This window comes from Reinekea blandensis MED297, assembly GCF_000153185.1.
In the GTDB taxonomy this organism is placed as follows: Bacteria; Pseudomonadota; Gammaproteobacteria; order Pseudomonadales; family Natronospirillaceae; genus Reinekea; species Reinekea blandensis.
Genome location: NZ_CH724150.1, coordinates 131,584 through 189,254, shown reverse-complemented (window position 1 = coordinate 189,254; position 57,671 = coordinate 131,584). Strand labels below are relative to the sequence as shown.

Sequence of the window (57,671 nt, the reverse complement as noted above, 5' to 3'; positions counted from 1 at the left end):
CGCGTCGCAAGGCGATCAATAAAGGCTCGGTCGTGCGAGACAAAAATGATGGTTCCGTTAAACCCGAGCAGAAGTTCTTCCAGCCATTCCACCATTTTAATGTCGAGATGGTTCGTTGGCTCATCAAGAATCAGTACATCGGGATCGTCCACCAGCGCTCTGGCAAGTAATACCCGACGGCGCCATCCACCGGACAAACTGCCAAACTCGACCTCAGGGTCCAAATTCAGCTGTGAAGTAACCTGAGCCGCGCGGGTTTGAAATCGCCAGCCATCTTCGGCCTCAATGACGTGCTGCAGTTCGGTCATCCGATCAATATCCGGGTCAGCAGACCCGGATATTTTCTGGTATTCACTCAGAGCCAGCCCGACGTCTCCGGCACCACCCAAGACCACTTCCATAACCGTTCGGCCATCACCCGATGGCAACTCCTGTTGCAAATGTCCGATTTTCAGACCCTGAGCTAACTTAATTACACCCTGATCGGGCTGATAATGGTCTATTATCAGCTTCAACAGGGTAGACTTACCTGCACCATTGCGCCCAACCAGCGCCAAACGCTCACCTTTTTCGATGGTAAACGAACATTGGTCTAAGAGGGGCGCGGCACCTAGGGCAAACTGTACCTGATCAAAAACAATCTGACTCATACTTACTCTGACTTCTGGCACTCATGCCGGGATGAATGAAACGGTAATGTGTCGCACGATTTTAACCAGAGGGATGATTCGTGTCTAAACACCGATTGGCCGGGCCGGCCATAGCGATTGTGATTACCATCATTTTTGTTATCTGGATGCTGTCCGGACAAACCGGAGAGAATAGCACACCGACTACGTCACAGGCAGAGAAGAGTTTGCTGGCCTCTGTACAGGTTGTGACCAGCACCTCACGTCCGGTAGAACAGAGCCTCGAAATCAATGGCATTACGGAAGCCCGCCGCGCCGTATCCATTCGCAGCGAAGCCAGCGGCAAGGTTACCAGCTTACAAAAACGTCAGGGTGATTCGGTCGGGGCCGGTGACGTCATTGCACAGCTGGATTTACAGGATCTCCCTGCCCGACTGACACAAGCTGAAGCCTATGAAAACCAGACCCGGTTAGAGTATGAGGGGGCGGTTAAGCTTCGCAATCAGGGCCTTCAGAATGAGACCACGGTAGCTCGGGCACTGGCAACCTATGAACAGGCAAAAGCCCAATTGGCGGGACTCAGATTACAACGCAACCACACCACTGTACGGGCACCATTCGCCGGACGGCTGGAAAACATGGACCTGGAACTGGGTTCGTTCGTCTCACAAGGCGAACGCATTGCCGACGTCTACGACTACAGCCAGTTAACCTTTGTGGGTGCCGTTGCCGAAAAAGACATACGCACCGTGAGTCTCGGTCAAACGGCAACGGTCCAGCTAATCACCGGAGAATCGTTACCAGCTCGTGTCAGCTTTATTGGTTCCGTCGCGAACCCAGCCACCCGAACATTCCCGGTCGAGCTAACGACAGAAACGGCGTCGCGACAGCTTTCAGGCATCACCTCAACCGGCATCATCGCACTGGACGACACCGCGGGTCACCACATCAGTCCGGCCCTGTTATACATCAATGATGACGGTGAAATGGGCCTTAAGGTTCTCAATGAAAACGACCAGGTTGAGTTTCGCCCTGTTGAAATCATTCGATCCGGCACGGATGGCGTTTGGGTCAGCGGCCTGTCGGATCGCGAAAAGATCATCATTGTCGGACAGGGCTTCGTCACCGAAGGCGACGAAACGATCCCGACCTATCGAGATTTCAACCCCGATGTTGCGGTCGGATTGTAAGGAGACAACCGTTGGTTTCATTGATTCAGGCGTCACTTAACCGCACCCGAACCGTTTTGCTGCTGTTTGCACTGGTGTTTATTTCCGGCATCGTGGCACTCATTTCGATTCCCAAAGAAGCTCAGCCGGACATTACGATTCCTTATGTTTATGTAGGTACCGGCCTTGAAGGCATTTCACCGGAAGACTCCGACCGATTGTTGGTCCGCCCTCTCGAGCAGGAACTGAACTCCCTCGAAGGTTTGAAAGAGCTGACCAGCACCGCCAGTGAAGGTCGCGCGTCCATAACCTTAGAATTTGCCATTGATGTTGATATCGACGACGCCTTAACCGATGTTCGTGAAGCCGTTGATGCTGCGAAAAACAATCTGCCGGCCGATGCCGATGACCCGACGGTTCAGGAAATCAATCTGGCCAAGTTTCCGGTCATCAATATCTCGCTCGCAGGCGACGTCGACGAGCGGGTTCTGTTTCATGTTGCAGAAGATTTAAAAGACCGGCTGGAGGCCCTGCCGGGCGTGCTCGAAACGCCTATCAAAGGCAAACGCGAAGAAGTCGCGGAAATCATCATCGATCCGGCATTGATGGCCAGTTACAACATATCCCACGATGAGTTGTTCAGTTTGGTATCGCGTAACAATCAACTGGTGGCCGCCGGCAACCTGGATACCGGCGCAGGACGATTTTCCTTTAAGGTTCCCGGGTTGATTGAAACGGAACAGGACATTTTAAACCTGCCTGTAAAAGTCGATGGCAACACCGTTGTCCATTTTCGGGACATCGCTGTCGGACAACGCACCTACAAAGATGCCGACACCCTCTCACGGGTCAACGGTCAGCCCTCTGTCACCCTGGAGGTCACCAAGCGGGTCGGCGAAAACGTCATTGAGACGATCGATCAGGTAAAAGCCGTCGTCGAGGAGGTCAAGCCCTTCTGGCCCGACGGGATTACCGTCACCTTCACCCAAGATAACTCAATTATGATTAAGCAGCAGTTGAGTGATCTGTTTAATTCTGTGCTGACAGCGACGCTACTGGTCTTCATCGTCATCGTCTGGGCGTTGGGAGTGCGCAGCGCAACCCTGGTCGGACTGGCCATTCCGTCCTCGTTCCTGGCGGCCATCCTGACGCTCTCGATGCTGGGTATTACGTTGAACATTGTGGTGCTCTTCGCCCTCATTCTCTCGGTCGGCATGTTGGTCGATGGCGCAATCGTGGTGACCGAATACGCCGACCGCCGCATGTCAGAAGGCGCCGATCGTCGCAGCGCTTTCCGCGAAGCATCCACTCGAATGGCCTGGCCGATCATCGCCTCCACGGCCACCACATTGGCAGTGTTTATGCCTCTATTGTTCTGGCCGGGCATTCCCGGTGAGTTCATGGGCTATCTTCCGAAAACCGTTCTTATCACCTTAACCGCTTCGTTAATCATGGCCCTGATCGCGGTTCCGGCCTTCGGTTTTCTGTTTGGCAAACCATTACCGGTTACCAAGAACCAACAGATCACCATGGATGCCATCGATCACGGCGACTTTAAACGCATTCCCGGCTTATTGGGTGCCTATGTTCGGTTAATCGGCCGTCTACTTCCCAGAGCCGGCACGGTTACGCTCGTCTTTATAATGGCCATGGTCGGCGTGATCTTTGCCCTACAGGCCAATCCACCTAAAACTGAGTTTTTCCCTGATGTTGATGCTGACTTTGGTTCTGTTGTTGTGCGTGCTCGTGGCAATCTCTCTCTTGCCGAACGGGATAAACTGGTCAGGCAGGTTGAAGAACGTGTTATCACCATTGACGACATAAAAACCGTCACCACGACCGTCACTACAGTACCGGGGACTAACAGCCGAGAAGATACCATCGGGACGTTGATGGTCGAGTTTGTCGACTGGACCCCAGCTCGACCGCCAACCGCAAACATACTCGACGAGGCCGTCAAGGTCGCTAATGACATCCCGGGTATCGTCGTTGAAACCCAGGCCGCACAAATGGGACCAACCACCGGTATCGATATTCAACTGCAGTTTTTCTCAGAAGACCTGGAGGCTTTGCATGACAGTGTCGATCTGGTTGTCAAACGGATGCAAGCTGATACTCGGATTCGGGAAGTTGCCGACAACCGGCCTATTGATGGTCTTGAATGGCAAATCGATGTCGACCGTGAAGCGGCTACCCGATTCGGTACTGACCTCGCCACCGTCGGTTCCTCCATTCGGATGATTACTAATGGGCTAAAAATCGGGGCTTATCGTCCAGATGACGCAGACGATGAAGTTGAAATCCGGGCTCGATACCCGTTTAACGGCCGTGACCTCGATCAGATCGACGACCTGACCATCACGGTTCGCGGTCAACAAGTGCCCGTCAGTAACTTTATTGAGCGAACGGCGCAAAACAAACAGGGCGATCTGTTTCGTACCGACGGCAAGTTAACGCTGGATATCGAAGCCAACGTTGCCGTTGGCGAGAGCGTACCCGAGGTCATAGAAGACCTGTCCGAGACGTTGGTACAGCTATATGAAGATGGAACCATACCGGAATCTGTCGCTTTTCGGTTTACCGGTGACCAGCAGGAGATGCAGGACACCCTCGTCTTTCTGGGGAAAGCCTTCGGTGTCGCCTTGTTTGTGATGGTGATAATTCTGGTGACTCAGTTCAATAGCCTGTTTCAGACGCTGTTAATACTGTCGGCGATTGTGACTTCAACTTTTGCTGTTTTAGCGGCTACGCTGGTCACAGGCTCCACTTTCGGCGTGGTCATGAGCGGTGTTGGCATCATTGCCCTGGCAGGAATTGTGGTCAACAACAACATTGTTCTGATCGACACCTACAACGTCATTCGCAGTCAAGGTTACCAGCCTATCGAAGCGGCGATGGTGACCTGTGCTCAGCGTCTGCGCCCGGTCATGCTGACAACAATCACCACCATACTTGGGCTGATCCCCATGGTCATGCAACTGACCATTGATCTGGTTAACCGTGATATTTCAGTCGGTGCACCATCATCACAATGGTGGACAGAGCTGTCGACCGCTATCGCTGGCGGCCTGACCTTTGCGACGGTTTTGACGCTGATACTGACACCCTGCCTGTTGATTCTAATCGAACGCGTTCGACCCCGAACGACAGCCTGACATCGACGGCGCCTATTGGGCGCCGTTTGTTATCTTCACTACGAATCAGTTGTTCTGAATGCCTTCGACGGTTGCAGAAACGTCACCATCCTTCTCGACACCGTCTTCGTCGGACTCAGGTTCAGAGCCCAAATTAAAACGACTGATCAGTTCAGCCTGATGAAAGGCAAGCTGATTCAGCGTCTCGCTGTTGTCTGCCGCTTGAGATGCGTAGGATTCAATATCTTCAGTCATGGAGAAGATCTGCACAATATTCTCCGCGACGTCATTAGCAACCGTGCTTTGCTCTTCAGACGCTGATGCTATCGACCGGCTTTTATCATCAATACTCGCCAACGTCGTTACCATTTCCTGAAGTAACGCGCTGACTTCCTGGCTTTGATTGACCGAGCGATCCGCCTGTTCAAGATTTTCCTTTACCAGAGACACAGCTTCACCAGCCTTAGTCTGCAGGCTTTCGATAAGACCGCTGATTTCGTTCGCGGCTTGCTGAGACCGGCCAGCCAATGTCCGGACTTCATCGGCCACAACCGCAAAGCCACGCCCCTGCTCCCCTGCTCGTGCTGCTTCGATCGCAGCATTGAGGGCCAGAAGATTGGTCTGTTCTGCAATCCCCTGAATGATGTCCAGAATGTCTCCGATTCGCTGCGACTCTTCTGATAAGTGACCAATGACGTCCGAAGCCGTTGTCAAAGATGATTTTAGATTGGTGGCAAAGGCCAGATTCTGCTCCATGCGGGTCATGTTAATCTGTGCATTTTCGGTGACCCTTGAGACTTCTTGACTGGCCTCAACCGCATGGGTGGCGACTTCACGAACGGCGGCATCCATTTCAGTGACGGCTGTTGCCACAGACTCAGTTTGTGACCGCTGTCGAGCGATACTCTGATTTGTCTGCTCACTTTTGATCTGATTGTCTTCCGCGACTGAGCGAATCGACCGGGACGATCGATCTATCTGGCTGATCAACCCATTGAGCTGTTCAGTCAACACATTCACATCATCCACGATCACACCCAGTTCCGACTGAAACGACTGCTGAATCGTGCCACTTAAATCACCATCCGCCACACGTTTGAGTGACGCAACAATCATTTTTAAGGGTCGCCGAATGGAAATAATGATGGTGGATGCGATTAAGACTGCGACAACCAGGGACACCAACGCCAACCCAAGATTCACCCAGGTTGATTGCTTAAAGACAGCTTGAGTGGACGCTTGAGCCACCTCGGCCACCTGATGGATTTGCTGCGTTGCCTGCGCCAGTTGTTGGTTTGCAGTTTCAGAAAGCAATGCCACCTCTTTTAACCGTTCCGAAGACTGATTATCCAGTGAAACAAAACGCAGATGCTGTTGAAACAACCCGTCTTCATGAAACACGGCAGCATCGAGTAACCCCTGATAAAATCGGAAACCTTGAATTAAACCGGGCTCTGTTTGTTCAATGGCGGCAATACTTTCTTCCATCAATTGAGAAAAACGCTCAAGCTCCTGAGCAAAGGTGGCAAATCGACGATCATCCCGAACGGCGAGAGTTTTAATAAGGTAGAGCTGGACGCCGTTTCCCTGAGACGCCAGATTTTCAACCTCATTCAGCAACTGGCCCGCATTATCACTGTCCTCAGCCTCTTCAATCAGATCTTTAATATCGTCGGCATAGTATTGGAACTCACTGGCAAACTCTGACAATCGGGTCAATGAGGTGGTCTGGGCTTCTACCCGGGCATTTTGGAGTTCAAAATGTGATGCAGCCATTGCCTGCACTGCTTTCACAGACTCGTTGGCAGCATCGAATGTCGTTTGGATTTCCGGGTAGTCAGATAACTTAGCAGACAAGCCATCCGCTTGACGTTCGTACATTTGACGAGTCTGAGCAAAGGTTGCTTCGAGACTTTGTCGAGCCTCAGCGTCTTCTGTCGTCGCGTGCTGCAACATTATCTGGTTGGTCACGCGCATCAAATCCAACACGGCACCACTTTCGTTCAGCAACTCAGGTATCGTCGTCGAGGTCAACAACATCTGATCAGAAATACGGTGCTGTGACAGAAATGCGGAACCTGACATAGCAATGACAATCAGGAGTACGAGCGAAAAACCCGCAATAATTCGTTGGGTCAGCGATATACGTATCATTGTATAAACTTCTTATTATTGGTGAATCGACAATGAAACTTGGCAACGATGCGTCTTGGTCACCGCACCTACACGTCGTTATTTTTAACAGAAAATGTAAACCACCCGTCACATACAAAGCAGTTAGATACATAGATAAAGCCTTCAACTCTGTGTGTTGTCGCCCTGCTCGCCCGACTCTCAACCCAACACCCCAAAAAGCGTTAATTTGGATCATCTTCATCTATTTACAATAATTGCCATCTGAGTGACCTTGTTTTTCCATAGAAAGGCGTTAGCCTGATTGCAACATCAGGTTACCGTTATCCACTATGCGCTTTTTTTTAACATTGTTTTTTTTCGTCATTTGCATTCAAACTTATGCGGCAGATGACTACACAAAAAAACTATCTCTGATTGCCACCACAGAGATCTCACAGGAACGCTTGCAGTCCTGGAATACCGAACTGCTATACCCTTACCTTCAAGAGGCTTGGTTAACGCGCAACCTGGATGAGATCACGATTGATCAAGCCAATGCCTTTATGCAAACACCCGAGAATCGTGCGGCCGCGTGGTTTTTCAAAAGTCTTTGGTATGAAGAACTGATTCGCCGCGAAGCCTGGCCCGAAATAATCAACACCCTTTCTGACACCTCGAATCCGGCGTTAAAATGCCACTATTTCAAGGCGCTTGAGGAAACAGGACAGCCGGTCCCCGATATCGAAGTCATGAATTTGTGGATGAGTGGACAGTCGCGACCAGACCATTGCGATCCTTTTTTTAACGACTGGATCACTCGCATTGATGATCCGGATCCCATCATCTGGGAACGACAACTGCTGGCGTTTTATGATCGAAACGGGAAACTGATCCGATACTTAAACCGATTCTATCAAAGCCCGGAGAACCGAAAGATCGGGGAGTTTCTTAACCGGGTGTATCAACAACCAAAGGAAATCATCAGTCAGGCTTACAACCCTGAGTCGGACAAAATGCATCAGCTCGCGCTTGCGGCTGTCAATCGGATGGCCTTTCAGGACCCCAGATCTGCCTCAAACCTCTGGCAGGCCATTGTTCGTGCCACCCCGGAGATGTCGCCAAACGACATTCGAAAAGCCTCCCGGTATCTCGGTATAGCCATGGCCAAACAGGCATTACCTGAGGCCTCTTACTGGCTCACCATTGCGGATGCACGTCGGGACGATGAGGAAGTCCAACATTGGCGACTTCAAATCGCCCTGAGCCGCCAGGATTATGCCGCAGTCATCTCAATCTATAACGAGCTGGATAGCTCGCTTAAACAAAGTGATCAATGGCGTTATTGGGCGGGGGTTGCCAGAGCGGTTACCGAGAAACAGGTAGCAGCCGATAACCCGCTCATCCCTTTAAGCCAACAACGGCTATATTACGGTTTTCTGGCGGCCGGTGTGTTAAACACCGAACCGACCTTGGGCACTCAACGAGAGTACCCGAGCAACAATCTGGTGGTTTTATCCGCTGAGCCGGCGCTACAACGTGCACAGGCGCTCTTTGAAATGGGAGACATCACCAGGGCACAGGTCGAATGGAACCTCTTTGTACGCACGCTCGATAATGCCAGCCAACACGCTGCAGCAGAGCTGGCCTTGTCTTGGGGTTGGTATGCAAAATCCAGCCAGGCTGCAGGATGGAGTCGCCGCTATGATCTCATCGACCTGCGCTATCCGGATGCCTATGCGTCAGAAGTCGATGCCATGTCTCAGTTGTTGGAACTGCCCAAACATTGGGTATATGGCGTTATGCGCCAGGAAAGCCGGTTCGACCATCAAGCCGTCAGTCCTGCCGGGGCACTCGGATTAATGCAGGTTATGCCGGCGACAGCCAGACAGACGGCCCAAAAGTATGGCTTGCTCTACCGGGATCAGAGCGATCTGCATTTACCGACCATAAACATCGCCATCGGCACCCATTATCTGAATGAGCTGATGACACGATTTAATCATCCGGTCTTGGCTACGGCGGCCTACAACGCAGGACCCAGTCGCGTCAATCTATGGCGGGAACGATTTCCGGAAGACATCACCGTGTGGATAGAAAGCATTCCCTTTAACGAGACACGGAACTACGTCAAAGCTGTTATGGCCTACAGCCAGATTTACGCACTGCAGCATGGCATGAACTGGCACCTGTCCGCTTGGACTGAACCGGCTCTGCAACTGGCCAGAGCGTCAGACTGAGCCGTTACCCTGCTCCGCTGCAGATTGACCCACCAGGGTATCGCCGACAGACAGCTGAGACAGACCAAAGGGTGCGGCATTTACACCGAAAATCACTTTCCCATCCCGTTGCAGGGCTCCGGCAAACTGATCATGCAAAGGTTTGCTGAAAACTCCGGTATTCGGATCAATGGCCGGGATGTTGCACCGCTCACACGGCTTAGCCAAGGCCAGATAACCGCCGGACCCAGGTATCGATAACCGCACCAGACCATACTCGGCATCGGCCGGAATCGAAACAACCACATTGGGACGGAAGCGACGCATCTCCAGAGGCTGATTGACCGTCGATGCCAAAGCCGACAAAGATTGTTCATTACAAATCAGCAACGGATACCCGTCAGCAAAAGATAAGGGCGCAGGCCGATCGTCTACGAGGGCTGTACGGCGCTCCAGGTCATCCATTTCGACAAGCATTACCCATTCATCCAGATGATCCGAAAACCACAGCGAGGCTTCACGGGATTTCTCACGCGCATTGATGGGTGCTTTCCAAACCTTTGTAGCCACCGCTTTATCCGTAGTACTGTCATCCGCTATCAGCAACGAATCGCGGCCAAACCGAACCCGCCAACCCAGTGTTTCCCGGGTTAGATGAAACTGAGACAAAATAGGATGAGATCGCTGAGTGACAAAACGGCCCTTTTCATTGACCAACATGTACTGGCGGTCAGAATGAGGGCCAAACTCACCGAAGTGAAGGGTGTCGACCTCAACAGCGCCCATGGACTTGATCGGGTAGACAAATAACTTGGATACGGCGGTTTCTAACACAGCTTAAGCTCTTCAGTGTTCGCCTGAAGTTTATCAGAAAAACCTCAGAATCGCGTGACTGAGTGGGGCACTGATCGACCAGCCATCAGGGGACCGGACCGGTTGTTTCAATCGCCTGAATGCGCTCTTTAACCAGCTCGGCCAGTTCTTCCGGCTTAAACTTTGACAAAAACCGATCACAACCGACCTTCTCGACCATCGCCTGATTAAAAGCGCCGCTGAGTGAGGTGTGCAGAACCACAAAGAGGTCTTTCAGTTTGGGATGATTGCGTATTTCTGTGGTTAACCGGTAACCATCCATGCGCGGCATTTCTGCATCAGTGACCACCAGCAACAACTGCTCGCTTAATGGAGTGTCTGAGGCATCAGCCATGGCCACCAGCTTGTCCAGCCCTTCTCTGCCGTCCATTGCCTGATGCACCTTCAGACCCAGTTTCCGAAAGATGTTACCCGCCTGTGCATGTGCCGTATGGGAGTCGTCTATCATCAATACCGCTTTGCCAGCCGCGCGGCTGATGACTTCGTCCTGCAACACTGATTCCGGCAACTCCATACTCAGCGGTGCAATTTCCGACAAGACTTTTTCGACATCCACAATTTCGATGATTCGATCATCGAGCTGGGTGATCGCGGTTAGATAATGATGTCGACCGGCGCCCGATGGTGGCGGCTGAATCTGTTCCCAGTTCAAATTAATGATGCGATCGACCGAACCAACCAAAAAGGCTTGTACGGTCGAATTGTATTCGGTAACGATGATGGTCGACTCGTCGTTAAACTCCAACGGACGCATGCCAATGGCTTTGCTCAGATCAATCACCGGAAGCGACCGACCGCGCAGGTAAACGACACCGATGACAGATGGACTTCGATGCGGCATCAGCGTCATTTTCGGCAGTGTCAGCACTTCCCGAACTTTAAACACGTTAATGGCAAACGCCTGCCGACCATTGAGCCGGAACATCAACAACTCCAGTCGGTTTTGCCCCACCAGATTTGTTCGGCTATCGACATTTTTCAAGATTTCAGACATCTGCACTCTCACCTGCAAAAAACGACGTATCAGGCACGATATCGGCCAATTTCAGGAGAAGTGTAGTCTAGAAATCAATTTCCGGGCGAATACATCGACAAACATTGACATCCAACCCGATCACCGTCTGACCGTTGGACTCATAATCGGAAGAAAGGAAGGTACTCACCATACTGTTTCCGGTATTGCACTGAACACCGTCACTGTAGGCACCGGCATACTGCAGGTGTCCATCGGGACCAGTAATGGCAATCAGCGGCCCAAACGGCAAACCCGACGTATCAGCGTTTACCGGTTTACCCAGATCGGCATGTTGAGAGTTGAGCTGAACAACACTGAACCCTTCCGCCAGGCCAGTATCAGTAATCTGCGCCGCGTGTTTGGAGGACAGCGAAAAGCACAAACACCCTTCTGGCTGATAGTGGATGATCGCGGGATGTTCAATACCGTCAAGATCCGCCAGCAACGATTCCCACTGCTGTCTGAACGCCATCGGGTTGGAAACCTCTTCGGTCAACCAACCGACGTAACGGGATTGAAAACCAATGGAAGCGATCAGTGCCAGTACCAACAACGCGGCAACAGTCAGTAGCAGCCAAATAAGTCGTTTGCGTTCCGGGTTCATGGTTTAACTTCGCAACGTCCCCACTCGCACTGTACGATCAGGTAATCCTGCTGACGACACACAGCGTCATACACCTCTATCGGCCATGAGTTGCGCAGCAGAGCAATCTCGGGGTTTGAGCAGCCACGTTCACTGAGTGCCTTTTCGACCAGAAACAACGAGCGACCGTACTTTCGATAACGGCTGTTAATGGATCGTCCGGATTCGACCTCCTCATTCAGAGCACGTCGCTCCTGGTAAAAGCCGGTTAAGATTTCGGCATCTCGCTTTGGCCGGTCCAAATCGATCTTCCCGTCTTCAACCCGCTCAAAAAAGCGTGCACACTCCCTCTCAGAGGCCTGCACACCCAACCAGGAGCGCAACTGTTGGTCGGAATCGGACTGAATCAGCTCCAGCGTCTGCATTGCAAGTACGGCCCTTGGAGCCTCGGATTGTTCATTCCCACCATCCCAGTTCAGGGCCAGCAATCCGTGGTCCGCTCCCAGGACAAAGGTTCGATTTCGTGACCACCAATCCAGTTGTGCTCGGGTTGCCTGACGTCGAACCTCCAAACCTGTCAGGCTGCATTGCTCAGCCGCCTCACGTAATGCAGCATCGGTGGTCAGAGCTGAATGAATGGCCTGGGTTTGAGGAGGCAACGAAGAGCACCCCAGCAGCAACAAAAACGGCAACACAGTCAGAAAACGAAACATGAAATCTCCAGATAGGACAGCATAGATATCGGCAAAGTTTATCGTCAGCGCCCGGTCAAAACCAGTGTCAGAACACGCTTATCGAGACCTATCAGAAACCCGCAACCAATCGGCCACCTGAGCTTTATCAAAAGGCCAACTCAACGTTTGACTGGTTTGCGGAATTTTCAGCACGGGAATCTGCACGCCGTAGAGCGAGATCAGCGCCTCGTCTTCAGCAATGTCCACCAGCTGGATTTGGAGAGCATGGCCGTCTAGGCGCAGCTCCTCAAGAACCTCTTCGGCCAGTTCACACAGATGGCAGCCGAGCGTGTGGTAGAGGGTGATTAACACTGTGGGAGTTCCTTAACTAAAAAAGCCGGGCTATGCTGCCCGGCTTTTTCGATGACTTCAACTGGATTACCTAGTTAACCCTTATCTGACTCGGATTACATCATCAGCTGTTCGGCCACGCTCAGCATTTCACCTCGATTCATTGGGTGATTACCGAGGGTTTTCAGGAACTCGCTGGGCGCTTCAAAGCGTTCCTGCCATTTCTCCTGTGCTTGCATCAGTTTTTCGGCGTATTGCTGTAAGGGTTCTAAACCACGCGGCAGCCGCGTCGTCTCGCCTGCGGTTTCCGCATAAACGCTGGCGGCTTTCTGCTCGACTTCCTGCATGGACAGGTTCAGGGATTTCAGTGTGGTGCCATCGATGTTCAGATCTTTAGCCATGGAAAATGCAGTCTGATAATCGCCATTGTAGAACTCCTCGGCCAGCTCGTTTACTTCGCCGAGCAGTGCGTCCAGATCTTCCATTTCCTGCTCGTTCAGGTCACCTTTCACCATTAGGCTGTACCCACCCATTTCGACACTGCTCCACTGTGTCGATGCCTGACGGCCAAATCGACTGTCAGACAATGAAGCCGCGTTTTCATTGACGGCCCGAATCTGGATGACATCGCCCTCAGACGTTTTCAGGTCCAGGCTGAACGTCTGCCGCTCATACTGTTGCATCTGGATCATTCGATCGACGACAGCGTTATTGCGCGTCGCGGCGGGTTCAGTCGATTGAGCAGAACCTGATGACTCTGCGTCATCCAGATTGCGCTCTCCCAACTTATCCATCAACTGACCGTATGCTGAGTCGATTTTCATCGTGAGTTCGTCGCTGTCTTCGCCCATCGCCGACAATACATCCCGAGCTTCAGAAAACCCCTGCTCTACCCCTTTCTCGGCGGCTTCCCAAAGCGAAGCCAGCTCTTCCTCACTGGCACCATCGGCCTTTGCCTTTGCGATTCGCTCGCTGGCGAAGCTCCAGATTTTATCAACCAAGGCATCCACATTAAAATTCTGTGCAGCCGACGTTGCTTCGGCATCGTTTGCATTTTCGGTTTTTGCTGCACCTTGAGTCGACACTGGTGGTTGATCCAGTTTCTGATAAGACTGGCTCTCGTACCGACTGTACGTGCTTGAATAACTCCACTGTGACGCTGTGGCAGGCATTCCGGGTATCATGGGCTTCTCCTCTGTAACCGGTTGGGCTGGATACGCCGCACACTCAGGGAGTGCATCCAAAACCTACTATTGTTGAACAGTGGGGTTAACGGCCGGCTTGCCTCGTTCTGAAGCGATTTTGCGTGACTTTTTGTAAACTGCATCCGTCTGCATTTAGTGGCACTCGCCGAGTTATACCGAGTGAACCTACCCGGCAACCAGCCTACCAAAACCGGGTCAATGACCTTCCGGTTATGTAAACCTGTTAAAAACGAGCAATATTATGGAAAATGACTCATTAATATGTCTGGATTAATGACTATTGAAACTCTATCATTTGTGCAAAACATGGATTCAGGACAGATCTCATGGCCCGATTGGACTCTCTGATCATCTTCACCACCGTTGTTAAAGCCAACAATTTCACCAACGCCGCTCACCAGCTCGGTCTCACGCCATCAGCCGTCAGTAAGCAAATCAGCTTGCTCGAAGATCGATTGGGGGTTCGTTTACTGAACCGTACAACGCGTTCGGTCAGCCCAACCGAAGCCGGGCAGTTGTTCTTTAACCGCTGTAGCCGGCTTCTGGAGGATCTGGAAGAAGCCGAACACATGGTAAAGGATCTGGAAACCAGCCCAAGAGGCACGCTGAAAATTTCAGCCACGCCGACCTTCGGGCGCGCCATGTTGATGAAAATCTTCGCACAGTTCTTAGAGCAGTACCCCGATGTCAACTTTGATCTGACCTTAGCCGATAAAGGCCTGGATCTGGTCAGAGAGGGGATCGATCTCGCGATTCACCTGGGTTCACTGCAGGACAGCCGCCTTGTTGCACGGCCAGTCGCACGACAAAAAGTGATTCTGGTCGGATCAAAAGAATACCTGGCAGAGCATGGCCAGCCAGAAGCGCTGAATGAACTCGTCAATCATTTCATCTTAATGGTGTCGGGCATTGATTTTGCCGAGCCGCGCTGGATCAAACGGTTCATCAAAGAGGCAGGGTTGAGTAACAAGGATCGCCGTTTTACCGTGAACGATCTCGACACCTTATGCGAAGCAGCCTTAAACGGCATGGGGCTGGCTGCCCTGCCCGTGTATATGATTCGGGAACACCTGGACTCCGGAAAGCTGGTTCATATTCTGCCGGATATTCACTTCCCGGTGCGAACCATTCATGTGGTGTATCCGGAAAATCGTTATCTGTCAGCAAAGAGCCGGGCGTTTGTCGATTTTATGGCCAGTTACTTTGATGAAAACAAGCTTGACGATCTCTGATTCCACGAAATCGTCCAACGCACCGACAGGAGCAGGAAGTTCCTGCTCGTCGGTAATCAAACGTCTTATTCGATAAATACATCCAGTTCCGGGTCGCTGAACATACGCTGCAGAACGGATTCAAAGACATTGTTCAACAGCTCTTCATTTTTTTCTTCGCTCGGATAACCCACAGTCTCAATGTACTGGGTCGTAGAGTATCCGTTCTCAAAAGTTGTATTATCCCGACGTACACGAATACTGATGGCTGCAGCCGCCGTCGTGCGCTTAATGCTCGCGTTTCGGTTTTCAGTCATGTAGGACAGTTTGTCTAACTGAATCGCAACATCATAGTCCGGAAAGGCCGTGGATATTTCTACGCCCGCCTGGGCCATCACCTGCAGTGCCATTTCCTCAATCACCGCTGTCAACGGCCGCTCCGGTACAATAACCGACGTATCTTCGTACACACCACCGCGATGCCCGATAACCTTATCGGCGCGCTTGTCCTCGACGATCAGGCTGGCGGTGCCGTTGCCGGTGATCAGTTGGTCAGTTTCCAGACTCGGGGAAAAACGCACTTGCTGGGGGGATAGCTGCGCACACCCGACAAACACCCAAACCACTGACAACAGCATGACCCAACGGGTCAGAACACGAACAGAGTCTCTCATAACTGGTTCCTTCACTTATTAGTGTTTGCAGCCGACTCGGGACGTTTAAACACCCATTGGGTCTCGCTGGAATCGGCTTCCGAATACTGATAGCCAGCATAATTGAATGTTTTCAGGTCTTCCAAGTTTTTTGGCTGTTCTTCCAGCAGATAGCGTACCATCATCCCCCGGGCTTTCTTCGCGTAAAACGAAATGATTTTGTATTGCCCATTCTTTTCATCTTTGAACACCGGCGTGATGATCGGACAGATTATCTGATCGGTCTTTACAGCTTTAAAGTACTCTTCCGATGCCAGGTTCAGCAGCGCACCAGCACCCGATCCTTCCAGATCCACGTTCAGCAAATCGGTGATCTTAGGTCCCCAGAACTCATAAAGGTTTTTACCAGCGTCGGTGGATACCCGAGTACCCATTTCCAGACGATAGGGCTGAATCCGGTCGAGTGGTCGTAATAAACCGTACAAACCAGACAGAATACGAACTCTGTTCTGGGACTCATGAATCTGCGGTTCAGTCAGCGTTTCAGCGCTGAGCCCGGTATAGACGTCACCCTTGAATGCAAACAGTGCCGCCTTGCTGTTAGACGCCGTCATTTCAGGCGTCCAATGCTGAAACCGGTCCACATTCAACTGGGCCAGTTTATCCGACAGCTTCATCATCTTTTTTAAATCCGCGGTCGATTTTTGCTTCATCACTTCGACCAGCGCTTGAGCTTCGTCAGCTAAACGATAGTCTGTGACGGTTTCGACGGGTGCTTCGTTGTCAAAATCCAGTGTTTTTGCGGGGGAAATCACCGCTAACATCTTCACCATGAAATTAATTACCCCTAAACTGCCTTACCAATCACTCATCCGATGATAACAGGTCTCTGCATCATGGAAATTATCCGAACCTATGTGCCAAATTCACTGGCAAACTACAATCATCTGGTTTACTGCCCCACAACGCAACAGGCTGCGGCTATCGACCCATTTGATGCGAACCATATCGTCGATATCGCCAAAAAACACTCGCTGACGATCATTCAGATCTGGTTAACGCATGAACATGGCGACCACATTCGGGGTCTGAACTCACTACGAGAACTAACCGGAGCAAAAAGCTTCGCGCCAATGACCTGTAACGGGCTCTTTGAGTCGGATATCTGGCTGGAAGACGGGCAGGAAGTCCGGCTCGGCAAAGAGACGCTGACACACTACCTGACGCCTGGTCACACGCCGGGTCACGGCGTTTTCTTATACCAAGATCCTCAGCTATCTGAACGGGACTTTCTGGTGTGTGCCGACACCCTGTTTAACGCCGGTGTTGGGAATACCCGCTCTGGAAACGTCAGTGAACTTTACCAGACGGTCGATCGACTCAAGTCCCTGCTCCGACCACAAACACGACTGTTTCCGGGACATGATTACATTTGCACCAATCTCAAGTTTGTTCTGAACCATTTCCCTGACTGCGAACCTGCCCGAACGACTCTCGACACCGTGGATAAACAGACACCGGACACACGATCGGTGATGCGGCTGGCCGATGAATACCGTTACAATCCATTTTTAAGCCTGCAAGCTGACTGGATCGAGAACCATGACGACTTCACGCACCTGACCCAGAAGGAGCGCTTCTTTGAACTCCGGTCACGCCGTGATCAGTGGTAACTTCCAAAAAAAGGACAACCAAACAAAATGGGCCGTGAAAAACGTGAACACCCCCGTACACCGATTCAGTTAACCGTAGAGCTGACATTTCCAAACGGCGATTCACTGGCTGTCGAGACCTGGGACATTTCAGACGGAGGTATCGGCATCAACCTGCCTCTGCAGACAACTCATGAGTGGCAGGAAGGACAGATGCTCAGCGCTCAGGTCAAAGGCTTGCCGATGCCGGCCCCTAAGGTTTCCGCCGAGGTCGTCCGGGTGAGCGACACCCGGATTGGCCTCAAACTAAGCACCTGAGGCGAAGTAAACCCGTTTTATGGGCAAGGATTTGGCTGTTCGCTGTGAATGGCCTCAATCGCCTTTAATACGGCTTCCGGCAGAATCAGGTCGGCACTGTCGATATTCTCAGATAACTGATCCAGAGTGGTCGCTCCAATGATGTTCGACGTCACAAACGGTTGTTCAGTGACGAACGACAATGCCATTTGCGCCGGCTTCATGCTGTAGTGATCGGCGATTTGCAGGTATCGTTCAGTGGTTTTCGTCGCTAGTTCCGTGCTGTAGCGCTGAAAACGGGTAAACATCGACAATCGGGCGCCTTGAGGCTTGGCACCATGACGATATTTCCCAGTTAAAACCCCCATCCCCAACGGTGAGTAAGCCAACAACCCCACCGATTCGCGATGCGAAAACTCAGCCAGACCCACTTCAAACGTGCGATTCAACAGGCTGTATGGGTTTTGAATGGATACCACCCGTGCCAACCCTTCTGACTCGGCGGTTTGCAGAAACCTTGCAACACCCCAGGGAGTCTCATTGGAAAGTCCTACATGTCGGATTTTTCCGGCGCGAACCAGGCGATCACAGGCCGTCAGAGTTTCTTCGATCGACACCTCCTGTGACTGTGGCTGCGGGTACCGATAACCCAGCTGACCAAAGTAGTTCGTCGACCGACTCGGCCAATGCAGTTGGTAAAGATCGATATAGTCAGTTTGTAACCTCTGCAGACTCTTATCCACGGCCTCTACAATCTGCTCCGCCCTGAGATTCGAGTCCGGACGGATATAGTCCATACCGGTTGATGCAATTTTTGTGGCCAAAACCACCTGATCTCGCTTACCCGTTTTAGCAAACCAGGTCCCGATATATCGCTCGGTCAACCCCTGAGTTTCCGGTCGAGGAGGAACCGGGTACATCTCGGCAGCGTCAAAGAAGTTAATGCCACGGTCTAAGGCGAGATCCATCTGTTCGTGAGCTTCGGTTTCAGTGTTCTGCTCACCCCAGGTCATGGTGCCCAGACAAAGCTTTGAAACCTTCAGGTCTGTACGGCCTAATTGACGCATTTCCATACAAAATTCCCCAATCTTTTTAAATGTATTTTCGCTATACTCAGTGGCTGTATTAAATCGCAGACAAATCAGCGATCCTGCATCCGATGTTACTGACCGGACGAAATCCGACTCTGTAATCTGCGATATTCACAGCGTTCAACCCTCTGGCAAACAGGTTTACCCATGGCACGCAAAAAGAAATCCCGCACGATGAAAGACAAAATCGGCGTTAAAACCGGTTCAAAGAAAGACTTCATCAAACAGGGAGAGAAAGGCAAGATACCCTCTCATAACCGGTTGAGCAAACATAAAAAACGCCAGAAATCGGCCTATCAACGGTTTCTGGAAGAAAACCAGATAAAGGACACAACCTCTGGCATTCAGTCAGTCAAACAACGATTGAAAAAAGCCGAAGAAAACGCCAAAGGTGTGGCAAAACCGGCCGATAAACCAGAGAAGACTCTGAAAGATTTCAATCGGTTATCTGGTGATGAGCTACTCGATCTGTTCAATTCCTAATCTGAAAACAGGGTGCCGGATCATGGCACTCTGGCTACTCGCAGCGATGGCTATTGCTGCAGACTTTGGCGTGGCCGATTGGGGGATGACGCCCGATGAAGTCAAAGCACTGGAAACGCGCACCAATCTAACCCCATTCGGCGTCGACGATTATCTGATTTACTCGGTTACCCTACCCGGAATCGACGAAACCAGAATCGTGTATCAGTTTACTAACGGACAGCTCACTGAAGGACGCTTTTTATTCCGTCCTCTTCAGCCCATGAACTCCCAACGGGCTTATGAACACTATCAAACCGTGAAAACGCTGATTTCGGATCAGTTTGGGCCACCCAATACGGATGAACTCCTCTATCGGGATTCTGCCGACGCGTCCAGCCAACTCAGCTCTACAGAAATCGCTAATGAACTGGCGTCTGATCGTGTGCTACTGAAATCCAGTTGGCGCAGTCCTTCTTCGATCCTCAGGCATCAACTCGCGTGGAACGTGAACCGGCCGCATCATCAACTTCATTACGTACCAATTCAGCCAATTAATGCAGGTACTCAGGTTGACGCCTTTTAGCACTATGCGCTTTAATCCGGGCCAACTTTCTAGCTGACTAAGTCCATGGGTATCAGCAACCGCCTCATACTGATTGATCAATTCCGCGGTATCGCGGTAATACTGATGGCCATTTTCCACTTCTGCTACGACTTGAGTGTTTTTGGTTTTCTGACTTTCGAGATGAACGGCGGTTTTTTTACCTGGTTCCGATTCCTGATTGTTACCTTGTTTTTTACATCAGTGGGTGCCGGTCTGTATCTTGCGCACTACCCAACCATTCGATGGCGGAAGTTTTGGTGGCGAGAGGCCAAAATAGCCGCCGGCGCTTTGATCATTTCCATTTCGACACTGCTCATGTACCCGCGTAGCTGGGTCTGGTTTGGTGTACTGCATTTTATCACCGTGGCTTCTGTTTTGGCGTTGCCATTCGTGCGTCGCCCAGCACTGGCGTTGACGATCGGTGTCAGCGTATTCCTGCTGTACAATCTCACGCCTTGGTTTAACCTTCACCCTCTTTGGGTAGCATTCAACGACCCGTTAAACCTGCCCAAAGGCACACAAGACTTAACCAGGCTCATTCCCTGGGTGGGCATGGTGCTGATAGGTATCTGGCTCGGACAACAACGCTTTTTTGGTTTTTCAGCGTTGCCTTTAGGGCCACTAGAACGACCGGTGCAGTTTATCAGCCGACACAGTTTACTGATCTATCTGTTTCATCAACCGCCGCTGTTCGGTCTCGCGTGGTTGATTCATAAGCTGGTGAACTAACCGACCATTTAAATGATTTCCTTCGGCGTTATTACTCGTCTGCGCGCAGATCATCCGGAATTGGTGTCTGAGGTTTCGGTGGACGTTGTTTCATATTGCCCTTCTGCCATTGATCGATCTGGTAAATGTATGCCAGTACCTGGGCAACCGCGACATAGAGACCCTCGGGAATTTCATCACCGATTCGGGTGTGGTGGTAAATAGATCGGGCGAGTGCCGGCATTTCCAACACGGGCACGTCGTACTCCTGACCGATTTCACGAATTTTAAACGCCACTTCATCGACACCTTTCGCTACCATCAACGGCGCAGGCATGGCGTTCGGATCGTATTTCAGGGCCACGGCATAATGGGTTGGGTTGGTGATGATAACGTCGGCTTCCGGCACATCGCTCATCATCCGGCGGTTCGCCATTTCGCGTTGCAACTGCTTTATTTTCGCTTTGACTTCCGGCTTACCTTCCGTGTTTTTGTATTCTTCTTTTATCTCCTGCATCGTCATACGAAGCTTTTTCGTATGGCTGTAGATCTGAAAGGGAATGTCGACAATAGCGATCAAAACGGTACTGGCCGCCAGCAGTAAGAATGACCACGCAATGACTTCCACCGCATGTGTGATAGCACTTTCCGTCGGTTGGAAGACCATCGATAAGAACTCATTTTTTAAACTGATCAGCACCAGAATGGCCGCCGTGGCCACAACAATGACCTTGCCCCACCCCTTCAACAGCTCAACCAGTGAGTTCATTGAGAACATGCGTTTGATACCGCTTAAAGGGTTCATTCGCGAACCTTTAGGTGCAAGGGCCTTTGTCGAAAAATTCCACCCACCCAGTCCAATAGGCGCAAAGAGCGCAGCCAACAGTAAAAAACCAAACAAAGGTACGATGCTGAGCAAAGCTTCACCGGCCACGACGGATACGTATTCGCCGGCAACAATGACATCCCAGCTGGCTCTCGGATCAAACGAGAAACAGAATTCCATAATCCGCATCATGGTTGTTCCCATCATGCGACCAAACACCAGAAAACAAATCGCCGAGACAATCAGAATGGCACTGGTATTAAGCTCTTTCGATCGGGCAATGTCCCCATCTTCTTTCGCCTTTTCCAGTTTCCTGGGCGTGGGTTCCTCTGTTTTTTCTTGTGATGTATCTTGTTCAGCCATTTTGCTTCCTGATACAGGATTAACGCTAAATCAGTCATGCGGCAATAAACCGGATGTCACTGATGACCTGCGAAAGTAATCAGCGAGTCTGGTCAATACCCGATCAGCGCTCTCATAAAATCAATGTGGACGTTAAGATATTGACGCACCAAAGGCGCCGCAGCCGCGTAACTGACCCAAACAATCACCAACCCGCCCAGCATGGTAATCGGAAAACCCAGTGCAAAAACATTCAACTGCGGCGCCGCTCGGGTCATCACACCAAAGGTCAGGTTTACCAACAACAATGCCGTCACCGCTGGTAATGCCAGCATCAGACTGGCACGAAACAACCAAGCGCCAAACTCAGATAATAGGCGCCAGCTTTCAACCGTGAACAGCCCCTGACCAACCGGCAAGGTATAGAATGAATCCACCACCACTTCCAACGTCAACAAATGACCATTGATCGCCAGATACACCAGTGTTACCAAAACCTGATACCACTGACTCAGTACAGCAACGGAGACGCCGTTTGCCGGATCGACCATTGATGCAAACCCCAACCCCATCTGCATTGAAATGGTCTGACCGGCCAATATAAAAATTTGCAGAATGACAAACACCAGAAACCCTAACGTGGTACCAATGAGAATCTGCTCGAGGATGATCATGAAGGTCTGAACATCGACCGCTTCGATAATCGGCATATCCGGTAAAAGCGGATAAATGGTATAGGTGATCACAAAGGCTAATCCGAGCCGGACCCGAACCGGAATCAGTCGAGCGCCCAGCACCGGCACAATCACAAAAAAAGCACCGAGCCTGAAGAAGGGCCACATAAAATGGCTGACCCAACTGGCAATCATGGCATCGGTTAGTTCGATCACGACAGGTTCATCCAATCAAAATCGGAATATTCATGTAGATGGTGTTGGCGAACTCAACCACCTTATTTACAAGATAAGGGCCAGCAAAAATCATCATCAGCAAGGTCACCAACAAGCGCGGTAAAAAGCTTAGGGTCTGCTCGTTAATCTGGGTGGCCGCTTGAAACGTCGACACAATCAACCCCACAATCAGACTCGGCACAATGATGATGCTGACGATGATCACAACGATGTAAAGTGCCTCGGAAAACAGGTCCGCAATGTTCATCGCGTCCATTTTACGCTCCTTAGTTCAGTCATTTACCGCAGACTTGTCTGCAAGCTACATATTAAAACTGGCGGCCACCGACCCCATGACCATGGCCCATCCATCAACCAAAACAAACAGCATGATCTTGAATGGCAGTGAGATGATAATCGGCGACAACATCATCATGCCCATGGCCATCAGAATAGAGGCGATGACCAGATCGATGATGAGAAACGGAATAAACAGAAGAAAACCGATTTGAAACGCAGTTTTTAACTCACTGGTGACGAACGCCGGCATCAGAATGTTAAGCGGTACCTGTTGAGGGTCATCGAAGTTGCCCTCCTCGTCAGCCAACCGAATAAACAGCCCCAAATCCGACTCACGCGTTTGCGCCAACATAAAACGCTTCATTGGCTCAACCGCCCTATCAACAGCTTCCAACGGTAAGATATCTTCAGCTATGTAAGGTTGTATGGCGTTGGCATTCACTTCGTTAAATACGGGTGCCATGATAAAAAACGTCAGGAACAACGCTAAACCGATCAACATCTGATTCGACGGTGTCTGTTGCAGCCCGATGGCCTGACGCAAGATGGCAAACACCACAATGATTCGGGTAAAGCTGGTCATCATCATCAACGCCGCCGGAATAAACGTCAGCGCCGTCATGATGGCTAAAATTTGAATGGTCACGGAGTAACGGGTGCCACCGTCCTCGGTGGTTTCCAGCGTCAACGCGGGTATACCGGCGGCCTCAGCCGGATTCAGCGCAGCCAGAATCAGTAACAGCAGGAGCGCTTTCGTCAGGAATCTGACAGCGAGTTCAGGGTTTATCTTCCCCGTTAGATGTGTGTTTGTGCTTGGCCAATGGATCACTGTCTAAACCCTTCAACAACCCTTTCAGTCGATCAGCGAACGGACTGGATTGCGTCGGATTGGCCAGATCAACAGGGCCGTCATAACGATGCAGGGTCTGAATACCCTGTGCAGTGACACCAATGAGCAGATACTCATCAGCGGCACGAATGATCATCAATTTTTCTCGTGTGCCCAGAGGCATCACCGATAAAATCTGAATGTGTTTCTGGTTCAGCCCGACGCCGCCAGACATTCGTCGTATGATCCATGCACACGCAAAGATAAGGCCAACTATGAAACACAGGGCGACAAAAACCTTCAGGTAATCATTCGGGGTGGTTCCGTTAATGCCCGTGGATGCGGCGGCACCCGCGGTCATCAGGGTGGGGAGCATAAACATTAGTCCAGATTGCATTGAGATTCCTCAGGGTCAGCTCAGTCGCTGCACTCGCTCCTGTTGACTGACCACATCGGTCAAGCGTATGCCAAACTTCTCATTCACCATCACCACCTCACCGTGAGCAATCAGCCGCCCATTCACCAACACATCAAGAGGTTCACCGGCCAGTCGGTCCAACTCAATGACAGAGCCTTGGTTCAGTTGCAGCAGGTTGCGAATAGGAATCTGAGTAGCACCAACTTCCATCGAGATCGTAACTGGAATATCCAGAATCACATCAAGATTGGGGTTATCCTCGTTAAACTCTGAACCGGCTGTAGAATCAAACTGCTCAAGTGGCGCAACTTGCGGATCGTCACTGTCATCGCTGTCAGCATCGCCAGACTCTTCCATTGCCGCAGCCCATTCATCAGCCAGCGCCTGATCGTCTGCTCCGGCAGCCACTTCATCGGCGAGAGCATCGGCATCGATCTGCGGACCACCGTCTTGATTTTCTTCGCCTTCGTTCGGCAGATCTTCATCACTCATGTTTAGACTCCTGCGCTTCTTTCATCGCTTCATTCATAGCTTCCAGGGCTTTCTCTTCCCTGTTTTTGGTTCTCATCCCTAACAGACGGGTTTTCATGTCGCCAATATCGCGACTCATCTTGCGAACCGGTCGTTCAACTCGCAGCGCCAGATTGTCACCACACTGCCCCAGTTTGGTTTCAAACAGCGGAATACCGTTTGCTGTAAATTTAATCGTTTCCGGTAGGTCAATGGGAATCACATCACCGGCCTGCAGATCCACCAGTTCGCGCAATTTGATTTCACGTTCGGCGACTACCGCATTGGTTGGCACTTTGGCGCCCAGGATGTCATGCCGCAGGGATTCCACCCACCGCTCATCAATTTCGTCGACGTCCGACTGCACCCCGGCATCGAGCACATCCCGCACGGGTTCAATCATTGAGTACGGCAGTGTCATGTGCAAATCACCGCCACCGCCATCCAACTCAATGTGAAAGGTGCTGACCACGACCACTTCACTCGGTGAAACGATATTGGCCATGGCCGGGTTTACTTCGCTCGACATGTACTCAAAATCAACGTCAAGTACGGCTCCCCAGGCTTCCTTCATGTCCTGAAAAACCTGAGACAGAATCATCTGTACGACACGGATTTCCGTTGGCGTGAACTCCCGGCCCTCAATCTTGGCGTGACGACCATCACCGCCGAAAAAATTGTCGACCAGTTTAAACACCAGCTTGGCATCCAGAATAAACAACGCCGTTCCCCGCAACGGTCGAACCTTGACCAGATTCAAACTGGTTGGCACGTAGAGGGTATGCACGTATTCGCCGAACTTCAGAATCTGAATGCCTCCGGTTGCAACGTCGGCAGACCGTCGAAGAAAGTTAAACATGCTGATCCGGGTATAACGGGCAAATCGCTCATTGATCATTTCCAGGGTCGGCATTCGACCCCGAACAATGCGGTCCTGAGAGGTCAGGTCGTAGGATTTGACACCCTCAGCATCGGCACCGTCGTCTTCGTCGACAGCTCCGTCATCAATGCCGTGAAGTAGCGCATCAATTTCGTCTTGTGAAAGTAAATCCTGCACATCAACCTCTATTGCATCACAAAGCTTCGGAACAAAACCGATTCTATGCCGGGTCGCCCCATTTCAATAATCAGGACATCCTGGATAGCGGATGTCAGATCGTCCACCAACTTCTGCTTACCTTCAGCCGTTGCCAGTTGGTTAATATTCTGCGCTGCAAACACGTCCAGAAGATTGTTCCGGATCAGCGGGTTGTGCAGAATCAAAACCTCAATGGCCGCCGGGTCTCGCGTTAATACGGACAACTCAATCTGTAAAAAGCGCGATCTTCCGCCATTGGAGTAATTCACAATAAACGCCGGCTGCATAGCGTGGTAGATCGCTTCACCCTGCTCGACCGTCATCTGCGGTTCTTCTAATGGAATCTCGCTGATACCCGGTTGATCCGGCTCTACCATACGGTCTTTCATCAAAAACCAGGTTGCAAAAATAGACAACCCAGCCACCAGCAACACCCCCAGTACGATGAAGATGATCAACTTCAGTTTACCGGCGTTCTTTTTACCGCTTTCTTCACCTTCGATGGCGTCTTCTTCCGCCATAATGACTCCTCACAACTCTGTCATTCAAACAGCAATCAATGTGCCACTGTGACCAATGCCAAACAGTGTAGGTCCGCAGCAGGATATTTTCATCCGGGCAAACGTAAATAGCGCCCGGCTTTCCGGTAATTGCGTGTTGGTGACTTAAAGATGACCCAAACCACCTTCACTACCGGGCAAACACCAACCCATGTCAAATTACCGACACCTCAGCGTCAGATATAATGGTCCACCAAACCCTGACGAACACTCTGTACGGGTGCCTCGTCAATCAACTCATCCTCTGCGACCACGGAATCACCAGAGTCCGATTGATTTCGCCCCTCATTCGAGCTGTCCGAGCCTGTTTGACGATGCTGATCAGAGACGTCCACATGAGTCAGATCCAGCCCCTGCTGCGCCAATGCTTCACGCAAACGTACCGAGTTCTGTTCCAGCGCTTCCCGAACCTGAGGCGACGGAGAAATGATCTGAACCTGTGTCTGATCATTCTGTACATGTACCCGTAGTTCAAGAGCACCCAGTTCGGGTGGATCCAACCGGATGACCGCACGTTGCAAGCCACCGGCGACCATGGTTTGAATCCGATCCGTTAGGGCCTGTGCAGCCTCTTGCAGTTTCATCGGCCGAGCCATTTGCTCTGCCAAGTTTTGCATCAACTGTGGGGCATCAGCCGTTTTACTCAAAGCAACCCGGGAAGCGCCTGGGCCAAGTTCGAGCGCATTGCGCTCATCAGCCGTCAAGTCTCCCATCATGGCATCCAAGCGCATTGACCGCTCCTGTTCGGGCACTGGCGCCGATCGCTCATTCCGTAACTCGCCAATGACAGTGGGTTTATCCGCTTCAACAGAGTTCGTTTTTAAGGTGGCATCCATCACGATGGGTTTTGAGTCCGGCTCCGTTGTCGAACCCAATACTTTGTTGACACCCTCTAAAGAGGACTCGATACGAACGTCGGCGGGCTTAGTCAATGGAACACCATCGGCGCGAAATCGAAGTCCTATTGCCGATTCGGGTCGTTGCTCACCTGAACCGGGTTTAAGTGGATCGATCGTTTTTACGTCGGGTGAACTGTCTTTGTCTTCAGTTGATAAGGGTTGCCCACCTTGAATGACGGTCTGGTTAATGGTTGCGATTGACGATGCTAACGGCGAGTCAGAAAGCACCAAAGTGTCAGCATCGTCACCCGCCAAGTCGACGCCCTCTGACTCTTTCGTTGAATCGGCGTCAGAAACGAATAGGTCAGACAACCATTCTTGTACCTCTTTCAACAAAGGTAAGACGGTATTAAACGGCGAAGCTTCAGACCCTTCCTCCTCGGATGCCGAAATTGGAGTAACACCATCGGCAGTCTCTAAAGCCTGGATAATACGTTTCAGCTGAGATTGTAAGGTCGTCAGTTCGTTTTCCGATAGAGACTCTTTGGGGTTCGCCATCAAATAACTGAGTAACTCATCACCGGTCAGCTGTTCCGGTGATGCCGGTTGACTATGAAAAGGAAGATCCAATCCAGGGGAATCGTCAACGGGCAGTAATCCAGACTCAAACAGGTTATAGCCTTCCTGCTTCAACAAGGCATTTAGCGTATCCAGCGGAAACTTTTCACCGCTTTCTTGTTCTATTCGACGTATCAGCGCGGCAAAATCCTGCTCGTCCGTCGTCAAAGCATCGCCTGATCCGAATTGTTGAAACAGAGCCATAAACCCGGACTGTTCAGTACTGTCAGACTCTCCAGACGGCACGGAAGCGCCTAGCGGCAGGGCCGCAGGCGTATCAGCGGAGGTTAGCAATGATAGTGGGCTACTGGTGTTAGACAGCATGAACCGACGACCTTTAAAGTAAGTAGACGGTTTCTGTTTTGCAATTGCGGGGCCAGCTTTTTTTAAAGTCTTTGCAGTTCGCCGAAAACAAAGTCAACTTCAGCCTGAATCTCCTCCAGGTGCTGCTCGTAATCTCGAATGATGTTGTCCTTAGCCTGAGCTTCCAAGGCAAGGCAGATTTCTCCTAACCTCAGCAGGCCGAGGTTTATACTGGCACCCTTTAGGCTGTGAGCGACTTTCCGAACTTCGTCAGCATCTTGAGGTGGGCTCAACTCTGTCAGTGTCGTCAGCTTTTGGTGGGTATCCCGAACGTAGGTTTCCACCAGTTCGACAAACTCATCTTCCAGCATCTCTTTGAGTTCAGCCAGAGCTTGATAGTCTATGCGACCGTAATTCATACTAATCCTTTTCTGTTCGCCGCCAGCGAACGGTCGCTCTGACGGCATTACCGGTTTCGTTATACTCAAAATCTTCACATATGCCACGAATCAATGGCAATCCCCGTCCGGAATACCCCTTATTCGGAGTCTCTTTACCCAGCACAGTTCGATGATCAAACCCCTGACCGCTGTCTTCAACGTACAGTTCCAACAATCCACCATCCGTGGTTGGAATGTGGCGTGCTTTTAAAACAATGTAACCACTGTCTACATTATTGATGCGTTGCTCGCGTTGCAAGTAATAGGTGGCAAACCCATCACGAGACGCCTTCAGGGAGGATGGCAACTGCAACACACCATGCTCCAACGCATTTGAATACAACTCAGCCAACAAAGTGTATAACTGACCGCTCATTGAGCGCAAACCCTCGACTTCGGTCAGTATATTCAGCATCAACGGCAAAGGGCTGAATTCCTTGAGCGATTCACCATACAGCTTATAGGAAAAGTCCCAGTGCAGCGGGCCACCGAGCGACCCTCGTTGCGAGTTAAAGTCTGGCAAACCGATCTCATCGATATCGACCATTCGCACCGACAGTAAAGTCAAATCATCGTCTGCACCAGACTCGCCCATGAAATGATCCACCTCATTGAGAATCCGATCAAACATGGCTCCGGTGTCCGGCTGTTGGAAAAGCGCTAACAAACGCTCTTCGCCAAACATCTCTTCCTCACTGTTGCGTGCCTCAATGATACCATCTGACCAAATAAACAACTCATCGCCGTCGGAAAGTAACAGTTCATGAAATACAGGTTCGAACTGATGCGGATCCCGAACCCCCAGCGGTAGATTTTGTGAGGCAACAGTTTCAATGGTTCCACTGTCGCGCCTCAGACACACCATATCCGGCAAACCGCCCAACCAGATCTGACTGGATTTTTCATAAAAATCCAGTTCAATAAAACAACCGCAGCAAAAGACACCGACAGGCAAAATGGTGCGCAGCTTACTGTTGACTTCGCGCAGCACCTCTTCCATTGAGAATCCTTTTGCCGTCATTCCATAAAAGATTTCGGCTAACGGCATAGCGCCGATCGCAGCCGGTAACCCGTGCCCGGTAAAGTCCCCCAGAAACAGATGCATCCCGCCATCGGGTTTACGTTCGGCTAACACGGTATCGCCATTAAACACCGACAAAGGTGACAGACTGTAAGAAATATTCGAATGATTAAGGCAACCAGAGTGAGCCACATTGTCGAAGATGGTTTTGGCGACTTGCTGCTCGATAACCATCTGCCGGTTGTGCTCCTGAAGTTTTTCATGCATATGCCGCATGCGCCCGAACGCTTTAATTTTGGCCTTAAGAATGACTCGGTTATAGGGTTTGGATAAAAAATCGTCTCCGCCGGAATCGAGACATTGCGCGAGCGATTCGGCATCCTGTAGCGACGTCAGGAAAATGATAGGAACGTAAGCACGACGGGTATCTTTACGGATTTCTTCTGCGGCACGAACGCCATCCATCACAGGCATCAATACATCGAGAAGGATCAGGTCTGGCCGACCGGTTTCGAACAGATGGACGGCCTCCTCACCATTCGCGGCCAGGAGGACTTCGTGCCCTTCTTTCCGGACAATGGTCCGGAGAATCATCCGATCCGTTTCGTTATCATCTGCAATCAGAATACGGAGCGGTTTGGACATAACTCAGTCAGCTCAGCTGATTTTGAACAGCTGGCCGAAGTTGGAAATAGTCAATATTTTCTTAACATCATCATTGCAGTTGACGATTTCAATACTCGCGTTATCGCCACCGGCATGATCACGCATTAATAACAACATTCCCAGTGCCGAGCTGTCCAGATAGGTCGCATCAGACATATCGACCGTGTAGCGCGTCACATCCGCAGGAACACTTTCATAAATCTGCCGGAACTCCTGATGAGAGCTGAAATCAAATCGACCCGACACCTTGATAGTGATCGAATTTCCATTTGTCGTCGCGTTGACAGCCATAAATATTCCTCGTCTATGGATCGCTGTGCATTAAAGCTTATCAGTGGTCGTTCTGCCGATTCTGCAGTTGGACCGGTTCGGAGTCTCATACACCTGCGCTAAGACGCCGGGTGCTGATTTCACATATTAGCGGGAAAAGCAGCACTTTCAAACAGCAGTTTAGACTGACACAGTTCAGTCTGCCGGGTTCATCGCAATATTTAGCATAAAACACGGCCAAATTTGCAGTCCATTCGCCCTGCCAGCCAGGAACACGATCCAGCTCCGGGCCGCATAGCGGGTCAATAACAACGTTAGAACACCAACGCACCGCAGGATTAACCGCTGTAACGTTGATTCACCAGCTCATCGATCAATTTTTGCTCTTGTTTATCGGCTGCAATGGCCTCTTCGGTCGAGATTTTGTCGATGAACCGACCAATATTTTTTCGGCGTTGATAAAGTTCACGCCACTTTTCTAAAATCTGCTGCTCACGAGAACGCCAGCCTTCGATGGTTTGTTGCTGACGCCCGGATAGAGTCGCCAGCTGATCAATAAAGCTTTGTGTCCGATGCCATTGCTGCATCGAAATGCCTTTTGTCCCTTGTTCATCAAGATATGACAGGTACTCCTGACGATAAGAGACCAACTCTTCGAGCCGTTTTTCTTCCGTTTCGATCTGCGCTCGAACCTGTGCCAAAGCCTGTGCCGCCTGCTCTTCACGCTGGACAGCCAAACGCTCAACAATCTTTAATCGGCTCGAGCGACTCATGCATTACCCTGTGACGGTTGAGCACCTCGAACCGGTTTGCCACGCGCCATCCCACCGGTGTTACGCCCCTTAATCGGCCGTCCGCCCGCCACAGCCCCGCCTGACGCCGACGTATTGGCAGGTGCCTGCCCTGAGCCGAGCACCGCTTTCAGCAGATCGACCGATTGCTGATAAGGTACCTGCTCTTTTAAACCCTGACGCAAAAAGTCCCGGATGATCGGTTGCAAGGCAATGGCCTGATCAATTTCCTGATTACTGCCTTTGGTGTACGCGCCGATCGATATCAGGTCCCGGTTTTGTGAGTAGGTCGACCACAGCTGCTTGGTTGCCTGGGCGGCTTTCAGGTGATCCTCTGACACGACCTGAGGCATTACCCGGGAAATACTCTGTTCAATATCAATGGCCGGGTAATGTCCTTCTTCAGCCAGTTTCCGATTCAGAACAAAGTGACCATCCAGAATCGCTCGCGAAGAATCCGCGATTGGGTCCTGCTGGTCATCACCTTCGGTCAATACCGTATAAAAGGCTGTAATGGAGCCACCGCCTTTTTCGGCATTGCCGGCCCGCTCGACTAACTGAGGCAACCGCGCAAATACGGAAGGTGGATACCCTTTGGTTGCCGGCGGCTCACCAATGGCGAGAGCAATTTCACGCTGAGCCTGGGCATATCGGGTTAGCGAATCCATCAACAGCAAGACAGTTTTTCCCTGAGAACGGAAGTACTCGGCAATGGCCGTTGTGTACTGCGCCGCGCGTAAGCGAAGTAAGGGTGCATCATCCGCCGGTGATGCGACTACAACGCTGCGGGCTAACCCCTCATCACCCAAAATTTCCTCGATAAACTCTTTTACCTCACGACCCCGCTCACCAATCAATCCTACGATGGTGATGTCCGCATCGGTAAAGCGCGTCATCATACCGAGTAAGACAGATTTACCGACTCCCGAGCCGGCAAACAGTCCCAAACGCTGTCCGCGCCCTACCGTCAGTAAAGAGTTAATGGCCCGAATACCGACATCTAAAGGCTGACGAATGGGTTCGCGATGCAAGGGATTAATGTACTCACCATTTAGACTTTGCTGTGCCCGGCAAAGTAAGGCGCCTTTGCCGTCAATCGGCTCACCAAAACCGTTGACCACACGTCCAAGCAGCTCATCTCCTATGACCAGCTCGTTAGCCACTTCCAGGGGCACAACCCGTGCACCGGCCCGCAAGTTATGAATAGCCTGCACCGGCATCAGGAAGGTTTTATCGTCATGGAAACCCACCACCTCCGCTTCGACGCGCTGATGATGGTCCACAACCTGACACCGTTGCCCGATACTGGCATTGAGCCCGACCGCTTCCAGAGTGAGCCCAACCATTCGGGTTAAACGACCCTGGCACACCGGGTCGGACTGACGAGGCACCCATTTTTCACTGTGCTTCAGAAAATCACTCAGAGGTGTCTGACTCATCGCGAGGTTCCTCCGCTTGGTTCCGTGTGGCTTCTACTTTGTCAGGGTCGCCTTCGGTCATAGAACCTGAATCATCGTGGTCTGGCTGGTAAGACTCGGCTTCCTGAGAGTCCGGCTCGATATCTTCCTCCGTCATCGAACCGGCCGATGGTTCCGCAGCTGGTTCGTTGAGCGAACCCGATTGCACTGAACCCGCTACAAACGCCTCCGATTGATCGCGGTTATCTGTTGAACTGGCGGATTGTTCGGCGTTTTCAGACACGTCATCCCCATCTTCAAGGGACGTCGTTTCGTCGGTAATGCCGTCATTCGGCATCAGCGCCTGCTCAGACAACGGTGTCTGAATCTTTTCAGGATCGGCTGGCGCCAGTTCGCTCAGAAAGTGCGCTACAGCGTTACTGAAGCGATGTTCGAGAGTGTAATCGACCAGGCTGTACCCGCTTTTTACTATGCACCCGCCTACAGCGACTTCTTCTGTTGTTTCCAGAGTCCAGTGCGATTCAGCCATGTCACGGACCACGGGTAAATCATCGGGGTGAACCTGTACCGTTAAGCGGTCATCAGGGTTTGGTAAACTTTGTACGGCCGCATGCACAACCTGAGCAATATGGTTTGGTTCAAGACGGAGTTCATCCTGAACAACCTGTCGGGCAATTCGAACGGACAGCGCCAGCAACGCTTCTTTCAATGCCTCCTGTTCTTGTTGCACCTGCCCTTTCAAGGTTTCGCTGACCGCATCCAGTACGGCAAGCTTCTGATCGGTTTTCTCGCGCTCTTCGGTTAAGGCTTGGTTCAAGCCTTCTTCGCGACCTTGAGCCAAACCATCCTGATAGCCTTGCTCATGCCCCTGCTGCAAACCGCTTTGCTCACCGGTACGGTGGCCTTCTTTCATGCCTCCTTCGTAACCCTGTTCAAACCCTTCGTTGTAAGCGGCCTCCCGGATGGCTTCAATTTCGGCCAGAGTCGGCATCTTGATGTCCTGTTCCGCGACATCCTCAACTTCCGTGGCCTTTTCCGGCGCTCTGGCCGGCTTCACCAGGTTCCCGTCTTTGTCCCAACGCGGCAGGTTGTAATCTTCAATGTCGGCGTCATTGCGCCGGACGACGCCTTTATGAGTAACGGACATAAGGGTTACAGCATGTCTTCACCACCAGCACCTCCGAGCACGATTTCACCGGCATCGGACATACGTCGGGCAATACCAAGAATTTCTTTTTGCGCGAGTTCGACTTCGGACACCTTGACCGGACCCATCGCTTCCATATCGTCTTTGAGAATTTCAGCCGCTCGTTTGGACATGTTGCCAAGGATTTTGTCAGACAAGCTGCTGTCCGTACCGCGCAGTGCAATCTTCAGAGAATCGGTCGACACTTCACGCAACAAGGCCTGAATGCCTCGATCATCAACGTCAATCAGGTTATCGAAGACAAACATCAGATCAGAGATTTCATTGGCAAGATCTTCGTCCACTTCTTTAATGCCGTCCATGATTTCCGCTTCGATACTCGATTCAAGGAAGTTCATAATTTCGGCCGCAGTTTTCACACCACCCAACATTTGCGATTGAGTACCGGCACTGGCGGAGAACTGTTTCTCGAGAATGGCATTCAGTTCCTGCAAGGCAGCAGGCTGGACGCTTTCCAGAGCAGCAACGCGCATGACGATATCCAGGCGCACTTTTTCAGGAAACTGAGCCAGTACCTCGCTGGCCTGATCGGGCTCCAGGTAAGCTAAAACAATGGTTTGAATCTGAGGGTGTTCGTTGCGAATGATATCCGCTACGGCTCGTGGCTCCATCCACTTCAAGGTATCAAGGCCCGTGGTATTACCACCGAGCAAAATTCGATCAATCAGGCCAGCGGCTTTATCTTCACCCAAGGCCTGCGTGAGCATTTTACGAATGTAGTCATCTGCACCCACACCCAAACCGGTTTGACCACCAACTTCTTCCAAAAACAGCCGGACGACCCCTTCGATCTGTTCCTGTTTTACTTCCGGGATTGATGACATGGCGGTCCCGACTCGTTGCACTTCCTTCGGTCCCAGGTGCTTTAATACTTCGGCAGCGTCGGCTTCTCCAACGCTCATGAGCAGCATCGCCGCTCGCATCTGCATGGGTACACCGTCGAGAACTTTTTCAAACGTCTCAACGTCCTGTGTCACTGGCAGATTCCGGTTATTTTCAGTCATTGCTCATAATCCAACGTTTCAACACCAGGGCAACGCGGCCCGGGTCTTCGGCAATCAGACCGCGCAACGCGTCTAACTGTCGTTCAAAGCTTTCAGACGGTCCGGGCAGGTTATACTCGTCCACTGCGCTCAAACTGACTTTATCGTCCGCAATCAGATCTTCATCGACATCCAGTTGAGCCAACGCGGCATCTTCATCACTTTCAGCCTGCTCATCTTCGCCTTTTGCGAGCAGGTTACGAACCGCGGGTCGCAGAATACCGAATATCAATATTAGTACAAATAACCCGGCCAGGATTTGTTTCGCGATTTCCCAGAACCAGGGTTCTGCGTAAAACGGAACCTGCTCAACCGCGTCCTGTTCGGCCAGAAACTCCGAATTAATGACGTTAATGCTGTCTCCCCGGGAGGCATCATATCCTACGGCGTCCTGAACCAGTGTTCTAAGGCGCTGTAACGATGCTTCATCCCAGGCCTGCGTGACAGTTTCACCGGTTTCGGGATCGGTGACCTCCAGATCATCGACGACAACCGCAACCGTCAGCCGGCGTACCCGTCCCTGTTGGAACTGGGTATAACTCAGCGTTCGATCCACCTCGTAGTTAATAGTGGCCTCGTCACGTGAGGATCGCGGTGGCCCATTTGCCTGACCCTGACCATCGACTTCTTCAGGCGCTTCCGCATCGGTCGGTGGCTGATTGGTCAATGCCCCGGGGATGCCGCCCTGTTCTTCGCCAACCCGTTCTTCAGAAATGGTCTGTTCGCTGCGCTTGGCGATGAGATCGGGGTTGAACAGCTCTTCGGCCTGCTCAACTTTGGTAAAGTCGATGTCCGCTGAGACTTCGGCCTGAAATTTATCGCCACCAATGATCGGTGACAAAATGGAGTTCACCCGCGCCAGCATGGATTCTTCAACTTTACGTTGGTATTCAAACTGACGATTGGTCATTTCTTCTTCAAGATTTCTTCATCATCGCTGAGCAATCGACCACGCTGATCCACGATAGAAACATTTTCAGCGCGCAGTTCAGGAATGGAAGTCGCGACCAGATTACGAATTGCCTTGACGGAGTCATCGGCAAGTTCAGCACTGCGTAGAGTTCAGCAAAAACCGACGCCGTGGTTTCACGCCGATCCCGGACAAAAACTGAACGCTCAGGAATGGCCAGATGTACGCGTGCCGTTTTTACCTGGTTAATCGAAGAAATCGTTCGGGCCAGCTCGCCCTCTAACGAACGCAGATAGCGGGCATTTTCCATGAACTGGGACTGTCCAAGTGGCTGATCCTGATCGAGCAACTCATACCCAACCGTCTGATCATCCGACAAACCGGCACCGGCAACCGCCAACCGAGCCTGATGCAAATCGTTTTGCCGAACCAGCAACACGCCACTGGATGGATCGATGTCGAAATCAATGTTATTGGCCTGCAAGACTTCAATCAGCTCACGGGCATCGTAACTGTTAGTGCTGTTCATTAAAGGGCGGTAGGTTTCTTTCTGCGACCAAAGCACCACGCCAAGCCCCAGAGCGATACTGGCCGCCAGACCGATCAACAGACCGAACTGGCGCATCATGGTCAGTTTATTGAACCCCACAACCAGCGGGTGCATACGACTGACATTGGTGTCATCTTTGGACAGCAGATCAGCTCGCTCGGTCGCCTCGTTACGAGATTGCGACTCTGTCGACGGCATCGAGTTCGATTGCGAGTCTGTGGTACTGACCTGTGTCGACGTGGCCGCCGGTACATTCTCAGTCATTTCATTTACCCATCATCTGAACCACCACCATTACAGCGGCATATTGATAATTTCTTTGTACGCTTCAATCATCTTGTTGCGTACCTGTGTCATGGCTTGAAAAGACACACTGGACTTTTGCAACGCGATCATGACTTCCGGCAAATCCACTTTTGGATCGCCCATTTCATATCGGGTAGCAATTTCTTTTGCCGCCGCCTGGTTGTCATTGACGGTATCGACCGCCGACTTAAACATATCGCCGAACGACGGCACATCTCCGACCGGTGTCGCGGCCTGGTCGCCGGATATCGCATCAGGCGCAGCCTGGCTTTCAGATGCACTCTGAATTTGCTTACGCATCTGCTCTACGGTGTTAGCAAATTGGCTGTTCGACGTGTCTTTTATTTCAGGCATGTTGGCATTACTGCGCAACGTACGCATTTGCTCCAAAACACCTTGAATGTCCACTCGATCTACCATAGTCACCTCGGTCTGTGTCAAAAATCAGACTGCTTCGGAATCGTTAACCCTCGATTCGTTCACAGAACTGACAATAAACAGTCACTACTCACTGAAATCATTGCCTCTATCTTGGTAATTGCAATTGACAGGCCAACTATTGCCGAGAGTTTGCCGGTTTCTGATCTAACCCGGAAATATCTGTCAACGGTTTTCCCCTGGCACAAAAAAAACCGGTTCAAAAGAACCGGTTCCTGTGAGATCAGCCAAGCTTGATCAATCAGCGAATTTCAGCAATGGCGGCATCTACGTCCATTCCGATTTCCCGCATTTTGGCTAATTTATATCGCAGCGTTCGAGAAGAAATACCCAAATAATCAGCCGCGCGATTTTTTCGTCCGTTATGGATGCGTAACGCATCAAGGATCAACTCGAACTCTTTGTGCTTAAGACCAACGTGAATCCCTTCGTTTGCAATCGACGCATCATTGAAAGGCTCTCGAGGAGAATCAGCTTCAATAACCATTTCGGTCGACTGCTCGTTCCGATGGCTTTCAAAGTCGATCAGATGCTCGCCGGCTATGCCCAGGTCTGTCGCACTGACGTATTGCCCAGTCTGTAAAATCAACGCACGCTGTATCGCATTATCCAGTTCGCGAATATTACCAGGCCAGGAATGAGCCAGCAGCGCTTCTTTGGCCGACTGATCCAGAACCAAACCGGGCTTCTGCATTTTTTTACCATGTTTGCGCAACAGACTTTCTGCAAGCGGTATAATGTCGGCCTTTCGTTCTCGTAACGGATGCCAGGCAAGCGGGAAAACACTCAAACGATAATAGAGGTCTTCACGGAACCGCCCGGCTTTGACTTCTTTCACCAGCTCCCGATTGGTTGTTGCCAGCACGCGAACATCGAGAGAAATGACTTTACGCCCACCAATACGCTCGACTTCTTTTTCCTGCAAAACCCGCAGTAATTTGGCTTGCAGCCCCAGGTCCATTTCTGAAATCTCGTCCAACAACAGCGTCCCGCCATTCGCTTGTTCAAACTTTCCGGGTTGGCTGGTGACGGCACCGGTAAAGGCGCCCTTTTCGTGACCAAACAGCGTTGCTTCCAACATGTTTTCCGGAATAGCCGCGCAGTTAATCGCGACAAATGGCGCCTCCGCTCGTCCGGACTTTTGATGGATGTATCGCGCCAGGACTTCTTTACCGGTACCCGACTCGCCGCTGATCAGAATGGTGCTATCGGTCGTCGCCACCTTTCGTGCCAGCGACAAAACGTGTTGACTGGAGGCATCGACAGCGATGGGATCATCGGATTTACGGACACTGATGGGCGAATGCTGATCAATCAGCTCAATTAACTGTGTTGGCGTAAAAGGCTTAACCAGATAATCAACCGCCCCTTTTTGCATCGCATCGACAGCCCGGTCCACAGCGGCGTAGGCGGTCACCAACAGCATTGGAATTTGCGGATGATTCTGGCGAACATAGTCCAACAAATCGTGACCACTCATGCCCGGCATACTGACGTCTGACACAATAAAGTCAAAGTTCGATTCTTTCAGTTTCAATACAGCGGTTTCACCGGAATCGGCTTCTGTCACGCGATAGCCATGCAGAGCAATGGTGTCTACAACGGCCTCACGCAGATTAGCATCATCTTCAACGATAAGAATATTCACGACTCTGACCTCTTCTGGTAAATAGGGAGCGACACGCTGAACTCGGTTCCGACACCTGGCTCGCTCTGAATGTTAAGTTGACCGTTGTGGGCGTTGACGGTGGCCACCAAGACCGGAATGCCCAGGCCCGTGCCATAGCTTTTGGTGGTGTAAAACGGTTCCTGAATTTTTTCGATGGCCGAAGCCGACAAGCCCGGGCCTTGATCTTGAAACGTCAAAACAATCTGCTCAGCTGTCGCCTTGGCCGACACCACGATCGGTGTCGTTTGGCTGCCCTGAGCTTCAATCGCATTGTTGATGAGATTCATCAACGCATTAATCAACACGTCGGCCTGGCAGCGAACTATGGGCTCCGGCGATTCATTATTCCATTGCACGAGTGTGCGTTTGTTCTCGGGCAACGCGGCCACGCTGTCCTGCAAACGATCAAAAATCTGCTGTACCGATAACAGATTTATCAGCTGAACCTCTCCCTTCACAAAGAGCAGCATGTCCTGGACCTGTTTTTCAAGATGCTGCAGACGACCCACCAGCTTGTCAGCAAACTGATCTCGAGTCTGGGCATCTAAGGAGGGGCTTTTAATGTTCGAGGCATAAAGCATGGCCGCAGATAGCGGTGTCCGGATCTGATGCGCCAGGGAAGCTACCATTTGCCCCATGGCACTCAAACGCTCTTGTCGTGAGACCTTAGCCTGCAATGCTCGGGTCTCGGTCTGATCAGTCATCATGATGAGCTGGCCCGAATTATCCAACGCACTGGTATCGAGACTCACTAACCGCCCGTCCTTTAAACTGACTTCGTGATAATCGGTTTGTTTTGGCGCAAAAACGGCGCGAACCAGTTTCGCCCAGGGTAAGCCGATCAATCGAACGGACCGGTCACTGCCCAATGCTGAGTGAATCCACTCTTCCGCGGTTGGATTGGCCTGACGAATGACCCCTTTATTATCCAAAACAATCACCGCCGCTGGCATTAACCGCAGCAAACCTTCGAGCTGTTCTGCAATCCGCTCTTTTTCATTCAGTTCATGCAGCCGTTTTTCAGACAGGGTCGCTAACTCGCCGCTGAGTTCAACCACACGTTGCTCGAGGACCTGATAGCTTTCTGACAGGTTTTCGCTCATTTCCGTAAACGCACTGAAGGCTTTCTGAAGTTCCTCCAGCGATTGACGATTGATCGCTTTCTGGCCACTCAACGGCATGGGCTTTTCAAGTTTTGACACAGCTTGCATAAGGCAGCATTCAATTCTTTGACAGTTAACTGGTTATTGCAAACGTAGTGCCAGCTTTACCCGTGACATCTAAATCATCAAACACCCAGAAACCATGCGCTTTTCCGAGCCATTACCCAGTTAAAAGCCGAGTTACAAACGAGTCATGGGTTATCGGTTACCCCCTAAAAACGAAAAAACCCTGCAGTGCAGGGTTTCAGGCTGATGACAAAATCACCACCGATTTCGAGACGATGAAAAGGTAGATTTCAAATGGACGTCGAAAATATGGTGGTCCGGCGCTCCGGTGTTTTCGTCGAGCGTATCAGGTGGTCCGGCATTCCGGCGACACTTGCAGCGATCCATTTGAAAGCTACCTTTTTGTCGGCGGGGTTTATCAAAAAACTGAAACCCTGCACTGCAGGGTTTTGGTATTTAATAACGATGAGTTGCAGAAGTCAGTTAATCGCTTCCCGGCGGTTGATATCGTACTTACGCATTTTTTCTACGAGGGTCGTTCGACGAATGTGCAGTTTTTCAGCGGCTCGGGCCACAACGCCCTGGGCGTCGTCCAACGCTTGCTGAATCAGGCTTTTCTCCAAATCGGTCAAGTATTCTTTTAAATCTAATCCATTAACCGGCAACAACGCTGCAGACTGTTCTGACATGGGTATGGGGCGAGCTTCATCAACCGCGTCCATCACCGACTTCGGCAACAGATCGTCGTCAGACTCTTCAACGTGCCGATACTTCATCGGCAGTTCCTGTACACCAATGACGCCATAGGGATGCATGATTACCAGTCGTTCGACCAGGTTCGCCATCTCACGAACATTGCCGGGCCAATCGTGCTGTACGAGCGACATGATTGCAGCTGAGTTGAAACGAATTGATCCGCGTTTCTCATTTTCCAACCGGGAAACCAGTTCATTCAACAGCAGAGGGATGTCTTCATGTCGTTCGCGCAGCGCCGGCATCTCAATCGGGAACACATTTAACCGATAAAACAGGTCTTCACGGAAGTCACCTTTCTCGATCATATCTTCCAGATTGCGGTGGGTTGCCGCGATGACCCGAACGTCCGAATTAAAGGTCTTTGTTCCGCCAACCCGCTCGAATGTCCGTTCCTGCAGAACCCGTAACAGCTTAACCTGCATGTTCAGCGGTAAATCGCCAATCTCATCAAGAAACAGAGTACCGCCCTCGGCCATTTCAAACCGACCGGCACGCGAGGTAATCGCGCCGGTAAACGCCCCTTTCTCATGACCGAACAGTTCACTTTCGATCAGTTCTGCCGGAATCGCACCGCAGTTCACCGGTACAAAAGGCTTATGACGGCGATGGGAGTTGTAATGGAGATTGCGGGCAACCACTTCTTTGCCGGTACCGCTTTCACCGGTAATCAGGACGGTGACTTCTTTGTCAGCAACCTGCGCCATCATTTCCCGAACGCCCTGCACACTGCGGGAGCTGCCGACCAGGCTACGAAACAGATTGATCTCACGACGCTGATCCCGACCTCGTGTCAGATCGAACTGTTCGCGATACATCTGGGCACGATGCAGGTTATCCAGGAGCTTATTATATGAGGGTGGGTACTGAATTTTCGCGATGATACGTGCACGCAACTCATCGTCCAGCAGTTCACTTTCAGGATGATCACCGAGCAGCATGACGGGCAAGCCTTCATCCCATTCTCTGACAGCGTCCAACGCCTTATTGAGAGCCTGACCAACATCACCCATCAGTATCCCGACGATTTCAGACGGTGATTCGACCTTTGCCTTGGCCTTTTCCAACCAATCCGTTCCCTCAACCACGACACTCTCTTCTCCGAGAAAGTCTAAAATGACGGTCATGTCATGGCGACGCTGTGCATCGTTATCTACGAGCAACAGCTTAATTTCTCTCCACATCGATAAAGCTCCCTGAACTTTCGATTACTGCATTGTGAGGATTTCAGCGAAACATCTAACACTGTCAAAAGTTTGGCTGCAAATTGTTTGGGGAAGTTAAGACAGATTTCACAAAATAGTCAAATAACTGACTGAGTTTTTTTACTCTGCCGCCAGAATCAAAATCAGTTTATCGGTATCTGACTTACAAATCTGTTCATTCGATAATCAAATCTGCGTAGAGCTGTTCGAAAAACGAGCAACAAAAAACCCGGACGACAAACAATCGACCGGGTTAAATCCAACTTAATAAAGGGTCAACTAGACGCGACCGGCTTGCGTGGATTCCGTCGTTTTACCCATGGCTGCTAAGGCCTGATCCCGAATCTCATCCCATGCAGACTTGATCTGCATCAATAATCCGGTCACTTCGTCCAGCATCTCAACGCTGTTACGAACATTGGCTTCGAACAGGCGACGAATCATGTAGTCGTACAGACGTTCAAGATTCTGTGCCAGCTCACCGGCATCAAAATTCAGGCTTTCCTGAAGCCCGCCAATTATATTGATCGCCGAATTAATCTGATTGCTCTTACGGTCATACTCTTTTCGCTCCATATGCCCTTTGGCCGCAGAAATACGGGACATAGCGCCTTCAAAGAGCAACTGAATCAGCCGGTGTGGATCAGCATCCACAATCGACGTTTGCGTGCCTACGGATTGATATTCTTTTATGCCCTGCGCATACATGGCTTTACCTCGTTTCAGTCAGACATCGGTACCCGGTACAAGATCGTTATCGGCCAGACTGCAATTTAGTTTAGGCGATTTTCGAACCCTAACTGTTGTTCAAATGTAGCTTCATTTGAGAAATCGCTTTAAAGAAACCGGTGTAAAGCCATTGGAGCAGTTTTGGCACATGGGTTGCAAATTCTGACTGAGAACCAGCCAAATGCAGAAGTGACCGGCGAGCCATTTCCGCTTTTTCAGGCGAGATCGGCAATAACCGGAAAAAGGTGAAACTTATGTCACAGGCACAACCGTCCGTTACGGCTTCCTGGGAGATGACAGCTCCGTCGGAGCCCTCTCAGTCAGGCGATGATATCGCGCTTCTGCAAAAGCAGGCTTTGTATCACTATGAAAAAAGCCTCAACGCGCAGACACCTAATGAACAAACGGTCAAGCACCGCGGTTTAGCAAAAGAGCTTGCGCAGAGACTGCGACAATCATCCCGGGCAGGCATCTCAGGGCACAACCTGCTTGGCCGGATCGCGCTGGATGAAGGCTTCTACGCGCTGGCAGACCATCACCTGAAAGAAGCACTGTCGATCACCACGCAAGATGCCGGTTGCTGGTACTCACTGGGTCATGTCCGGCTCGCTCAAAAACAGTATGACGATGCGTTGAGCTGTTTTTCCAAAGCGTTAGAGATCGCGCCTCGACAAACACGGGCAGCCACATCACTGGCTTACACTCTGGCACGAAAAGGCAATACGGTTGAAGCCTTTCAAGCCTACAGGCAGCTTTTTCGCGTGCATCCAGAAGACGCGCATGTACAGGCAAAGCTCTTTGAAATTCTGCCGATGATTCAGGCTGACCGCTACCAGGAAGACCTTGAAAAAGACGCTTTGCGTTGGCTTAACGTTCCAAACACCAATCCCCAAGCGTTGGCAACCCTGGTCATGTCGCTAATGCGCCACAAATATCACCTGGACAGCCCCGACGCCATCATCGACCTGCAAGACCTGGCCAAAGACCCACTGCTCAATCAGTCATTGGGTAAAATCTACTTCACCAATGCTGAGCTTGAACAGTTCCTTGTCATGCTGCGCAAACAGGTTTTGTTGAACAGTATTGCCGGAGGTTATGCGGATCAGAACCTGCTGACGCTTGCTGGTAATCTGGCTATGCATGCGGAACATAATGAGCATGTTTCACTGTATGACAGTTCAGAACGGGATCTGCTGGCAGGACTCAAAACGTTAATTAATGATGTGAAACGCTCAGGACATCCCCCGCTTCACAACATGGCTCACCTGGTGGTTCTGTACGCCATGTACGAACCTATTCAGCGACTCTCAGCATTTAGCACCACATCTCGCTTAAACACAGCTGCTTGGCCAGACTATTGCCAGGCGTTGATCGAGCACGCCGTTAACGAGCCTCAGACCGAACTCAACATTGCAAAAAGCATCAAACAACTGACACCGATTACCGATACTGTTTCGCAATCAGTTAAATCACAGTATGAAGAAAACCCTTACCCTCGATGGCTTCATCTCGGGTACAACACTCCAACCAATTATGGCCGCGCACTGGAAAATGAACTGATCGATTTTCGTGCTCCGGCCTTTTTTAACATGGGGGCCGTAAAATTTTTGATTGCCGGTGCCGGCACCGGTCAGCATGCATTGCGAGTGGCCAGGTATTTCCGCAATGCTGAAGTCACAGCCATCGATCTCAGTAAACGCTCGTTAGCCTATGCCAAGCGGCAAGCCGACGCACTGGGAATTACCAACTTAAGTTTTCTGTGTGGCGATATTCTGGAACTGGACCGGTTGGAAGATAAGTTTCATGTCATCGAATGCTCAGGGGTTCTGCATCACATGCAGTCGCCGGAGGCTGGTCTGGCGAAGCTCAAGGACCGACTGGTTGATCGGGGATTATTAAAACTTGGTCTCTATAGCTATCAAGCCCGGGAGGTCGTTCGTGAAGTTCGACGGATGATTGAAGAATACGATGTGCCACTGACACTCGACGGCATTCGCACCATGCGTCAAGCCATCCTGGACGGCAACATGCCGTATGATTTTTCCGGCATACTGAAGAGTCAGGATTTCTATTCAGCCAGTGGTTGCCGGGATCTGCTGTTTCATGTTCAGGAGTGCCAGTACGAGCCTAAAGACTTAAAACAACTGATCAACAAGGAATCACTGAACTTCCTTGGCTTTGTCTTGCCTGAGCATGTTCGTAACCAATACCGGAGCTTGTTCCCCAATGATAAAACGCTGACAAACCTTGAGAACTGGCAAACGTTTGAAAGCTCTTACCCGGCAACCTTCGCCGGCATGTATCAGTTTTACGTACAGAAGTAATAACGCAACTATCCCAGTCGTAAGCGATCAGCATAAAAAAAAACCGGAAGCGGGACCGCTTCCGGTTTTTTTTGAACTACGGTTTTGCCTGTTTCAGGCGCCGTTGATTAAGAAGTGCACGCCGATGGATGCAAAGTACCCCAGCATAATCACCGGCGTCCATTTCAGGTGTCCGAAGAAAGTATACTTTCCTCGAGCCTGCCCCATTAATGCCACCCCGGCAGCAGAACCAATCGAGAGCATTGAGCCGCCTACACCGGCCGTTAATGTCACCAGAAGCCACTGAGACAGATCCATAGCCGGCTCCATCGTCAAGACGGCAAACATGACCGGAATGTTATCCACGATGGCCGACGCAAAGCCAACCAGGATATTGGCCGTCGTTGGGCCGAGGCCGACGTATACGGCTTCTGAGGCCAGCGCCAGATAACCGATAAAGCCAAGACCACCCACACTCATGATCACGCCGTAAAAGAAGAACAGCGTATCCCACTCTGAACGAGCAACTTTGGCAAAAACGTCAAACTCGTAAGGGTCGGCATTGTCGCTTGGCGGGTTTTCCGCATTGCGCTGCCAACTGTGTGACCGACGTGACAGGTAATAGCCGAACAGCTTCAGATACCCTAAGCCAAACATCATTCCGTAAACCGGTGGAATGTGGAAGAAATTATGGAAGCTGACCGCCGTAATAATCGTCAGCAGGAACAATCCGACAATGGCCATGCCACCATGTTTCATGACCCGTCCCGAAGCGTACTTTAGGGTTGCAGCCTTTTCCGGAGTGGATTTCGGCAATGCAAAATGCATAACAACGGCTGGTACCAGGAAGTTAACAACAGATGGCACGAACAGATTGAAGAACTCACCGAAATGCACCATGCCTTTCTGCCAGACCATCAACGTCGTGATGTCACCAAAGGGGCTGAATGCACCACCAGCATTGGCTGCAACAACGATGTTCACACAGGCGATACTGACGAACTTCGGTTCGTTTTTACCCACAGTCAGCACCACCGCACACATGATCAATGCGGTGGTCAGGTTGTCAGCAACGGGTGAAATAAAGAAGGCCAACCAGCCTGTCATCCAAAACAGTTGTCGATAGCTAAAGCCCCGTTCCACCAGCCAGTTGCGCAGCGCTTCAAACACACCCCGCTCCATCATGGCGTTAATGTAGGTCATCGCTACCAATAAGAAGAAAAAGAGTTCTGCATACTCGAGGAAGTTATGCTGAATGCCCTCCTTGATCGGACCGGTTAAATGATTGGACGCATAAGCGACCGCAATCAAAATCCAGATCAAACCGGCAGAGACCATAACCGGCTTGGACTTTGGCAAGTGCAATTGCTCTTCGAAAATGACAAAGGCATAGGCAATAACGAATACGGCGATCGCCGTATAACCGGCCCAGTGGTGGGTCAGATCGAGAATTTCACCGGTGTTGCTGCCACTGGCCAGTGCGACCGGTGTGAGCATCATCAGCATAAGCAGCGAGATAAACGCTTTCATGTATGCAGGACTCCATGCTATCGATATTGCGTCAGAACACTGTTCCAATGCGCTGACGCAATAGTTGAACAAAGAGACAGGACGCGCATTATGCGACTCACGATGAATAATGCAATGGCAATTCAGAGGCATTTCGCGCTTTCGTCATCAAATGCCGCTTTTATTGACATTTATCCATTGACCTCCCTACTTGGAGGCACTCTTACAACACGTTGATACTCGTTACCGCCCTTCCACTGACATGGTTAACACCCGTAATCGTTCAAGTGCCAACGCGTCACCACGATTGCTTCGTGTCACACCCATCTGATATCGGTAACTGAACACATCAAACCAGGTTCTGAGCAATTGCCCGTTATAAACTTCACCCGCACCATCCAGCACACAGGAGGCGACTTCGGCGGTTGCCAGTTGATGGGCCTCGACTGCTTTGCGCACCTGATAAACCGAACTGGCTTCCGGATTGACCGACAGCACCGGAAACGCATCCAAATACGGGCTTTTACGAAACATCTTACGGGCTTCACGCCAGGAACCATCCAATAAAATGAACAGAGGTCGACGACCGGTTTTCAATTTAGGTTGCTCTGTCCACGCCTCTCGCCCAGGTTGAACCTGTGTTTCAGGAAAGACCACGACCGGCTGCCATTGAGGGTCGGCAAGTAACTGCAACATTGCCGAATCCGGCTCCGTTCGCTGCCAAATGAACGCATAAGTATCCGGGATCAGATCGGCAATCAGCCGACCCGTATTGGACGGTTTCAGGACTTCGTCATCGTAATAAAGCAGGAGAAAACCAACGTTGGACCGGGTCGATGGTTTGAGTGCACAAATGCAGTAGCGCGTATCTATACGGCAGTTAGCACACCGCTTGACCTCTGAACCACGGGCGCGGAATGGGCGGGTACTGCGAGCCAGTCGTTTCTCGAAAAGGGTTTGAACGGCGTGTTTCATTGACGATCTCAAAGCGGGACGGCCGATAGTATACCGATGAGGAACACCTTCGACTATGAGGCAACTGACCCAAATACAAGGACGCTCCTGCTAACGTAAACATCGCTTCGGATACGAACTATTTCAACGGAATCAGATAGAAATAGAATTGGATGGAATACTGGGGGGGATGTGGCACTTCGGAACGCCGAACCGCCGGAGAGATGCGCTCGCTGAAAACCGCTCACGGCCTTTCGGGTCGAACTCTGATCGTTCGTCGGGCGTTGCCCGAATTTTTGCTGCCGCAAAACAATCTCTCCGGCTAAGGAGACAAAATCGACTACGGAGTTCGACTACAACACAAGGGAAAAATAGAAAATATGGCGCGCCCGGAGAGATTCGAACTCCCGACCAAGTGGTTCGAAGCCACCTACTCTATCCAGCTGAGCTACGGGCGCGCAGAGGTGTTCTCAATTGAACGGCGCTCATTGTAATGAGCCAGATCGGTGCCGTCCACCTTTTTTCTGAAAAAATCTTTGCAAACTACTGATTTAACGACGTTTTTTCCATGGCCGACCCGATAAGAACTCAGCTTCTCAAGGTCGTTCAGCCACTTAAAGCTTGCTCGATCAGGCTTTTCAACTGCATGGGCCGGACCGGCTTTTTCAACAGATTAAAACCGCCGGCTTTGGTGGCAAGGCGCACTTCGTCCGTATAATCGGCAGTGATCACAATAACCGGTGTGGTTTTTAACCAACTCTCCTGCCAGGACGACACCACATTCAGGCCAGTTTGCTCATCATTTAAATGATAATCAATGATCACCAGGTCCGGTCGGTGTTTTTCGACAAGCTCGTTGGCAGCGCGCTCATCCAACGCCACATCGACGTCATAGCCCCATTCGCTGATCAGGCTTTCCATGCCATCGATAATCAGCTGTTCATTATCAACGCACAGGATACGACGAGAACGATCGGCGCCATTACTGCCATCCTGCTCTTCGGCCGGTGTCATCGGTTCATGACCGATCGGTACCGTCAATGAGAAGCGACTGCCCTTGCCCACAACGGAGTTGAGTTCAACCGGGTGATCCAGCAAGCGTGACATTCGCTTCACAATCGCCAGTCCGAGCCCCAAACCTTTTTCATTGCTGACGGTTTCCGGCACACGGTAAAACTCATCAAAAATAGCTCGTGTTTGAAAGTCGGTTAACCCCGGACCCGTATCCAGAATGTCCAAACGACAAACCTGTCCTTGGCGACGAACGCCAACCAATACCCGGCCTTTCTGACTGTACTTAATGGCATTACTGATCAGGTTCTGCAGTATCCGCCGCAACAGGCGTCCATCCGTTTTTACCGATAGCGAAGATGGAGCCACCCGTAATGACACGCCTCGGTCCTGTGCAATTACGCTGAACTCATCTTCCAATGACGACAGCAACGTCTTTAACGAAACAGTCGAGATGGATGGTTTAATAATGTCTGAATCGAGCTTGGAAATTTCGAGCAGTTCGTTCAGCAGGTTTTCCGCCGAATGGAGGGACTGCTCAATCTGCTGCCCCAAACGCAGTAACGATTCATCACCCGACTGCCGCTTCAGCTTTGCCTGCAAACTGGCGGCGAACAAGGCGGCTGAGTTTAACGGCTGAACGAGATCGTGACCCGCCGCCGCCAGAAACTTGGTTTTATTGCTGTTGGCTTTCTCCAGTTCCCGGTTGGTCTGTTGCAACGCCTCAGTACGTTTGTTCACCTTCTCTTCCAGAATTTCATTACTGCGCCGCAACTGATCTTCTATTTTTCGCCGCTCGGTAATGTCGGTATAGACCGTAATGTAGCCACCATCGGGCATGGGCCGACCTTGAATTTCCAGATAGGAACCGTTAATCCTTTGCCGCTCATAACGATAGGTATCGCCACTGCGCAGATGCTGAAGGCGCTTGTGAACCAGCGTCTCAATGGCGCCTGGTCCGCACTCCCCTATTAGAGCGTTATGCCGGATAAGATCTTCGACGGGACGCCCCACCGATAACAGATCATCCGGGTAATCGAACATCTGCTGATAAGTCTGGTTCCAGGCCACAATGTTTAAATCCTGGTCCACGATGCTGATGCCCTGATTGATCGATTGCAGCGCCGAGTTGAGTAGGTCTCGATTAAACTTCAACACCTGCGATGCTTCATCAACGATGCTGGACACATCCCGCCATGCCAAGCCCTGCCGTTGCTCAATTTCCTCAAACAACAACCGCGCAGCCGGAGCACCCAGCACCGACGCCAGCGTACGTTCCGCTTTGTGCAGCAACTCGTTGTCGGCAGCGTCATCGACCAGCAACCGGCCATTCAGCGGATTCACATACACCTCAAACAGTGACTGCAGTTTCTCCTGGGTAATGAACTTACCGAGCAACGCATGTAAATCGCCGATGGTGATGATGCGGGATTGGTCCGCCGGACCCGGCCGCGTATTGTGAACAAACCGTGAAGCTTGCAGGCGATCTTTAAGCGACTCCCGACCGTAAGCCGAGCCGAGCAACAGGCCCAGGACGTTCATCGCCAGACTCCAGGCTAGTCCATGAACCACTGGATCAATGCCTTCCAGCCCAAACAATCCGTAGGGATTAAATAGAGACTGTTCAAACAAGAACTCACTGAACACCGGTGGCAATAACCCTGCCCGTGCGAACAAGGGCAACAGCAGCGTATAAAACCAGGTCGCAAACCCCAGAGACAGGCCCCAAATAGCGCCGTTACGATTGACGCCAGTCCAGAACAACCCCAACACCAGGGCCGGAACAAACTGAGAAGCGGCAACAAAGGAAATCAGCCCGATAGAGATCAGGCCTTCAAAGGTCACGATCAGCCGGTAATAGAAAAACGCGGCCAAAACAATCGCCAGAATGCCGATTCGACGAAGCTGTAAGACCTTGCGACCCATGCTTTCAGAATCGGAACGCCACCAACCCAACCGGATCAGCGCCGGCAACAGAATTTCATTTGAAAGCATTGTCGACAACGCGACCGTTGCCACGATGACCATGGATGTGGCCGCCGATAACCCGCCAATGTATGCCAGCACAGCCAGATCGTCCCGCCCCATCGCCATCGGGAGCTTAAGGATTAGATATTCCAGGTCGGACGGCACCGCAGAAAAGTTCAATAACCCAACGAGGGCCAGCGGTGTAATGAACAGATTCAGTACGATGAGATAAAGTGGAAACAGCCAACGGGCCTGCTTGATGTCTTTTTCACTGCGGTATTCGACAACCGCAACATGGAACTGGCGTGGCAATGCAAAGATACCGAACACGCCCAGCAACACCTGTGTGGTGTACACATAGGTTTGGTCGAAACCGGAAATCATCTGCACGGTTTCCAGTGAGTTCAGCGTACCTTTGAGTACCGTCAGGAACCCGCCGCCCACCGCATTAACGGCCCAAATGCTGACCAGAATGAATACGGCAAACTTCACGACGGCTTCAAAAGCAATGGCCAACATCATGCCCGGATGGTGCTCGGAAGTGTCCAGATGACGCGTCCCAAACAAAACCGCAAACCCGGCCATCGCCAAAGACACGTACAGTGCCGAATCACTGAACCAGTTATCGGCCCGCTGCTCGACGCCCGACACCAATTCAAAACTGATGGAGACCGCTTTCAGCTGCAACGACACATAAGGAATGATGCCAATCAAACAGATCGTGGCCGCTAACGAAGACACCGCTCGTGAATGACCAAACCGACTGGCAATAAAATCGGAGATGGTTGTGACGTTTTCCTGTTTGGCCACATGGATCAGTTTGCGCCAGAACGCCATGCCAAACACAAACAGAATAATGGTGCCAATATGGGACGGTGAAAAATACCAGCCATTGGCGGCAAACTGTTGCGTCGCCCCATAGAAAGTCCAGCTGGTACAGAAAATCGTCAGCGACAGGCTGTAGACCAATGGATGCCAGCGGTCGGATATCGACTTGCGATCACCCCACAGGGCAATCCCGAACAGCAAGGCGATATACAGCAGCGATATGACAATAAAAAACGGTACGGAGAGCATCAGGCCTCAATCAGATAATTTCGGTATTGGTCTCGAACATCCACTTTACGCAGTTTACCGGTACCGGTATGCGGCAGCTCATCCACGACGATAACGGCATCGGGTAACCACCACTTTGCCACTTTGCTCAACAGCACTTCTCGCAACTGGTTTTCATCATAATCGGCACCTTCGCGCAACGTGATCAGCATGATTGGACGTTCATCCCACTTTTCATGAGCGGCACCAATGACACAGGCCTCATTCACAGCTTCATAATGCAACGCCGCGTTTTCAAGCTCAACCGAACTGATCCATTCGCCACCGGATTTAATGACATCTTTACTGCGGTCCACAACCCGCAAGTATCCCTGAGGATTGATCACAGCAACATCTCCGGTTTCAAACCAACCATCGACGAACTTATCAGCGCCCTCACCTTTGAAATAAGAGGCCAGAATCCAGGGGCCACGAACCCGAAGATTACCGCGGGTAACACCATCGTGAGGCAAGGGACGATCTTTGCCGTCGAAAATTTCGATCTCTACACCGAACATCGGCCGGCCCGCCGACGCCTGCAGTTCATAACGATCTTCTGGTGCCATGGTTTCCATTTGCGGGGTCTGGATGGCGGCGGTTGCCAGTGGTGACGTTTCAGTCATCCCCCAAATACCCATCCAGTAAACGCCATAGTGTTCCGCATAGGTTTTCACCAACGCCTTAGGCGAAGCTGCGCCACCCACACCGACCATTTTCAGCGACGGAATCTGCTTCTGGCTGCTTTGCAAGTAGTTATGCAGTGTCAGCCAGATTGTCGGGACGGCAAACGCCTGAGTGACCTTTTCGTCTTCGATCAACGACTGAATGTTCTCCCCGGTTAAAGCACACCCGGGCAAGACCAGTTTCGCGCCAAAGAGCGGCGCCGAAAACGGTACACCCCAGGCAACAACGTGATACATCGGCACGATAGGCATCGCAACTGACCATTCATCAAAGCCCAAATACTGACTGCCACCACTCATCATGGCATGAAGCACGGTCGAGCCCTGTTCATACATTACACCTTTGGGGTTGCCGGTTGTCCCGCTGGTGTAGCACAGGCCGCACGGCGCAGACGATTCCAAACGAGGCCACTCAAAATCAGCCGGCTCTTGGTCGATCAGACTTTCGTAATCAGTCAATTCAAAAACATCAGAGTCAGGAAGCTCTTGTGCATCGCACAAGACAACGATCTGCCGAACCGTCGGCATCTGACCGGCAATGGCCTCTAGGAGTGGGAGCAGTTCCGGGTCAACGAAAATCAGTGTGTCTTCCGCATGATTAATGATGTACTGCAGTTGCTCAGCAAAGAGACGGGCATTCAGTGTATGCACCACCGCACCCATCCCTGAAATACCGTAGTAAAGTTCGAAATGCCGGTAATGATTGACGGCCAGTGTGGCAATACGCTCGCCCGGTTGTACCCCTTGCCGGGTCAGCGCATTGGCGACCTTAGCACTGCGCCGATAGGCATCGAGATAGGTATAACGATGCCGGGAACCATCCGGGAGCGCCGATACGACTTCGACCTCCGGATAACGTAAGGCGGCATTTTTGAGGATGTCACTGGTGTTGAGGGGAAACGGCATCATGTGGTGCGGCATAAACTCACCTGTCATTTTTATTATTTGACGGTCAGTCTAGCGAAGCACCCGGCCAGCGCGTATCAGTCGTTAGCATGAGTGAGGCTCCTTTGCGAAGACGCCCTCACTCTTTGCATCACATTTGGGGAGAGGGTTTCAGGCACCCAACTTTTGAATCTGTTGATCTAACCATTGATCAAACATCTGTGCCGGCATTGCACCGGCCCGCCGTTCGACCTCTTTGCCCTTATAAAACAACAGCAGCGACGGAATACTGCGGATGCCTAATCGTTGGGATAGCGCAGGCGTTGAATCGGCATCGACTTTAACAAAACGTACGCGGGGCTCCCATCCGGCGGCCGTTTGCTCAAAAACGGGCGAAAACTGCACACAGGGACCACACCAGCTCGCCCAGAAGTCGACAATGACTGGAACGTCCGACTGTAAAACGTGCTTGTCAAAAGTCGCCTCAGTCACCGCCGTGGGTCTGTAAGCGACCACCGGCTTGCCACAGTGACCGCAGATGGCTTTGTCATGCAACCGATTGGCCGGAATCCGGTTTACCGTATGGCAATGCGCACAGGTCAGGTTCAACTTTTCCATCATTTCCGCCTTACATTAGTTTTCTCTTAAATATAAGGCGGTCTGAGTGAGTTTCAAGCCGAATCAGCGAGATAACTGATCAGAGTCACGGGCGCTCGATACAGACAGCCGTGCCTTCCCCGCCCCCAATACACAAAGCGGCCAGACCTTTTTTCTTGTCTAAACGGATCAGGTTGTGCAAAAGCGTGACCAGTATCCGCGCACCGGAACAGCCCAAGGGGTGCCCCAGAGCACAAGCACCGCCACTGACATTGGTCCGATCGTGACTCAGGCCGACATCGGCCATCCCCATCATCGTGACCATGGCAAACGCCTCGTTGATCTCTGCCAGGTCGACATCCGCTGCAGTCCAACCGGCCGCCGACAGGGACTTCTGCATCGCTCCGATCGGGGCACAGGTGAACTCACTCGGCGCCTGCGCATGAGACGCATAACTGCGCACGGTGGCCAGCACTTCCAGACCTAAAGCGTCGGCTTTTGCTCGACTCATCAGTACCAACGCCGCCGCACCATCACTGATCGAGCTGGCGTTTGCGGCGGTAATGGTGCCATCTTTGGCAAACGCAGGACGCAACTGAGGAATTTTGTCGGGCCTTGCCAAACCGGGCTGTTCATCAGTATCGACAACCAGATCGCCCTTTCGCGTAGACACCGTTACCGGCGAGATTTCTGCCTGAAAATGACCCTGTTCAATCGCAGCCTGAGCCCGGCGAAGACTTTCAAGGGCATACTCGTCCATCTGTTCCCGGCCGATGTTGCGCTCAGTGGCCGTTCGCTGAGCATGAACGCCCATCGCGTTCCCGTCATAGGCATCTTCAAGACCATCGGTAAACATATGATCGTAAACACGCTGATGGCCCATACGATACCCGGATCGAGCTTTATCCATCAGATAAGGGGCATTGGACATGGATTCCATACCACCGGCTACCGCAACCTCAATCTCACCCGCGCGAATCTGGCTGGCTGCCAGCATGACGCTTTTCATACCTGACCCACAGACCTTGTTTACCGTTGTACAAGGGACCGATTGAGGGAGCTCTGCGCCCAGAGCCGCTTGCCGGGCGGGAGCCTGTTTTAGGCCGGCTGGCAAAACGCAACCCATATAGACTTCCTGAACATCGGAAGCGGAAACGCCGGCCGCTGACAGACTGGCGGCAATAGCATTCGCACCCAGATCGGTGGCAGTGACACCACTCAGTGCTCCTTGAAAACCGCCCATCGGCGTACGCTTGGCGGCGACAATGACGACATCGTTCATAACTTGTAACTCTCTGAGTTTATTGTTGTTGGTTTCGACCGCCTTCACCGAGGCGGTTCTGATTTGTGGCGCAACGGCGCTGTGAGATTATAAACCGATGCTACCCGAATCCGTTTGCCGTCACAGACGCAAGGCCGCATCGACCTCCACGGTCCGACCGGAAAAATAATCGTTTTCCAGAATAAAACGCACGGCACCGGCAATATTCTCCGGCTGCCCCCATCGTTTCAGTGGCACCATGTTTTCAGCTCGTTCACGCGCCTCGGGCTTCATGCTGGCAGTCATTTCCGTTTCGATAAAACCCGGAGCAACATCAGCAACGCGAATACCAAAGCGCGCCAGCTCTTTAGCCCAGGCTACAGTCATGGCACTCACCCCGGCTTTGGCGGCGCTGTAATTGGTTTGGCCGATATTGCCCGCGCGAGAAATGGAACTGATGTTCACAATGACGCCTGGATGCTCGGACTCAACCATCCAGTGCGCAGCTTCACGTCCGCATAAAAACACGCCGGTCAGATTGACATCGATGACCGACTGCCATTGAGCAAGCGGCATCTTACTGACCTTACCGTCTTTGCTTTTAATCAGAAGGCCGTCACGGAGGATCCCGGCATTGTTCACAATGCCATCCAGCACATCGTGATCTTTCTTCATATTCTCAAACAAGGCTTCAACGGACGACTCATCGGCCACATTGGCGACATAGCCGGAAACCTTGCCATGTTGTTTCAGGCGTTCAACCGCCTGTTGCACGGCATCCTCATCGATATCAATCACGGACACAACGGCGCCGTTTTGAATCAGGTTTTCTGCCATGGCAAAACCGAGTCCACGGGCACTGCCGGTTATCGCGATATGCTTGTTCTTGATGTCCATAGTTCTCTCTATTTTCTGTCGGAGTCGACATTCAGCACCTCAAGCACGTCCTCGAGCGGGACAGACTCAGTGTGCGGATAATGCCATTCCGGTTCATTGTTTTTGTTTATCAGTTTGGCGTGTACGCCCGCATAAAAATCCGGATGCGTCGACAGGCGTGCACCCATTTCTGTATCCGCCGTTAATACCTCTCGACGTGACGCCCCTCGCATCTGACGGAAGTACTCCCAGGTCAGTGCCAGAGACCAGGGTGACGCGCTCTGCCACATCTGTTCGGTACGCATGAAACAGTCGTACTCGCCGGCGTTTTGTTCGACCAGATTGATCCAGTCCGTCAGCGTTGCGTTATCTGGTAACCGTGACAACGCCGTCCGCCATTGTTGTGCACACTCATCAATTGACGTATCGGCCGTTTCAAGATCCAAGTCGGTCAGGCTCAACCCTTGAGACAAAGACTGCTTCAGAACCCGCGCATAGTCTTCTTCAACGATGGCATCGACATAGTTCAGAGCCACAGCCTCGACTGCCGATAGGGTCATCCCGGACAGGGCCAGAAAGGTTCCCTGCTTCCAATCGGGTCGTTGCAGGAACTCTGCAGCACCGACATCCGGATAAAATCCGATCTGGTTTTCCGGCATGGCGAACACGGCGCGTTCAGTACAAAGCTTCAGCTGGGCACCGGCATATAGCCCCCAACCGCCGCCCATAACCAGGCCATTAGCGAACACAACCAGCGGTTTCTCGTAGTGTTCGATCTGCAGATCAATACGGTATTCCAGCTCAAAATAGGTACGGGCCAGCGCCTGCTTCTGCGCGTTATCCGTCTGTTCATCAACGGCCAGCGCTAACGCTTTCACATCGCCACCGGCGCAAAATGCCCGCTCTGAGGCACTTTCCAGCCAGACAGCCTCGATGGCGTCGTCAGCCAGCGCGTCATTCAGGGCATGTTCTAACTGCGTTAACATCTCAAGACTCAAAGCATTCAGCGCCTTTGGACGGTCAAGGCGAATGATGCGCAGCACGCCCTCAGTTTCTTGTTGTATGTAGGGTGCATTCATGTGGACATCCTCTGCTTAATCGGCCTGATGAACTATCGTGCAATGGTACGAGGTTGCCTTAAGCCACGATCAGGCTCAACGGTTTGACGCAAATATAGACTATCGGTGTGTGGAATATCTGGTGAACAGTGGCGGTGAATATACGATGCAAAAGAGATAATAAAGCCTTTCCAACCTGTACAAGCGAGCTATAACGAACTATCTCGCCTGCAGGCAGGCTCCTACACAACATCATCCCGGTAAGAGCGTGCCTGCACGCGACCCACCGTAAACAAAAAAAACCTGCCAACCCAGCAATGGGAAGGCAGGTTTTCATTGTGTACAGCTTCGCGTTTAGGACGTCGATTGCGCTTCTTCAGCTTCGCCCGGTTTACGCTTATCGGCTTTCGAACTGGAATCGACAGAGTCCGTATCGTCAGACTCCCCCGTTACTTCGGTATCGTCATGAGACGTGAGAATCTCAGCAATGTTGCCTCGACTGAGCTCACCCTGCAGTTCACCTTCGCCATCCACCACAGGAATCGGATAATCCTGATCTAACGTATCCGGGATCACCTTTTCAATAACAGCATCCGGTTCGACACTGACGCCGGTATCATAATAATGCTCATCCGAGAGCGGCTCGCCGTATTCAGACTGATCGATACCCTCGAGCTGGTTCAGGGCAAGCGCTCCCTGATACCCCTCATCGGTAATGTGTAAGCGTA

52 protein-coding genes, 1 tRNA gene and 2 pseudogenes (1 of these 55 running past the window's edge) are annotated in these 57,671 nt (G+C 51.4%); 10 read left to right on the top strand and 45 right to left on the bottom strand.

Annotated features, from left to right (window positions below; genetic code table 11):
* Window positions 1-650, bottom strand: the 5' portion of a protein-coding gene (locus tag MED297_RS06245; protein WP_008043302.1) for an ATP-binding cassette domain-containing protein. It extends 1,240 nt beyond the left edge of the window; the window shows 650 of its 1,890 coding nt (coding positions 1-650); its start codon is at window positions 648-650; the stop codon falls past the left edge of the window.
* Between the two features lie 80 nt (window positions 651-730).
* Between MED297_RS06245 and MED297_RS06240 the strand changes: the two genes are divergently transcribed.
* Window positions 731-1,819: an efflux RND transporter periplasmic adaptor subunit gene (locus tag MED297_RS06240; protein ID WP_008043300.1), complete on the top strand. Its 1,089-nt coding sequence runs from the start codon at window positions 731-733 to the stop codon at window positions 1,817-1,819.
* A gap of 11 nt (window positions 1,820-1,830) precedes the next feature.
* On the top strand, window positions 1,831-4,953 hold the full coding sequence (locus tag MED297_RS06235) for an efflux RND transporter permease subunit (protein ID WP_040556701.1): 3,123 nt from the start codon (window positions 1,831-1,833) through the stop codon (window positions 4,951-4,953).
* Between the two features lie 45 nt (window positions 4,954-4,998).
* On the opposite strand, the gene MED297_RS21115 is transcribed toward MED297_RS06235, so the two are convergent.
* Entirely contained in the window at window positions 4,999-7,086 is a 2,088-nt protein-coding gene (locus MED297_RS21115) for a methyl-accepting chemotaxis protein (RefSeq protein WP_008043293.1), read from the bottom strand.
* Window positions 7,087-7,511: 425 nt separating this feature from the next.
* Between MED297_RS21115 and MED297_RS06225 the strand changes: the two genes are divergently transcribed.
* Window positions 7,512-9,284 (top strand): transglycosylase SLT domain-containing protein, encoded by a 1,773-nt coding sequence (locus MED297_RS06225; protein ID WP_161599277.1) that lies wholly within the window; start codon window positions 7,512-7,514, stop codon window positions 9,282-9,284.
* On the opposite strand, the gene MED297_RS06220 is transcribed toward MED297_RS06225, so the two are convergent.
* From MED297_RS06220 to MED297_RS06195, 6 genes are all read right to left on the bottom strand, one after another.
* Window positions 9,276-10,097, bottom strand: a complete 822-nt coding sequence (locus tag MED297_RS06220) for an MOSC domain-containing protein (RefSeq protein ID WP_008043291.1) — start codon at window positions 10,095-10,097, stop codon at window positions 9,276-9,278. The genes MED297_RS06225 and MED297_RS06220 overlap by 9 nt on opposite strands.
* Window positions 10,098-10,182: 85 nt before the next feature.
* Window positions 10,183-11,130, bottom strand: a complete 948-nt coding sequence (locus MED297_RS06215; RefSeq protein WP_008043290.1) for a chemotaxis protein — start codon at window positions 11,128-11,130, stop codon at window positions 10,183-10,185.
* Between the two features lie 67 nt (window positions 11,131-11,197).
* Window positions 11,198-11,755: a DUF6436 domain-containing protein gene (locus tag MED297_RS06210; protein WP_008043289.1), complete on the bottom strand. Its 558-nt coding sequence runs from the start codon at window positions 11,753-11,755 to the stop codon at window positions 11,198-11,200.
* The gene (locus MED297_RS06205; RefSeq protein ID WP_008043288.1) at window positions 11,752-12,447 is read right to left on the bottom strand and encodes a hypothetical protein; all 696 of its coding nucleotides are present in this window, start codon (window positions 12,445-12,447) and stop codon (window positions 11,752-11,754) included. The genes MED297_RS06210 and MED297_RS06205 overlap by 4 nt, the downstream gene beginning before the upstream one ends.
* Before the next feature lie 78 nt (window positions 12,448-12,525).
* Window positions 12,526-12,780, bottom strand: a complete 255-nt coding sequence (locus MED297_RS06200; protein WP_008043286.1) for a glutaredoxin family protein — start codon at window positions 12,778-12,780, stop codon at window positions 12,526-12,528.
* Window positions 12,781-12,875: 95 nt separating this feature from the next.
* Window positions 12,876-13,943, bottom strand: coding sequence for a DUF5610 domain-containing protein (locus tag MED297_RS06195; RefSeq protein ID WP_040556700.1), 1,068 nt, complete (start codon window positions 13,941-13,943; stop codon window positions 12,876-12,878).
* A 347-nt stretch (window positions 13,944-14,290) separates the two neighbouring features.
* Here MED297_RS06195 and MED297_RS06190 point away from each other — a divergent pair, with 347 nt between their 5' ends.
* Complete coding sequence (locus MED297_RS06190; protein WP_008043283.1) at window positions 14,291-15,196, top strand: LysR family transcriptional regulator; 906 nt, start codon at window positions 14,291-14,293, stop codon at window positions 15,194-15,196.
* Window positions 15,197-15,261: 65 nt separating this feature from the next.
* On the opposite strand, the gene MED297_RS06185 is transcribed toward MED297_RS06190, so the two are convergent.
* Together MED297_RS06185 and yaaA are read right to left on the bottom strand one after the other, a co-directional pair.
* Entirely contained in the window at window positions 15,262-15,849 is a 588-nt protein-coding gene (locus tag MED297_RS06185) for a YajG family lipoprotein (protein WP_008043282.1), read from the bottom strand.
* An 11-nt stretch (window positions 15,850-15,860) separates the two neighbouring features.
* Window positions 15,861-16,661 (bottom strand): peroxide stress protein YaaA, encoded by an 801-nt coding sequence (gene yaaA, locus MED297_RS06180; RefSeq protein WP_008043280.1) that lies wholly within the window; start codon window positions 16,659-16,661, stop codon window positions 15,861-15,863.
* 63 nt (window positions 16,662-16,724) lie between these two features.
* On the opposite strand from yaaA, the gene MED297_RS06175 reads away from it, so the two are divergent.
* Both MED297_RS06175 and MED297_RS06170 read left to right on the top strand, forming a co-directional pair.
* Complete coding sequence (locus MED297_RS06175) at window positions 16,725-17,501, top strand: hydroxyacylglutathione hydrolase family protein (RefSeq protein WP_008043278.1); 777 nt, start codon at window positions 16,725-16,727, stop codon at window positions 17,499-17,501.
* Window positions 17,502-17,528: 27 nt separating this feature from the next.
* Window positions 17,529-17,798: a PilZ domain-containing protein gene (locus MED297_RS06170; protein ID WP_008043277.1), complete on the top strand. Its 270-nt coding sequence runs from the start codon at window positions 17,529-17,531 to the stop codon at window positions 17,796-17,798.
* Window positions 17,799-17,815: 17 nt separating this feature from the next.
* On the opposite strand, the gene MED297_RS06165 is transcribed toward MED297_RS06170, so the two are convergent.
* Window positions 17,816-18,850 (bottom strand): NADP(H)-dependent aldo-keto reductase, encoded by a 1,035-nt coding sequence (locus tag MED297_RS06165; RefSeq protein WP_008043276.1) that lies wholly within the window; start codon window positions 18,848-18,850, stop codon window positions 17,816-17,818.
* 165 nt (window positions 18,851-19,015) lie between these two features.
* Between MED297_RS06165 and MED297_RS06160 the strand changes: the two genes are divergently transcribed.
* The 3 genes from MED297_RS06160 to MED297_RS06150 are packed head-to-tail and all read left to right on the top strand — an operon-like array spanning window position 19,016 to window position 20,666.
* Window positions 19,016-19,351, top strand: coding sequence for a hypothetical protein (locus tag MED297_RS06160; protein ID WP_040556698.1), 336 nt, complete (start codon window positions 19,016-19,018; stop codon window positions 19,349-19,351).
* Window positions 19,352-19,373: 22 nt separating this feature from the next.
* On the top strand, window positions 19,374-19,916 hold the full coding sequence (locus MED297_RS06155) for a hypothetical protein (RefSeq protein ID WP_008043274.1): 543 nt from the start codon (window positions 19,374-19,376) through the stop codon (window positions 19,914-19,916).
* A 45-nt stretch (window positions 19,917-19,961) separates the two neighbouring features.
* On the top strand, window positions 19,962-20,666 hold the full coding sequence (locus tag MED297_RS06150) for a heparan-alpha-glucosaminide N-acetyltransferase (protein ID WP_008043273.1): 705 nt from the start codon (window positions 19,962-19,964) through the stop codon (window positions 20,664-20,666).
* A gap of 31 nt (window positions 20,667-20,697) precedes the next feature.
* Here MED297_RS06150 and flhB read toward each other — a convergent pair whose 3' ends face one another.
* The 24 genes and pseudogenes from flhB to fliS all read right to left on the bottom strand — a co-directional run bounded on the left by flhB (window position 20,698) and on the right by fliS (window position 42,722).
* Window positions 20,698-21,834, bottom strand: a complete 1,137-nt coding sequence (gene flhB / locus MED297_RS06145; RefSeq protein ID WP_008043272.1) for a flagellar biosynthesis protein FlhB — start codon at window positions 21,832-21,834, stop codon at window positions 20,698-20,700.
* 92 nt (window positions 21,835-21,926) lie between these two features.
* Window positions 21,927-22,703, bottom strand: a complete 777-nt coding sequence (gene fliR / locus MED297_RS06140) for a flagellar biosynthetic protein FliR (protein ID WP_154650859.1) — start codon at window positions 22,701-22,703, stop codon at window positions 21,927-21,929.
* Window positions 22,704-22,710: 7 nt separating this feature from the next.
* The gene (locus tag MED297_RS06135; RefSeq protein ID WP_008043268.1) at window positions 22,711-22,980 is read right to left on the bottom strand and encodes a flagellar biosynthetic protein FliQ; all 270 of its coding nucleotides are present in this window, start codon (window positions 22,978-22,980) and stop codon (window positions 22,711-22,713) included.
* Window positions 22,981-23,025: 45 nt separating this feature from the next.
* Window positions 23,026-23,748, bottom strand: coding sequence for a flagellar type III secretion system pore protein FliP (gene fliP / locus MED297_RS06130; RefSeq protein WP_050762892.1), 723 nt, complete (start codon window positions 23,746-23,748; stop codon window positions 23,026-23,028).
* Between the two features lie 31 nt (window positions 23,749-23,779).
* On the bottom strand, window positions 23,780-24,229 hold the full coding sequence (fliO, locus tag MED297_RS06125) for a flagellar biosynthetic protein FliO (RefSeq protein ID WP_083779364.1): 450 nt from the start codon (window positions 24,227-24,229) through the stop codon (window positions 23,780-23,782).
* 15 nt (window positions 24,230-24,244) lie between these two features.
* Window positions 24,245-24,742, bottom strand: a complete 498-nt coding sequence (gene fliN / locus MED297_RS06120) for a flagellar motor switch protein FliN (protein WP_008043262.1) — start codon at window positions 24,740-24,742, stop codon at window positions 24,245-24,247.
* On the bottom strand, window positions 24,735-25,817 hold the full coding sequence (gene fliM / locus MED297_RS06115; protein ID WP_008043261.1) for a flagellar motor switch protein FliM: 1,083 nt from the start codon (window positions 25,815-25,817) through the stop codon (window positions 24,735-24,737). Before fliM ends, fliN begins: the two co-directional genes overlap by 8 nt.
* Window positions 25,818-25,825: 8 nt before the next feature.
* Window positions 25,826-26,359, bottom strand: coding sequence for a flagellar basal body-associated FliL family protein (locus tag MED297_RS06110; RefSeq protein ID WP_008043259.1), 534 nt, complete (start codon window positions 26,357-26,359; stop codon window positions 25,826-25,828).
* 215 nt (window positions 26,360-26,574) lie between these two features.
* Entirely contained in the window at window positions 26,575-28,179 is a 1,605-nt protein-coding gene (locus MED297_RS21110) for a flagellar hook-length control protein FliK (protein WP_083779363.1), read from the bottom strand.
* A gap of 62 nt (window positions 28,180-28,241) precedes the next feature.
* Window positions 28,242-28,577: an Hpt domain-containing protein gene (locus MED297_RS06100; RefSeq protein ID WP_008043257.1), complete on the bottom strand. Its 336-nt coding sequence runs from the start codon at window positions 28,575-28,577 to the stop codon at window positions 28,242-28,244.
* Window position 28,578: 1 nt separating this feature from the next.
* Complete coding sequence (locus MED297_RS06095; protein WP_008043256.1) at window positions 28,579-30,264, bottom strand: ATP-binding SpoIIE family protein phosphatase; 1,686 nt, start codon at window positions 30,262-30,264, stop codon at window positions 28,579-28,581.
* A gap of 12 nt (window positions 30,265-30,276) precedes the next feature.
* A complete protein-coding gene (locus tag MED297_RS06090) occupies window positions 30,277-30,576 on the bottom strand; it encodes an STAS domain-containing protein (protein ID WP_008043254.1) in 300 nt (99 codons plus the stop codon).
* 317 nt (window positions 30,577-30,893) lie between these two features.
* The gene (fliJ, locus tag MED297_RS06085; protein ID WP_008043252.1) at window positions 30,894-31,328 is read right to left on the bottom strand and encodes a flagellar export protein FliJ; all 435 of its coding nucleotides are present in this window, start codon (window positions 31,326-31,328) and stop codon (window positions 30,894-30,896) included.
* On the bottom strand, window positions 31,325-32,785 hold the full coding sequence (fliI, locus tag MED297_RS06080) for a flagellar protein export ATPase FliI (protein ID WP_008043251.1): 1,461 nt from the start codon (window positions 32,783-32,785) through the stop codon (window positions 31,325-31,327). The genes fliJ and fliI overlap by 4 nt, the downstream gene beginning before the upstream one ends.
* Window positions 32,763-33,911 (bottom strand): flagellar assembly protein FliH, encoded by a 1,149-nt coding sequence (locus tag MED297_RS06075; protein WP_008043250.1) that lies wholly within the window; start codon window positions 33,909-33,911, stop codon window positions 32,763-32,765. The genes fliI and MED297_RS06075 overlap by 23 nt, the downstream gene beginning before the upstream one ends.
* Before the next feature lie 5 nt (window positions 33,912-33,916).
* Complete coding sequence (gene fliG / locus MED297_RS06070; protein WP_008043249.1) at window positions 33,917-34,975, bottom strand: flagellar motor switch protein FliG; 1,059 nt, start codon at window positions 34,973-34,975, stop codon at window positions 33,917-33,919.
* Window positions 34,968-35,924: a flagellar basal-body MS-ring/collar protein FliF gene (gene fliF, locus MED297_RS22505; RefSeq protein WP_008043248.1), complete on the bottom strand. Its 957-nt coding sequence runs from the start codon at window positions 35,922-35,924 to the stop codon at window positions 34,968-34,970. Before fliF ends, fliG begins: the two co-directional genes overlap by 8 nt.
* Window positions 35,921-36,025, bottom strand: coding sequence for a hypothetical protein (locus MED297_RS22600; RefSeq protein WP_336884821.1), 105 nt, complete (start codon window positions 36,023-36,025; stop codon window positions 35,921-35,923). Before MED297_RS22600 ends, fliF begins: the two co-directional genes overlap by 4 nt.
* A 104-nt stretch (window positions 36,026-36,129) precedes the next feature.
* Window positions 36,130-36,453 (bottom strand): annotated as a pseudogene (locus tag MED297_RS22595) (flagellar basal-body MS-ring/collar protein FliF); the annotation flags it as partial.
* Window positions 36,454-36,768: 315 nt separating this feature from the next.
* Window positions 36,769-37,200 carry a flagellar hook-basal body complex protein FliE gene (gene fliE / locus MED297_RS06060; RefSeq protein WP_008043246.1) on the bottom strand — a complete coding sequence of 144 codons (432 nt, stop codon included), beginning with the start codon at window positions 37,198-37,200 and terminating at the stop codon, window positions 36,769-36,771.
* A 259-nt stretch (window positions 37,201-37,459) separates the two neighbouring features.
* The gene (locus MED297_RS06055; RefSeq protein WP_008043244.1) at window positions 37,460-38,866 is read right to left on the bottom strand and encodes a sigma-54-dependent transcriptional regulator; all 1,407 of its coding nucleotides are present in this window, start codon (window positions 38,864-38,866) and stop codon (window positions 37,460-37,462) included.
* Window positions 38,863-40,098 (bottom strand): sensor histidine kinase, encoded by a 1,236-nt coding sequence (locus tag MED297_RS06050; protein WP_008043242.1) that lies wholly within the window; start codon window positions 40,096-40,098, stop codon window positions 38,863-38,865. The genes MED297_RS06055 and MED297_RS06050 overlap by 4 nt, the downstream gene beginning before the upstream one ends.
* A gap of 437 nt (window positions 40,099-40,535) precedes the next feature.
* Window positions 40,536-41,993: a sigma-54 dependent transcriptional regulator gene (locus MED297_RS06045; RefSeq protein WP_008043234.1), complete on the bottom strand. Its 1,458-nt coding sequence runs from the start codon at window positions 41,991-41,993 to the stop codon at window positions 40,536-40,538.
* A 300-nt stretch (window positions 41,994-42,293) separates the two neighbouring features.
* Window positions 42,294-42,722, bottom strand: coding sequence for a flagellar export chaperone FliS (fliS, locus tag MED297_RS06040; protein WP_008043233.1), 429 nt, complete (start codon window positions 42,720-42,722; stop codon window positions 42,294-42,296).
* Between the two features lie 275 nt (window positions 42,723-42,997).
* Here fliS and MED297_RS06035 point away from each other — a divergent pair, with 275 nt between their 5' ends.
* Window positions 42,998-45,067 carry a methyltransferase domain-containing protein gene (locus tag MED297_RS06035; RefSeq protein WP_008043231.1) on the top strand — a complete coding sequence of 690 codons (2,070 nt, stop codon included), beginning with the start codon at window positions 42,998-43,000 and terminating at the stop codon, window positions 45,065-45,067.
* 93 nt (window positions 45,068-45,160) lie between these two features.
* Here the strand turns inward: MED297_RS06035 and nhaD are convergent, their stop codons facing one another.
* The 10 genes and pseudogenes from nhaD to MED297_RS22285 all read right to left on the bottom strand — a co-directional run.
* A complete protein-coding gene (gene nhaD, locus MED297_RS06030; protein WP_008043228.1) occupies window positions 45,161-46,576 on the bottom strand; it encodes a sodium:proton antiporter NhaD in 1,416 nt (471 codons plus the stop codon).
* 222 nt (window positions 46,577-46,798) lie between these two features.
* Entirely contained in the window at window positions 46,799-47,530 is a 732-nt protein-coding gene (locus tag MED297_RS06025) for a tRNA-uridine aminocarboxypropyltransferase (protein WP_008043227.1), read from the bottom strand.
* Window positions 47,531-47,890: 360 nt separating this feature from the next.
* Window positions 47,891-47,967, bottom strand: a tRNA-Arg gene (locus tag MED297_RS06020).
* Between the two features lie 148 nt (window positions 47,968-48,115).
* Window positions 48,116-51,565 carry a hybrid sensor histidine kinase/response regulator gene (locus MED297_RS06015; protein ID WP_008043225.1) on the bottom strand — a complete coding sequence of 1,150 codons (3,450 nt, stop codon included), beginning with the start codon at window positions 51,563-51,565 and terminating at the stop codon, window positions 48,116-48,118.
* Window positions 51,565-53,187, bottom strand: a complete 1,623-nt coding sequence (locus MED297_RS06010; RefSeq protein ID WP_040556696.1) for a long-chain fatty acid--CoA ligase — start codon at window positions 53,185-53,187, stop codon at window positions 51,565-51,567. The genes MED297_RS06015 and MED297_RS06010 overlap by 1 nt, the downstream gene beginning before the upstream one ends.
* 135 nt (window positions 53,188-53,322) lie before the next feature.
* Window positions 53,323-53,772 (bottom strand): thioredoxin TrxC, encoded by a 450-nt coding sequence (gene trxC / locus MED297_RS06005; RefSeq protein WP_008043218.1) that lies wholly within the window; start codon window positions 53,770-53,772, stop codon window positions 53,323-53,325.
* 82 nt (window positions 53,773-53,854) lie between these two features.
* The gene (locus MED297_RS06000; RefSeq protein ID WP_040556804.1) at window positions 53,855-55,030 is read right to left on the bottom strand and encodes a thiolase family protein; all 1,176 of its coding nucleotides are present in this window, start codon (window positions 55,028-55,030) and stop codon (window positions 53,855-53,857) included.
* A gap of 120 nt (window positions 55,031-55,150) precedes the next feature.
* Window positions 55,151-55,906: an SDR family oxidoreductase gene (locus MED297_RS05995; RefSeq protein WP_008043216.1), complete on the bottom strand. Its 756-nt coding sequence runs from the start codon at window positions 55,904-55,906 to the stop codon at window positions 55,151-55,153.
* Window positions 55,907-55,914: 8 nt separating this feature from the next.
* Complete coding sequence (locus tag MED297_RS05990; RefSeq protein ID WP_008043214.1) at window positions 55,915-56,964, bottom strand: enoyl-CoA hydratase/isomerase family protein; 1,050 nt, start codon at window positions 56,962-56,964, stop codon at window positions 55,915-55,917.
* A 333-nt stretch (window positions 56,965-57,297) separates the two neighbouring features.
* A pseudogene (locus MED297_RS22285) lies at window positions 57,298-57,671 on the bottom strand (hypothetical protein); the annotation flags it as partial.

Coding starts and splice junctions, on each gene's coding strand:
- MED297_RS21115 (WP_008043293.1), bottom strand. CDS start 7,086: ATGATACGTATATCGCTGACCCAACGAATTATTGCGGGTTTTTCGCTC.
- MED297_RS06215 (WP_008043290.1), bottom strand. CDS start 11,130: ATGTCTGAAATCTTGAAAAATGTCGATAGCCGAACAAATCTGGTGGGG.
- MED297_RS06210 (WP_008043289.1), bottom strand. CDS start 11,755: ATGAACCCGGAACGCAAACGACTTATTTGGCTGCTACTGACTGTTGCC.
- MED297_RS06205 (WP_008043288.1), bottom strand. CDS start 12,447: ATGTTTCGTTTTCTGACTGTGTTGCCGTTTTTGTTGCTGCTGGGGTGC.
- MED297_RS06195 (WP_040556700.1), bottom strand. CDS start 13,943: ATGATACCCGGAATGCCTGCCACAGCGTCACAGTGGAGTTATTCAAGC.
- MED297_RS06190 (WP_008043283.1), top strand. CDS start 14,291: ATGGCCCGATTGGACTCTCTGATCATCTTCACCACCGTTGTTAAAGCC.
- MED297_RS06185 (WP_008043282.1), bottom strand. CDS start 15,849: ATGAGAGACTCTGTTCGTGTTCTGACCCGTTGGGTCATGCTGTTGTCA.
- yaaA (WP_008043280.1), bottom strand. CDS start 16,661: ATGGTGAAGATGTTAGCGGTGATTTCCCCCGCAAAAACACTGGATTTT.
- MED297_RS06175 (WP_008043278.1), top strand. CDS start 16,725: ATGGAAATTATCCGAACCTATGTGCCAAATTCACTGGCAAACTACAAT.
- MED297_RS06170 (WP_008043277.1), top strand. CDS start 17,529: ATGGGCCGTGAAAAACGTGAACACCCCCGTACACCGATTCAGTTAACC.
- MED297_RS06165 (WP_008043276.1), bottom strand. CDS start 18,850: ATGGAAATGCGTCAATTAGGCCGTACAGACCTGAAGGTTTCAAAGCTT.
- MED297_RS06160 (WP_040556698.1), top strand. CDS start 19,016: ATGGCACGCAAAAAGAAATCCCGCACGATGAAAGACAAAATCGGCGTT.
- MED297_RS06155 (WP_008043274.1), top strand. CDS start 19,374: ATGGCACTCTGGCTACTCGCAGCGATGGCTATTGCTGCAGACTTTGGC.
- MED297_RS06150 (WP_008043273.1), top strand. CDS start 19,962: ATGGGTATCAGCAACCGCCTCATACTGATTGATCAATTCCGCGGTATC.
- flhB (WP_008043272.1), bottom strand. CDS start 21,834: ATGGCTGAACAAGATACATCACAAGAAAAAACAGAGGAACCCACGCCC.
- MED297_RS06135 (WP_008043268.1), bottom strand. CDS start 22,980: ATGGACGCGATGAACATTGCGGACCTGTTTTCCGAGGCACTTTACATC.
- fliO (WP_083779364.1), bottom strand. CDS start 24,229: ATGCAATCTGGACTAATGTTTATGCTCCCCACCCTGATGACCGCGGGT.
- fliN (WP_008043262.1), bottom strand. CDS start 24,742: ATGAGTGATGAAGATCTGCCGAACGAAGGCGAAGAAAATCAAGACGGT.
- MED297_RS06110 (WP_008043259.1), bottom strand. CDS start 26,359: ATGGCGGAAGAAGACGCCATCGAAGGTGAAGAAAGCGGTAAAAAGAAC.
- MED297_RS21110 (WP_083779363.1), bottom strand. CDS start 28,179: ATGCTGTCTAACACCAGTAGCCCACTATCATTGCTAACCTCCGCTGAT.
- MED297_RS06100 (WP_008043257.1), bottom strand. CDS start 28,577: ATGAATTACGGTCGCATAGACTATCAAGCTCTGGCTGAACTCAAAGAG.
- MED297_RS06095 (WP_008043256.1), bottom strand. CDS start 30,264: ATGTCCAAACCGCTCCGTATTCTGATTGCAGATGATAACGAAACGGAT.
- MED297_RS06090 (WP_008043254.1), bottom strand. CDS start 30,576: ATGGCTGTCAACGCGACGACAAATGGAAATTCGATCACTATCAAGGTG.
- fliJ (WP_008043252.1), bottom strand. CDS start 31,328: ATGAGTCGCTCGAGCCGATTAAAGATTGTTGAGCGTTTGGCTGTCCAG.
- fliI (WP_008043251.1), bottom strand. CDS start 32,785: ATGAGTCAGACACCTCTGAGTGATTTTCTGAAGCACAGTGAAAAATGG.
- MED297_RS06075 (WP_008043250.1), bottom strand. CDS start 33,911: ATGTCCGTTACTCATAAAGGCGTCGTCCGGCGCAATGACGCCGACATT.
- fliG (WP_008043249.1), bottom strand. CDS start 34,975: ATGACTGAAAATAACCGGAATCTGCCAGTGACACAGGACGTTGAGACG.
- fliF (WP_008043248.1), bottom strand. CDS start 35,924: ATGACCAATCGTCAGTTTGAATACCAACGTAAAGTTGAAGAATCCATG.
- fliE (WP_008043246.1), bottom strand. CDS start 37,200: ATGGTAGATCGAGTGGACATTCAAGGTGTTTTGGAGCAAATGCGTACG.
- MED297_RS06050 (WP_008043242.1), bottom strand. CDS start 40,098: ATGCAAGCTGTGTCAAAACTTGAAAAGCCCATGCCGTTGAGTGGCCAG.
- MED297_RS06045 (WP_008043234.1), bottom strand. CDS start 41,993: ATGTGGAGAGAAATTAAGCTGTTGCTCGTAGATAACGATGCACAGCGT.
- fliS (WP_008043233.1), bottom strand. CDS start 42,722: ATGTATGCGCAGGGCATAAAAGAATATCAATCCGTAGGCACGCAAACG.
- MED297_RS06035 (WP_008043231.1), top strand. CDS start 42,998: ATGTCACAGGCACAACCGTCCGTTACGGCTTCCTGGGAGATGACAGCT.
- nhaD (WP_008043228.1), bottom strand. CDS start 46,576: ATGAAAGCGTTTATCTCGCTGCTTATGCTGATGATGCTCACACCGGTC.
- MED297_RS06025 (WP_008043227.1), bottom strand. CDS start 47,530: ATGAAACACGCCGTTCAAACCCTTTTCGAGAAACGACTGGCTCGCAGT.
- MED297_RS06015 (WP_008043225.1), bottom strand. CDS start 51,565: ATGCTCTCCGTACCGTTTTTTATTGTCATATCGCTGCTGTATATCGCC.
- MED297_RS06010 (WP_040556696.1), bottom strand. CDS start 53,187: ATGCCGCACCACATGATGCCGTTTCCCCTCAACACCAGTGACATCCTC.
- trxC (WP_008043218.1), bottom strand. CDS start 53,772: ATGATGGAAAAGTTGAACCTGACCTGTGCGCATTGCCATACGGTAAAC.
- MED297_RS06000 (WP_040556804.1), bottom strand. CDS start 55,030: ATGAACGATGTCGTCATTGTCGCCGCCAAGCGTACGCCGATGGGCGGT.
- MED297_RS05995 (WP_008043216.1), bottom strand. CDS start 55,906: ATGGACATCAAGAACAAGCATATCGCGATAACCGGCAGTGCCCGTGGA.
- MED297_RS05990 (WP_008043214.1), bottom strand. CDS start 56,964: ATGAATGCACCCTACATACAACAAGAAACTGAGGGCGTGCTGCGCATC.